44 protein-coding genes and 2 pseudogenes (2 of these 46 cut by a window edge) are annotated in these 57,671 nt (G+C 41.8%); 13 read left to right on the top strand and 33 right to left on the bottom strand.

Annotated elements, in window-relative coordinates:
- From FIV01_RS15095 to FIV01_RS14990, 22 genes and pseudogenes are all read right to left on the bottom strand, one after another.
- On the bottom strand, positions 1–2,847 hold the beginning of the coding sequence (locus tag FIV01_RS15095) for a M91 family zinc metallopeptidase (protein WP_152431833.1). Its footprint begins 4,887 nt before the window's first position; the window shows 2,847 of its 7,734 coding nt (coding positions 1–2,847); its start codon is at positions 2,845–2,847; the stop codon falls past the left edge of the window.
- A gap of 419 nt (positions 2,848–3,266) precedes the next feature.
- Entirely contained in the window at positions 3,267–7,319 is a 4,053-nt protein-coding gene (locus FIV01_RS20775; protein ID WP_246210549.1) for a M91 family zinc metallopeptidase, read from the bottom strand.
- Positions 7,320–10,549: 3,230 nt separating this feature from the next.
- Positions 10,550–10,855 (bottom strand): annotated as a pseudogene (locus tag FIV01_RS15085) (transposase domain-containing protein); the annotation flags it as partial.
- 46 nt (positions 10,856–10,901) lie between these two features.
- Positions 10,902–20,693 (bottom strand): M91 family zinc metallopeptidase, encoded by a 9,792-nt coding sequence (locus tag FIV01_RS15080; RefSeq protein WP_152431831.1) that lies wholly within the window; start codon positions 20,691–20,693, stop codon positions 10,902–10,904.
- Between the two features lie 182 nt (positions 20,694–20,875).
- Positions 20,876–21,021 (bottom strand): annotated as a pseudogene (locus FIV01_RS15075) (IS982 family transposase); the annotation flags it as partial.
- Between the two features lie 419 nt (positions 21,022–21,440).
- Positions 21,441–22,487: a type III secretion system export apparatus subunit SctU gene (gene sctU, locus FIV01_RS15070; RefSeq protein ID WP_152431830.1), complete on the bottom strand. Its 1,047-nt coding sequence runs from the start codon at positions 22,485–22,487 to the stop codon at positions 21,441–21,443.
- Between the two features lie 3 nt (positions 22,488–22,490).
- On the bottom strand, positions 22,491–23,270 hold the full coding sequence (gene sctT / locus FIV01_RS15065) for a type III secretion system export apparatus subunit SctT (RefSeq protein WP_152431829.1): 780 nt from the start codon (positions 23,268–23,270) through the stop codon (positions 22,491–22,493).
- A 6-nt stretch (positions 23,271–23,276) separates the two neighbouring features.
- Positions 23,277–23,543 (bottom strand): type III secretion system export apparatus subunit SctS, encoded by a 267-nt coding sequence (gene sctS / locus FIV01_RS15060; RefSeq protein ID WP_152431828.1) that lies wholly within the window; start codon positions 23,541–23,543, stop codon positions 23,277–23,279.
- Positions 23,544–23,552: 9 nt separating this feature from the next.
- Positions 23,553–24,209: a type III secretion system export apparatus subunit SctR gene (gene sctR, locus FIV01_RS15055; RefSeq protein ID WP_152431827.1), complete on the bottom strand. Its 657-nt coding sequence runs from the start codon at positions 24,207–24,209 to the stop codon at positions 23,553–23,555.
- Positions 24,202–25,191: a hypothetical protein gene (locus tag FIV01_RS15050; RefSeq protein WP_152431826.1), complete on the bottom strand. Its 990-nt coding sequence runs from the start codon at positions 25,189–25,191 to the stop codon at positions 24,202–24,204. Before FIV01_RS15050 ends, sctR begins: the two co-directional genes overlap by 8 nt.
- Positions 25,181–25,699: a hypothetical protein gene (locus tag FIV01_RS15045; RefSeq protein ID WP_152431825.1), complete on the bottom strand. Its 519-nt coding sequence runs from the start codon at positions 25,697–25,699 to the stop codon at positions 25,181–25,183. Before FIV01_RS15045 ends, FIV01_RS15050 begins: the two co-directional genes overlap by 11 nt.
- Entirely contained in the window at positions 25,659–26,126 is a 468-nt protein-coding gene (locus FIV01_RS15040) for a type III secretion system stalk subunit SctO (RefSeq protein ID WP_152431824.1), read from the bottom strand. The genes FIV01_RS15045 and FIV01_RS15040 overlap by 41 nt, the downstream gene beginning before the upstream one ends.
- A 3-nt stretch (positions 26,127–26,129) precedes the next feature.
- The gene (locus FIV01_RS15035; protein WP_152431823.1) at positions 26,130–27,500 is read right to left on the bottom strand and encodes a FliI/YscN family ATPase; all 1,371 of its coding nucleotides are present in this window, start codon (positions 27,498–27,500) and stop codon (positions 26,130–26,132) included.
- Between the two features lie 169 nt (positions 27,501–27,669).
- A complete protein-coding gene (locus FIV01_RS15030) occupies positions 27,670–28,821 on the bottom strand; it encodes an anthrax toxin-like adenylyl cyclase domain-containing protein (RefSeq protein ID WP_172971856.1) in 1,152 nt (383 codons plus the stop codon).
- A 77-nt stretch (positions 28,822–28,898) separates the two neighbouring features.
- Complete coding sequence (locus FIV01_RS15025) at positions 28,899–29,666, bottom strand: hypothetical protein (protein ID WP_152431821.1); 768 nt, start codon at positions 29,664–29,666, stop codon at positions 28,899–28,901.
- A 10-nt stretch (positions 29,667–29,676) separates the two neighbouring features.
- Positions 29,677–30,684 carry a type III secretion system translocon subunit SseC family protein gene (gene sctE, locus FIV01_RS15020; protein ID WP_152431820.1) on the bottom strand — a complete coding sequence of 336 codons (1,008 nt, stop codon included), beginning with the start codon at positions 30,682–30,684 and terminating at the stop codon, positions 29,677–29,679.
- Between the two features lie 3 nt (positions 30,685–30,687).
- Positions 30,688–31,164 (bottom strand): SycD/LcrH family type III secretion system chaperone, encoded by a 477-nt coding sequence (locus FIV01_RS15015; RefSeq protein ID WP_152431819.1) that lies wholly within the window; start codon positions 31,162–31,164, stop codon positions 30,688–30,690.
- A 110-nt stretch (positions 31,165–31,274) separates the two neighbouring features.
- Entirely contained in the window at positions 31,275–31,835 is a 561-nt protein-coding gene (locus tag FIV01_RS15010) for a hypothetical protein (RefSeq protein ID WP_152431818.1), read from the bottom strand.
- 164 nt (positions 31,836–31,999) lie between these two features.
- On the bottom strand, positions 32,000–32,569 hold the full coding sequence (locus FIV01_RS15005; RefSeq protein WP_152431817.1) for a hypothetical protein: 570 nt from the start codon (positions 32,567–32,569) through the stop codon (positions 32,000–32,002).
- A gap of 181 nt (positions 32,570–32,750) precedes the next feature.
- A complete protein-coding gene (locus FIV01_RS15000) occupies positions 32,751–33,257 on the bottom strand; it encodes a hypothetical protein (protein ID WP_152431816.1) in 507 nt (168 codons plus the stop codon).
- Between the two features lie 125 nt (positions 33,258–33,382).
- The gene (locus tag FIV01_RS14995) at positions 33,383–33,889 is read right to left on the bottom strand and encodes a hypothetical protein (protein ID WP_152431816.1); all 507 of its coding nucleotides are present in this window, start codon (positions 33,887–33,889) and stop codon (positions 33,383–33,385) included.
- A gap of 86 nt (positions 33,890–33,975) precedes the next feature.
- Positions 33,976–34,287: a hypothetical protein gene (locus FIV01_RS14990; protein ID WP_152431815.1), complete on the bottom strand. Its 312-nt coding sequence runs from the start codon at positions 34,285–34,287 to the stop codon at positions 33,976–33,978.
- Between the two features lie 407 nt (positions 34,288–34,694).
- Between FIV01_RS14990 and FIV01_RS14985 the strand changes: the two genes are divergently transcribed.
- The 9 genes from FIV01_RS14985 to FIV01_RS14940 all read left to right on the top strand — a co-directional run bounded on the left by FIV01_RS14985 (position 34,695) and on the right by FIV01_RS14940 (position 42,626).
- The gene (locus FIV01_RS14985; RefSeq protein WP_152431814.1) at positions 34,695–35,108 is read left to right on the top strand and encodes a hypothetical protein; all 414 of its coding nucleotides are present in this window, start codon (positions 34,695–34,697) and stop codon (positions 35,106–35,108) included.
- Between the two features lie 2 nt (positions 35,109–35,110).
- Entirely contained in the window at positions 35,111–36,685 is a 1,575-nt protein-coding gene (gene sctC / locus FIV01_RS14980) for a type III secretion system outer membrane ring subunit SctC (RefSeq protein WP_152431813.1), read from the top strand.
- A gap of 2 nt (positions 36,686–36,687) precedes the next feature.
- Positions 36,688–37,902 (top strand): FHA domain-containing protein, encoded by a 1,215-nt coding sequence (locus FIV01_RS14975; RefSeq protein WP_152431812.1) that lies wholly within the window; start codon positions 36,688–36,690, stop codon positions 37,900–37,902.
- A complete protein-coding gene (locus FIV01_RS20770) occupies positions 37,903–38,652 on the top strand; it encodes a hypothetical protein (protein WP_246210508.1) in 750 nt (249 codons plus the stop codon). It abuts the gene before it with no gap.
- Positions 38,646–38,975 (top strand): hypothetical protein, encoded by a 330-nt coding sequence (locus FIV01_RS14960; protein WP_152431809.1) that lies wholly within the window; start codon positions 38,646–38,648, stop codon positions 38,973–38,975. The genes FIV01_RS20770 and FIV01_RS14960 overlap by 7 nt, the downstream gene beginning before the upstream one ends.
- Before the next feature lie 68 nt (positions 38,976–39,043).
- The gene (gene sctJ, locus FIV01_RS14955) at positions 39,044–39,811 is read left to right on the top strand and encodes a type III secretion system inner membrane ring lipoprotein SctJ (RefSeq protein WP_152431808.1); all 768 of its coding nucleotides are present in this window, start codon (positions 39,044–39,046) and stop codon (positions 39,809–39,811) included.
- The gene (locus FIV01_RS14950; protein ID WP_152431807.1) at positions 39,786–40,511 is read left to right on the top strand and encodes a hypothetical protein; all 726 of its coding nucleotides are present in this window, start codon (positions 39,786–39,788) and stop codon (positions 40,509–40,511) included. The genes sctJ and FIV01_RS14950 overlap by 26 nt, the downstream gene beginning before the upstream one ends.
- The gene (locus tag FIV01_RS14945) at positions 40,478–41,140 is read left to right on the top strand and encodes a hypothetical protein (RefSeq protein ID WP_152431806.1); all 663 of its coding nucleotides are present in this window, start codon (positions 40,478–40,480) and stop codon (positions 41,138–41,140) included. Before FIV01_RS14950 ends, FIV01_RS14945 begins: the two co-directional genes overlap by 34 nt.
- Positions 41,141–41,486: 346 nt before the next feature.
- Positions 41,487–42,626, top strand: a complete 1,140-nt coding sequence (locus tag FIV01_RS14940; RefSeq protein ID WP_152431805.1) for an SEL1-like repeat protein — start codon at positions 41,487–41,489, stop codon at positions 42,624–42,626.
- A 162-nt stretch (positions 42,627–42,788) separates the two neighbouring features.
- Here the strand turns inward: FIV01_RS14940 and FIV01_RS14935 are convergent, their stop codons facing one another.
- The 4 genes from FIV01_RS14935 to FIV01_RS14920 all read right to left on the bottom strand — a co-directional run bounded on the left by FIV01_RS14935 (position 42,789) and on the right by FIV01_RS14920 (position 45,910).
- A complete protein-coding gene (locus FIV01_RS14935) occupies positions 42,789–43,220 on the bottom strand; it encodes a hypothetical protein (RefSeq protein WP_152431804.1) in 432 nt (143 codons plus the stop codon).
- Positions 43,207–43,569: a hypothetical protein gene (locus FIV01_RS14930; protein ID WP_246210507.1), complete on the bottom strand. Its 363-nt coding sequence runs from the start codon at positions 43,567–43,569 to the stop codon at positions 43,207–43,209. Before FIV01_RS14930 ends, FIV01_RS14935 begins: the two co-directional genes overlap by 14 nt.
- A gap of 286 nt (positions 43,570–43,855) precedes the next feature.
- Positions 43,856–44,455: a hypothetical protein gene (locus tag FIV01_RS14925; RefSeq protein WP_152431803.1), complete on the bottom strand. Its 600-nt coding sequence runs from the start codon at positions 44,453–44,455 to the stop codon at positions 43,856–43,858.
- Positions 44,456–44,467: 12 nt separating this feature from the next.
- Positions 44,468–45,910, bottom strand: coding sequence for an MvaI/BcnI family restriction endonuclease (locus FIV01_RS14920; protein ID WP_152431802.1), 1,443 nt, complete (start codon positions 45,908–45,910; stop codon positions 44,468–44,470).
- Positions 45,911–46,312: 402 nt separating this feature from the next.
- On the opposite strand from FIV01_RS14920, the gene FIV01_RS14915 reads away from it, so the two are divergent.
- Complete coding sequence (locus FIV01_RS14915) at positions 46,313–47,881, top strand: DNA cytosine methyltransferase (protein ID WP_152431801.1); 1,569 nt, start codon at positions 46,313–46,315, stop codon at positions 47,879–47,881.
- 138 nt (positions 47,882–48,019) lie between these two features.
- On the opposite strand, the gene FIV01_RS14910 is transcribed toward FIV01_RS14915, so the two are convergent.
- From FIV01_RS14910 to FIV01_RS14890, 5 genes are all read right to left on the bottom strand, one after another.
- Complete coding sequence (locus tag FIV01_RS14910) at positions 48,020–49,063, bottom strand: GMP reductase (RefSeq protein ID WP_152431800.1); 1,044 nt, start codon at positions 49,061–49,063, stop codon at positions 48,020–48,022.
- Between the two features lie 252 nt (positions 49,064–49,315).
- The gene (locus FIV01_RS14905) at positions 49,316–50,794 is read right to left on the bottom strand and encodes an NAD(P)H-hydrate dehydratase (protein WP_152431799.1); all 1,479 of its coding nucleotides are present in this window, start codon (positions 50,792–50,794) and stop codon (positions 49,316–49,318) included.
- A 63-nt stretch (positions 50,795–50,857) separates the two neighbouring features.
- Positions 50,858–51,301, bottom strand: a complete 444-nt coding sequence (locus FIV01_RS14900) for a hypothetical protein (protein ID WP_152431798.1) — start codon at positions 51,299–51,301, stop codon at positions 50,858–50,860.
- Positions 51,301–52,305, bottom strand: coding sequence for a response regulator (locus FIV01_RS14895; RefSeq protein WP_152431797.1), 1,005 nt, complete (start codon positions 52,303–52,305; stop codon positions 51,301–51,303). The genes FIV01_RS14900 and FIV01_RS14895 overlap by 1 nt, the downstream gene beginning before the upstream one ends.
- A 169-nt stretch (positions 52,306–52,474) precedes the next feature.
- Positions 52,475–53,602, bottom strand: a complete 1,128-nt coding sequence (locus tag FIV01_RS14890) for a response regulator (protein ID WP_152431796.1) — start codon at positions 53,600–53,602, stop codon at positions 52,475–52,477.
- Between the two features lie 335 nt (positions 53,603–53,937).
- Here FIV01_RS14890 and FIV01_RS14885 point away from each other — a divergent pair, with 335 nt between their 5' ends.
- The gene (locus FIV01_RS14885) at positions 53,938–55,494 is read left to right on the top strand and encodes a methyl-accepting chemotaxis protein (RefSeq protein WP_152432746.1); all 1,557 of its coding nucleotides are present in this window, start codon (positions 53,938–53,940) and stop codon (positions 55,492–55,494) included.
- A gap of 46 nt (positions 55,495–55,540) precedes the next feature.
- Here FIV01_RS14885 and FIV01_RS14880 read toward each other — a convergent pair whose 3' ends face one another.
- Positions 55,541–56,002: a TetR family transcriptional regulator gene (locus tag FIV01_RS14880; protein WP_152431795.1), complete on the bottom strand. Its 462-nt coding sequence runs from the start codon at positions 56,000–56,002 to the stop codon at positions 55,541–55,543.
- A 468-nt stretch (positions 56,003–56,470) separates the two neighbouring features.
- On the opposite strand from FIV01_RS14880, the gene FIV01_RS14875 reads away from it, so the two are divergent.
- Together FIV01_RS14875 and FIV01_RS14870 are read left to right on the top strand one after the other, a co-directional pair.
- The gene (locus FIV01_RS14875; RefSeq protein ID WP_152432745.1) at positions 56,471–56,770 is read left to right on the top strand and encodes a DUF406 family protein; all 300 of its coding nucleotides are present in this window, start codon (positions 56,471–56,473) and stop codon (positions 56,768–56,770) included.
- A 110-nt stretch (positions 56,771–56,880) separates the two neighbouring features.
- On the top strand, positions 56,881–57,480 hold the full coding sequence (locus FIV01_RS14870; protein WP_152431794.1) for a hypothetical protein: 600 nt from the start codon (positions 56,881–56,883) through the stop codon (positions 57,478–57,480).
- Between the two features lie 13 nt (positions 57,481–57,493).
- Here the strand turns inward: FIV01_RS14870 and FIV01_RS14865 are convergent, their stop codons facing one another.
- Positions 57,494–57,671 carry the end of a 1-acyl-sn-glycerol-3-phosphate acyltransferase gene (locus tag FIV01_RS14865; RefSeq protein ID WP_152431793.1) on the bottom strand. Its footprint extends 926 nt past the window's final position, so only the last 178 of its 1,104 coding nucleotides appear in the window; its start codon lies beyond the right edge, outside the window; it ends in the stop codon at positions 57,494–57,496.

The following is a 57,671-nucleotide window of genomic DNA, read 5'->3' as shown; positions in this document are numbered from 1 at the left end:
CATGACATTAATGGCTTTATAGGGCTTGTCCTGCTCTGGTCTATTTAACGAACTCGTTTTATGGACACTATAAGGCACTTTGATGGCAGCAATTGGAACTCGATAAAGCGGGCTGAAGATATTAAAAGTGCAGGCGGTGGGCAAATCCGTTACCGCTTCAATTATCAGCTCTGGCGCACCGCGGCTTAAACGCTTTTGACCCCAACTGACCATAAAATCAATCAGCCCTTTCTCCATCTCCGCAGACTCCTGCGGACTCATAGGGTGAACTAACTCTCCACGTCTCGCATTGTCCAACTCTTGCACAACCCGACTGGCCATCAAAAAACCTTTAGGGTCTCCGCGTGACAAAATGGACTCATCCAGTATGCCTTGTTCTTCAAGCAAGGTGTGAACTTTGTCTTCCTCAGGTAAAGGGTCTTCGGGGGAGAGCTTCAACTCGCTTTGAATCTGCTCTGCCCAGTGTCTCGCGAGAAAAGCGCCCACTGATTTATTATCCAGTGTTGGCCTACCTTTGATAGTGGCTGATTGATTAGCAAGTGACGCTGTCATTTTTTGTGTCCTAGCAGAGGATAAACTTGACAAGTGATCCGCATCTGAAAAAGACCTTTTTTCCGCCGCTTGAACTGACTTCTGCAAGTCAATCATTGACTTAACCAACTCTTCAGCAACCGTTTTAAAGCTCGTCTTGTAAGCGTCATCCAGCTGCTTTTTAATTCTTTCATGGTGTTTTTCTTCAACACCCTCTTGCTTTAGTAACGAATGGATCGCAGTAGAAACTTGGGTCCATAGCTTATCCTGCATAATTTGAGTTAACTCAGCTTGACGGCTTTCAAGGTTATCTCGGTTAAATGCACTCGGCAGGTCATTTGGAAGCTGGCGGGTGATCGCGTCACGAGCGCTTTGGGTACGTTTATCAAGAAGTTGACTGAGCGCTGCTAACTTAAGTGCTTTAGGGGACTCCTGCTTTATCAAATCATCCGCTTGTTTATTTGTCTCACTGCCGTGACGTGATGTGTGCGCTTCATGGTATTTTAGCTCCCCTTCAATCCCTTTCAGTTCTTTCACCAACGTATGTAAAGACTGGCTGGGCTCTTGCAACTTTATTGCAGGCCTTTGCAGGGACTCCAGCACTGTCCTTACCGCAGAATCGAGAACCTTCTCTTGAAGGGTTTGACGGTTTTTTTGGGATGCACCAATCATTGAAGTCAGTTTCGCTTGGGCAGCATTCAGAGTCGCAGGGAATTTTTGTTCTAACTGGCTAATTCCTTTAGACGCATCCTCTTTGGTACTTACCCAAGTATCCTTCACCTTTGAAGCCACAGAGCGCTCACTTTCCTTTGGTAACTGATTTTTTATCTGTACAAGAGAGCCAAGTATTTCGCTGTAAAATTCTTTAGAATTGGGGGCTTTTATGTGCGCTAATACCTCAATCTGTCTGGAGACTGCTTTCTGCGTTTGGTCCAATTTCCACTGATTGGCACTCTTGAGGGTAGACACCTTATTATCAAGCTCTGTTTGCCATGTCTGTCCTCCTGGAGTCTCTTTTTCACCAGAGCTGAACTCTGGTATATTCCGACGTATTTGTGCTTCAGCCTTACGGGTTAAGGCAGCATCATCTGGATATTCAGCAAAGCTATTCAGCTGCTCAGCCACACTGCACAAGGTGCTTAAAGTTCCTGCCAGATAGCCCTTTAGCTGACTATTTATGAATGCCTTGCTTTCATCAACCTTACCATCCCATACAATAGATTGTGATATTCTTGACTTCAGTAGCTTTTCTGCGGCGGTAGCAAGCAGTTTCGTACTTGGCTGCTCGCTCGCATTCTCTTTCAGTTTTTCAACTTCATGTTGCAACCTTAATTCCATAAGATGAAAGCGCTGCTTATGGGACACAGGCTGCCTATTAGACAAGTGGGGCAAGGCGTCTTTAAATACTTGAGACGCTTGCTTAAAAAATGATTCCGCACCCTCGTGAAAAAAATGTTGGCGCTGTGAATGTCGCTGCTTGGTCTTAGTGATTTCATGCTCTGCGCTGTTCAAAGCCTCTGCACACTCCTGAGCGAGCTTGTCTTGGGTTGCCGCAACTCTTTCCTCTCTAAGTCTTTTGTATGCCGCACTTTGAGGATCGTCTTCTACCTCATCCATTCCTTGGTCCACTATCTGCTTGATGACTTCGGTGCTAGGATGCTCGGTGATGCTCATGAGTGCACGACTAACTCCCAATAACCCTTGTAAGGTCGCGTCCAATCGTCTAGTCAAAGACTGGGCTTTTTGTCTACTGCCGACTTCCCCTTCCTTCGTTTGGGTTGAAACCCCCACAGCCCTTTTCAGGACCTTCGATACGGCTCCGTCTTTTTTCTTAGGGATATCAGCCTGAATCCATTCTTTAAAATTACCGTTGTTATTGTGCGTTGCTATCGTTTCTGACAATGTTTCGAGTTTACTCACAAGCGCATAAAATTTCGGGGACTCATGAGTACTAAGAGCATTATTACCCTTTAATTCTTTAAGCTTTTCTACCATGCCAACAAGCGTGTCTACCTGACTCTTATCAATGCTAGGGGTTTGAACATTAAAGCGTTTCGCTCGATATTCTTTCCCGACTTCACTTTGATTAGTGGCGGTGGTCTCCGGCTTCGTTTTACTCATTGCCCTCTTTCCAGCGGCAGCAAGATCTTCAGGAGTGGTAGCTATTGCCTCTGCATTAGTTGATTTCAGCGTTGCGTTACTGTCATTAGATGCCCGAGTCAATGAACCTGCACCAAAAGTTTGCTCGGGAGCATCTTGAGTGACAGCACTGTTCATCACTGATGAAAGTTGAGAATTATTATCTACACTAGGCATGGTTCGCTACCTTTTATCATTTAATGCGAGAGGTTTATCTCGGCTATAGATAACACCCGCAAGCATAAAAATAATGATAAAAAAGACAAAAACAGTAATAAAAAAATCAAACAAACCAACAAAAAAAATTATCTGTTGGCGCCTATACAGCCCATGTTAGCCAACGACTTTAGGTCGTCGAGCGGCTCTACTTGATTGGGTTTGCAGCTGTTGATGATGTCGAGGGCTTGGGAAGCGTGCATAAAAAAATCCGATAAACAGGGCCTATCGGATTTTTACACACTGGTAAGATCAACCAATTGATGTGCTGATTAATGCCTTAACAGCTCGACCACTAGAGCAGTGTCGCTACGTTTCTAGTCCGTTTGAGATACGATGATATCAAACTGCTATTAAATTTGATGCCATTACCAAAACGGTCACGAACCTTGGGTCCCGCCCATATACTTCCAATACTGGTTACTGCTTCTATCTTGTGGGAAGTAATACCTGTTTTGCTCTGTCGCCCTGCCGTTAAACTGAGCTTCAAAGTAGTCAATGGTTCCAGTCTTCGGATTGTGGTAGACATGAATTTGCCCTACTTGGGTTTCTTCTCCCCAGCTTGTTCTTGGATTTTCCATCGTTCCATAATCCGGATTACCTTGGTTCGTGCTCCTTCCCGTTTGCAAAAAAGAAGCAAGTGTTGTGGGACGCGTTTCACTCTGCGGTTCAGGCACAGTTTCGAATGACTGAGGCTCACCATTCATCATGCGGCTCCATATTTCGTCAGTTGTGCCAAAATCGAGTACCTCGTTGGGTTTAGTTGCAGCGGTAGGTTGTGATGCAGGGGTATACCCTTTATCAGGGTCCTTAAACGTGGACCTTATCCTATCATCAGCAGATGGCGCTCCCCCCCATTGGGTACCCGTTGCGACAGGCCCGCGCCCAATGACATTCGCCGTATGTTCACGAGCAGTAAAAACTTTGTCCGCAGGAGTCGGCCCAGGGAATACCTTGAAATTCGTCATTGCTTTTGGATTCGCGGTACCACTTGCAGCTGAGAATGCCGTAACTTTACCCATGCTATACCCCATATTCCTCCCCGCTTCATCTCTCTCGGCAATTGTTTCTGTATTAGCCATATTCAAAGAGCCTTGAACAATGGTGAACCCCATCCTGGCCATAAACTTGATAGGTAGCGGTAGAAAGTCAGTCGCCGCAGTCCAAGCTTTCCCTAGCTCATTGACCCAGAAACTAAAAGCTTCAATAACTTCTTCACCTTCTGAGCGTGAATTTACGTCCATCCAGTTTTTCATAAAATCCATGAAATTTTCTGTATTTTTTCCCAAAAGCGCATCTTCGTTTTGGTGATCGACAAGATTTAGCCGCAAATCATAACCGGACAGGTCATGGCCTAACGAGGATAAACGATCCTCTGGCTCTATATGCGCTGACATAAATCTGTAGAACTCACTATTTGGATCCCTTAGCCAGTAATAAGCTTCTTTCATTCCTTCCTGTTCGTTTCTCCAGCTATTCTCGTCATCAACCTTGGTTGTGGTATACGTCTCGTCGCTTGACTGAGAGAAAAACGTCAGCGTGCCATCATCATTTCTTACAGCAAACACCGAATCCATATTGAGACGACGGCTATGTCCAAAGTGACCATCCTGTTGGTCATTTATTCCAACGGATACCAGATCACCTTGGTTAAGACCTAGCTCTTCACGCCTTTGGCTGAGCTCTTCGCTTTGGTGACCAGCAAGATCTAGCTGCAATTTATAGCTGGACTCCTCTGGCACTATATGCGCTGTCATAAAACTGTGGAACTTACTTTTTGGATCCCTTAACGCGCGATGGGCTTCTGCCATTCCTTGCTGTTCGTTTCTCCAGCTATCCTCGTCATCAACCTTGGTTGTGGTAAACGTCTCATCGCTATACAGAGAGAAAAACGTCAGCGTGCCATCATCATTTTTTACAGCAAACACCGAATCCATACCGAGGGGTCCACGATTTATTGTATGGCTATCCGGTTGGTAATTTATCCCCACGTCTACCAGATCACCTTGATTAAGACCGAGCTCTTCACACCTCTGGTTGAGCACCGCTCCTCTGTCAAAAAAGTCTAGCTTCAATTCATAGTCAGAGGCGGAGAAGCGTTCCTTAGGATCTATATGCGCTGACATAAATTTGTTGAACTCACTACTTGGATCTTTTAACCAGCCCTGTGCTTCTATCTCACCTTTCCTTTCGTTTTCCCAGGCGCTCTCATCAACCTTGGTTGTGGTAAACGTCTTGTCAGTTAACAGGGAAAAAAACGTAAACGTGCCATCGTCATTTCTTATAGCAAACACCGAATTCATATTGAGACGGCCGCTATGCCCAGCAAGGCTATCCGGCTGGTGATCAATTCCCACTGTTACCAACTGACCTTTGTCCGCACCGAGATCCGTAAGCCGCTGGTAGAGCTGTGTTTTCAAGCGGTGTTGCAGCGCATCCATAAACTGCGAATTGCCTTTGAGGTCATCGACATGATCCATATATTCATTCTGCACTCTCACACTGCCAAGCTCACGCTCTAGGCCGGCAATCTCCTGGTCGGAGCTTGTCATTGATGCGACCGAGCAATGGCCATTCCCGGCAGCAGGGGACAGGCTTTTGGCATACTGTTTGTGTTTACCAAGTAGAATCTCTCTAGCTGTAAACTCTTTCTCCGTAGACCATTCGTCTTGTTCAAAATCGTCGCCACTTGTCCACGTTCGTTTAACATGATCAAATCTAACCATGATTTTCTTATCAAGAAATGATGCATCAATCCCTTCTGGAGGCAGACGTCCGTTCTCCTCTAGGGTTCTTTCTGCAATCATCAGAAGGAACTGGTCCGGGGTGAGGGTCTCACTCATTGACAGAGCTTTATTGTGTTCATGCGCCATTCGCATGTGCTCTGCAAATTCCTCCGGTCCTCCATACATATCTATCAGTGCTCGCTGCTCCTCCGGTGTTACGACTGTACCATCGGGCAGTACCAAGCTGTCCATATTTTCATAATATGATCTGGCGGCTGCCTCTATATCCTCAACGTTGCCCGGAAGAAACAAATAGCGAACCTCAGGTATTCCCGGAGATGTGGCCTGGTTAATGAATGTGGCTTCAGCATTTGTTAATATATTTTTTTGTTCTAGAAGAGCCTGAAGCTCTTCTTCATCCTCCCAATCTCGATTTTCTAGCTTTTCATTTACTGATTCTAACTTTGATAAAATCAATGCATATGCTTTGACACGGTCACCAGTGAAATATGCAGCTCTCAGCTCTTCAATAGTTTCCCTCTTGAATTCATCAACAGTTAGGACCCTGCTATCTGAGTCTCGACTATATTCTTGATCTAATTCCGCATTCCAACCTTGTTCGATATTCCAATTCACATGTTCTAAATATTGTTCTGCTATGGTTTCTTCATGAGAATCCGTTCCGGCCTTGGCTTCCGCTAGCCACAATTTTGCAAATGCCAACCTTTCTATATTAGGTACTTCACCTTTAAAGCGCGCTATTTGGTTATTGACCACTTCAAGCTGGGCACGAAGTCTATTTAGCTTATTTTTAAGTGGTATATATTTATGAGGCCAGAACGAATTATTGTAATCCCTTTCTGTCTCTTCAGTCTGTTTTTCAAGGGTCTTCCAACTCCTGTACAAGCTAACTTCTGTTTTCAGGTTTGAGTTGCCTGGGTGCTGGAAGTGAAGCCTTCCTTCAGCCGAATTATCACCTTCGGTGTACTCCAAGCGCTCTTCTATGCCGAGTTCATCCCTTAGCTGATTTACAGTAAAGATCGGCGCCCCTTCTTTCAGGTACTTTTTCTTTACTTCCGGGTCACTGAAATCGACTTCTTGGCCATCCGGGGTTTTATATGTTGCACCCACTGCCATAGCCTCTAAGAGGCTTTTCTCTTCCGCAGTAAACGGCTGTGTATCATCATCTCTACGCAAATTGTCTTTATCTAGGCGATGTATCAATTCATGAGCAAGTGTCAGCTTGGGTTGATCGCCGCCTCCGCTCTCCGAATCGTGCGACAGTGTATTTAAAGGATCAAAGTAGATGATGTTGTTATCTAGGTCTATGCTGGCAGGGTGAACACTGATCCCATCGTGTTCCACTTCTTTTGGGAAATGTATGGAAAATGGTTTTCCTTCCAATGCCTGCTGGAGCTTCTCACCCATTTCTGTGTCAGCCGCCAACTCATCAAGCACACTTGAAACATGGTGGTAGTATTCTTCCGTGCCCTCGATGGTAATGCTAAGACCTTCTGCACCTTCATATTGCCAAGTCTTTACCTCTCCGGGATATCTTTCTAGTTTGGCAACCTCGTCATCGGCATCAATCGCAGTAACACCACGCTCTTGAATCTCATTCAGATTGCCTGCCAGTCGTGCTTTGATGGCATCTGAAATCTCTTCAGACACCAACCCTGGAGCACCAAAAACCAAGCGCCCCGCCATACTGGCATATGAATCGATCTTTAATTGCTTACTTTTATCTCCATTCACATGCCTTCCATGAATGGAATCCAGCGAGCTTTCTTGCTCTTTGACCTTAGCGTTATAGGCCATACCACCTACTGCAAGCGCCCCTCCTAGCCCCACCTTAGCTACCGTTGGTAAAGGGGAGGTAATAATTTGAAAGCCCAGTTGTTTGAGTTTCTTCTCTAACATGACATTAATGGCTTTATAGGGCTTGTCCTGCTCTGGTCTATTTAACGAACTCGTTTTATGGACACTATAAGGCACTTTGATGGCAGCAATTGGAACTCGATAAAGCGGGCTGAAGATATTAAAAGTGCAGGCGGTGGGCAAATCCGTTACCGCTTCAATTATCAGCTCTGGCGCACCGCGGCTTAAACGCTTTTGACCCCAACTGACCATAAAATCAATCAGCCCTTTCTCCATCTCCGCGGACTCCTGCGGACTCATAGGGTGAACTAACTCTCCACGTCTCGCATTGTCCAACTCTTGCACAACCCGACTGGCCATCAAAAACCCTTTAGGGTCTCCGTGAGACAAAATGGACTCATCCAGTATGCCTTGTTCTTCAAGCAAGGTGTGAACTTTGCCTTCCTCAGGTAAAGGATCTTCGGGGGAGAGCTTCAACTCGCTTTGAATCTGCTCTGCCCAGTGTCTCGCGAGAAAAGCGCCCACTGATTTATTATCCAGCGTTGGCCTACCTTTGATAGTGGCTGATTGATTAGCAAGTGACGCTGTCATTTTTTGTGTCCTAGCAGAGGATAAACTTGAAAAGTGATCCGCATCAGAAAAAGACCTTTTTTCCGCCGCTTGAACTGACTTCTGTAAGTCAATCATTGACTTAACCAACTCATCTGCAACCGTTTTAAAGCTCGTCTTGTAAGCGTCATCTAGCTGCTTTTTGATTCTTTCATGGTGTTTTTCTTCAACACTCTCTTGCTTTAGTAACGAATGGATCGCAGTGGAGACTTGGGTCCATAGCTTATCCTGCATAATTTGAGTTAGCTCAGCTTGATGGCTTTCAAGGTTATCTCGGTTAAATGCACTCGGCAGGTCATTTGGAAGCTGGCGGGTGATCGCGTCACGAGCGCTTTGGGTACGTTTATCAAGAAGTTGACTGAGCGCTGCTAACTTGAGTGCTTTAGGGGACTCCTGCTTTATCAAATCATCCGCTTGTTTATTTGTCTCACTGCCGTGACTTGATGTGTGCGCTTCATGGTATTTCAGCTCCCCTTCGATCCCCTTCAGTTCTTTCACCAACGTATGTAAAGACTGGCTGGGCTCTTGCAACTTTATTGCAGGCCTTTGCAGGGACTCCAGTACTGTCCTTACCGCAGAATCGAGAACCTTCTCTTGAAGCGTTTGACGGTCTTTTTGGGATGCGCCAATTATTGAAGTCAGTTTCGCTTGGGCAGCATTCAGAGTCGCAGGGAATTTTTGTTCTAACTGGCTAATTCCTTTAGACGCATCCTCTTGGGTGCTTACCCAAGTATCCTTGACCTTTGAAACTACAGAGCGATCACTTTCCTTTGGTAACTGATTTTCTATCTGTACAAGGGAGCCTAAGATATCACTATAAAACTCTTTAGACTTGGGGGCTTTTATGTGCGCTAATACCTCAATCTGTCTGGAGACCGCTTTCCGCGTTTGATTCAATTTCCACTGATTGGCACTCTTGAGGGTAGACACCTTATTATCAAGCTCTGTTTGCCATGCTTGTCCTTCTGGTGTCTCTTTTTCCTGACGTATTTGTGCTTCAGCCTTGCGGGTTAAGGCAGCATCATCTGGATATTCAGCAAAACTATTCAGCTGCTCAGCCACACTGCACAAGGTGCTTAAAGTTCCTGTCAGATAGCCCTTTAGCTCTCTATTTATTAGTGACTTGCTTTCATCAACCTTACCATCCCATACAATAGATTGTGATATTGTTGACTTCAGTAGCTTCTCTGCGGCGGTAACAAGCAGTTTCGTGCTTGTCTGCTCGTTCGCATTCTCCTTCAGTTTTTCAACTTCATGTTGCAACCTTAATTCCATAAGATGAAAGCGCTGCTTATCGGACACAGGCTGCCGATTCGACAGGTGGGGCAAGGCGTTTTTAAATACTTGAGACGCTTGCTTAAAAAATGATTCCGCACCCTCGTGAGAAAAGTGTTTGCGCTGTGAATGTCGCTGTTTGGTCTTAGTGATTTCATGCTCTGCGCTGTTCAAAGCTTCTGCACACTCCTGAGCGAGCTTATCTTGGGTTGTCGCAATTCTTTCTTCTCTAAGTCTTTTATATGCCGCACTTTGAGGATCGTCTTCTACCTCATCCATTCCTTGGTCCACCACCTGTTTGATGACTTCGGTGCTAGGATGCTCGGTGATGCTCATGAGTGCACGACTAACTCCCAATAACCCTTGTAAGGTCGCCTCCAATCGTCTAGTCAAAGACTGGGCTTTTTGTCTACTGCCAACTTCCCCTTCCTTCGTTTGGGTTGAAACCCCCACAGCCCTTTTCAGGACCTTCGATACGGCTCCGTCTTTTTTCTTAGGGATATCAGCCTGAATCCAGTTTTTAAAATCACCGTTATTATTGTGCGTTGCTATCGTTTCTGACAATGTTTCGAGTTTACTCACAAGCGCATAAAATTTTGGGGACTCATGAGTACTAAGAGCATTATTACCCTTTAATTCTTTAAGCTTTTTAACCATGCTAACAAGCGTGTCTACCTGACTCTTATCAATGCTAGGGGTTTGAACATTAAAGCGTTTCGCTCGATATTCTTTCCCGACTTCACTTTGATTAGTGGCGGTGGTCTCCGGCTTCGTTTTACTCATTGCCCTCTTTCCAGCGGCAGCAAGATCATCAGGAGTGGTAGCTATTGCCTTTTCATTAGCGGGCTTCAGTGGAAGCGCACTGTTCACCCCTTTTTGCACGTTAGAAGTTCTGGTCAGTGAACCTCCCACAGAACTTTTCTCGGGATCGAGTTGAGTTGTGTCACTATTTACCACTGTTGCGTGATTAAGTTTATTAGCTTCAATAGTCATCATTCACTGCCTTTTATCATTTAATGCGAGAGGTTTATCTCGGCTATAGATAACACTCGCAAACATAAAAAAAATGATAAAAAAGACAAAAACAGTAATAAAAAAATCAAACAAACCAACAGAAAAAATTATCTGTAGACGCCTATATGACCCATGTTAGCCAGAGCTTTAGGTCGGCTCCACAAGTTTTTTCTACGTTGAGTGAGTGCACTGGGTAACACAAATGGCTGACCTGTTCGGTTGACGATATCAGCCATGGACTTATCGTTATAGATAGACATATCAACCAGTAACCATGCCATTGATTCTAAAGTCAGCTTTCGTTTTCTGAGGGTGGCGGTATCAGTAAGCTCGTAAGCATTATTCATGAGTTCAATTGGCAGTAGATCTGCGAGCGGCTCCACTTGATTGGGTTTGTAATCGCTGTCGCTATCTAGAATTTTAAAACCACAATGGGAAGCTATCAGGCTTCCCAATGTTTGGTTCATAAGTGCTCTATCTGGAAAATAGTGGCTACTATTCAGCTACTGAAGGTTAAGCAAATAAAGCTCTAACATTCTCAACTGTACCACCAGAATTGAGAACTTCCATCGCCTGTTGCAGTTTAGGTAGTATGTGATTTGCTACAGAATCACTCGCAACATCAGTCGCACCCTCAAGAAACTCCCTTGTATTCAGCTCGCCGAATTGGCTTGTAGGCCTACTTAATACATTGGTAAGAAAACTCCTTAATTGTTGGTGATTTGGGTCATTTTGATTTGAAAAGCGATCTACACTCAATGCTTGATACATTTGTTGATCAAATTTATCATTCAACATTCTTAATTTGTCTTCTGGAGACAAGTCTCTAGGAGCCGGACTACCTTGGAGGAATGAACTTAGGCTCGGTGGCTGTGGCTCTTCTCTCTGTGATTCCGGATTGGTGGTTTCTTGCGTATCGTCTTCCAATACTTTTGTTTCAAGCTCTTCAATGCTTATTTCATATCTATCTTCTGCTTGGTCATCAGACGCCACTCTAACAATTCTAATGAGACTTCCACCAAAATAGCCTGATACTTCATCATATTGACTTAAGTCACCACCATTCATCTGTCTTACTATAGCGCTTATACTCGGGCTCGAACTTTCAGGACCTAGTAAAACATCTGTTGATGGTACACCATTACCTTTCGCGCTATTTTCCCATACCGTGTAAGCGGCTTCTCTAATTGAATTTCTGTCCGTTCCTGAAGCCAAATAGAGTTTTTTACTCGGCTCTCCACCTTGGGCTTGAATAAGAACGAGGTCGTTTTGGCGTGTTACCTTAGGTTTCACTTTTTTATGGTTTGCCTTCAATGCATCACGATCAATCGGCGGCATTTCTGAAGATAAATCCTGTGGGCCATGCCTCCCCAACATTGGGTTTGGCTCATAAAAACGACCACGCATCATGTCACTTCGTCTAAAATCGACCAAACCGCCAGTCGGAGTTTCAAAACCAGAAGATGCATGTGTAGAGACGTCTACTTTAAGTTGACCGTTCTCAATTCTACCCATAGTTGTCCGAATTCGTCTGTTAGTAATAAAACCGAGGAAGCCATAAACTAGTCCTGGCTGTCTTTCTGGTTGGAGATCCATTAATGCATTTTCTAATTTTCCTGTGAGTGATGCATCAAAATCTCCCATGTTTCTCCTATCGGTGATCTCTGAGTAGAGCTCGCCATGATCGGCATTTGACGAAGACACTCTTATCTCTTCAGGGTTCCCTACACCACTGTTACATGCAGCCACTTTGACGGGGACATCCTCGGGTAATAACATACCGTCAATGTCATGAGCAACATCCCCAGCGCTCATTTTAGGAGCAGTATCAGAAGCAGCACTATAAATAAACCCTTCACCCGGCTGCCCATGACCACTCACATATAACATATCTGTTGAGTTGAGATCACTTAAATCGGTTTTTTCGAGACCATAAAGGTAATGAAACTTCGGCTCCAAAGACGATGCATCAGCTGGACCATATGTATCAATAAGAATTCGTCGAAACTCCTCTACTTGCTCTTGATTTTTAAATACAACTTCATATGGATCGGCACCTTTATCGCTTAAATCACGAAGCAGAGGAATAAGCCTTTTGTTCACTCGTTCATCATTCATGAACGGGAAATAGATATACTGTTTACCGCTAGGCTTCACATATGGCTTATAACCGCCCGAAGTTTGGAGATCGGTAGACGACACTACCTGTCCATTAACTCTGTGAGTCGAAGTGCCCACCACATCCAAACCGTCAGCGACTCTGCTATTGGGCGCATTCTTGTAATAAACACTCGTCATGTTATCAGCCTGTAAGCGGCTCCGGAGCTGTTGTTCATTGCCAACTAGGCTTCTTTCTGTCCAGCTGTCATATTCCCACCAATTACCTTGATTATCACGTATGTATGTTAACCAATGCCCCCCATTCCTGTTCGTCGCCGCCATAAACCGACCACTTTCTATGGCTCTTGCAGGGTCTGTTGATTCAATAAAATTATATTCATCAACAGCAATACTTTCCATGCCCGTTCCATTGTCTCTGACAAACTGTGGAATGTCACTGTCTGGTATTCCTATATTTCTGAACTTTTCATATACCTGATCGCGAAAACCGTTTAAGTCAAGTGCCCTACCTTCGTAGTGGCTAAGAGCGTAATAACCACAAAAACTCGATAATTCACCTCGATGCGGTTGGCTCAGAAAGAAATCCTGTGGGGGCCTACTTGGATTAGACTCCACAACACTATCTACGTGCCCACTTCTAAAAGCAGAGTCGCGGGAGTTCATACCTTGTGGGTTATCTTTTTGTGTGTTCTTGTGTTCTTTTTGATACCTACGCCACGCCTCTTCTTTCATCTTTTGAGCGCGTTTCGCTTGCTCAGTGTTTTTATTGGCCAATTCCTCCGCTTTTTTGAGGTTCTGATCGAAGCCAGTAGATGTATACCAATGAGCATCTGAAAGTACCTGCGCCCCTTCTACATGTTGAAAGCCTGAAAACTGCCCACTGGATAAGAACGGAGCACTCTCAAAATTGTCAACCTCCGCTATTTTAGCCAATGTATTTCTTTTACTCGATAAGGCATCCTGATAAGTCGCAAACCAGTTGTTTCTAGTATCAAAAATAGGCCCATTTATCCCGAGTCGTTGCCTAAATTGACCTGCTGTAGGGTCAAATACCACATCAACCCCCTTATATTCGGCAAAGATCACCCAGTGATTCGTATACACATCCGCTTCATTCCCAAGTGCGTTATCCCAAAAAGCCATATTTACAACCTTGATGTTCTCAACATCTGGATTGTCACGCAGAAGAGTCCTTATTCTTTTCGCCGCATTTTCACAGTTTTCTTTCGGGTCATTGATATAACGTTGTATCTCGCTGTCTTCAGATACAATATTCTTGATTTCATCAATCTTTGACTGCTGCTGGGATGGCGTGTCAACATGTCTAAATCTATCAAGAGCCTCATTAGGCTCAAACGTTGGTTTGGATGGCTCTGGTTCTCGCCTTCCTAGACCTAATCTTTTCAGAATTCCATCAGATTCATCCAACCGCTGAGCGGGGGATACCTCTCCGGCATTACGAACACTTTCCCCAGATGGTGCACCACGCCCTCCAGTCATACCATCAATCCGATTTAATCGCCTCAATTCTACCGCACTGCCCGCGGCACCGAACATATCTAAAGGAGCGAGCGCGAGCGGAAGAAGGCCAAAATTTCTTTCCTCAGCCGTATCACCTTGAGTGATAACGTATAAACCCTCAGCAACACCGTGGACCCCACTGACTACATCAACCACAACGGCGGCACCCGCGACGTAAACACCTCCGATCCCAGCTGCAGCGCCCCCCGTCAACGCTATTGAAGCTGCACCCAGTATATAACCAGATATCTCGAAAAACTTATCCGTTGCCCACTCGGCATCCGAAGTGATTAGCGTATCAGCATCACTCTTTAGCCTATCCAGCATTCTACCAGCCATGGTTTCAAAGGCATCAGTTTGATCTAATTTAACATGTGTTTGACCAATGATGTTTTGAGGATGGGAAACATTGGCTCTTTTATTTTCTGAGAGTACGACCACCCCTTCATATTGACGTGCTTCACGTGCGGGGAAGTCAGTACCATAATATTTATTAGTCCATGAAGCCAGAATTTCTAAAGAGCGGGCCGGGGTTTCACTAGAGAGCAACCCTGGTTGCTTATTGTGTTCACTCATATGCGATAAGATGTAATCTTTATTCGCAGGGTTAGCAAAAAATAGATTAAACTCTTTTTCGCTATTGAACTTATGCACGCCCCCATTGGATTGCAAACTCACAAGAATGATCGCGTTTCCTTGCCGCGTCAACAACATACCTTCTAAAGGATAATGATTTTTACCATTGCTCAATGATGGAACGTATGCATTATCTGGAATATTACGTAGTGCGTCGGCCTCCTGAGAGCTCAGTACACCATCCGATTCTGCTTTTTCAATTTGGCTCTTATACTGATTTTCAAGGTATTGCGTAAACACCCCTAGGTGATTATTTTTGAAATCATCAATCTCATCAGTAATCATAGGTTGGAGATCTGCATCATTCAGAGTCTTATAAAGCCTATTGAAGCTATCTGTTTGGTAGTCATTAGGAAGTTCATAGCTTGGCTCGGTATTGACAGTCACCGTATCACCTAAGCCTTTATCATAGTTATTTTTTAACCCGGTCACTAGGTCTACTTCGCTATAAAGTCTACTTTGAGAATAACCTTTCGCACCTTCAGCGAGTGTATCGAAAAGAGTATTCGCGTTCATTTTATGCTTGAATGCGTCTTTTAAAATATATTGATCAGCATTGTCTCCTGATGTAGAAAGCTCTTCCAATATCGTCACCATCCCTTTTTTAACACGCCCATCCATTTGATGGTATAGGCTTGCATGAGAGAGAATATACTCACGATTATTTGCGCTACAGAAGAACTGGTTCAGCTCTTGCTTAGAAGAAAAGTTGTGCACTTCTCCATCAGGCATTAAACTGATCATGGTATAGTGGTCACCATCAACGATTACTATCATGTTCTCTAATGGATAGTCACCGATATAAGGCTTGACTATATAAGGAGTATTGATTGGGTCTTCTGTGTATAGAATAGGATGTAGGACTCTATCTAATAAGCTCTCTGTCGCCGCCCTCTCATTGCTATCAGAAATGGCTCCAATTTTCTCAGTCGCACGCTGTCGTAATAGCTGAGTATACTCCTCGGAACTCCAATTTGCTGTTTCTAACTCATCTGTATTGACTGAATACAAATGTTCTTTACCCAAAGTAGACTCGAGGTCCTTATAACCAATTGTATAATGCTCTTGGTAGCCGCCTGAATTATAAGTTATAGATTTACCAATCAGTTGTTCTAAGCCTTGATAACCGGTTCCTCTATGTTCTCTAATATGGTCTGCGACTTGTCTTGGAGTACGATCCATATGACGGATTGCAAATTTGACCTTTCTAGGCTCATCGATTCCATTTTCTTTCCAATACCTTTGTGCAGCACTGTCTGGAGAGACTCTATCCATAAAGGAAGTCATGCGGTTTTGATTCATGACCTCTTTTTCATATTGAATCAGGCCACCGTGCTCCTTAATATCAAGAATTTGCTGCTCTGCGGTATAGATCTCTCCATTGGGCCGAACAATATCCGTTCTCGATGCGTAAAACTGAGCTTCAACTTGTTCGGTGTTTTCATGCAGTTCACATCGGCCTTGCCGATATTGAAGGATGGTATCAGCTAAAGTTTCTTGTTCACCATATCCGTATTTTTCTAGATATATCCTTTCACTAGGTAGCAGCGGCCAGCGATAACCTTCAAAAGAAGGATCATTAGAAATAGTGCCGCTTATATCCGTCATCAATCGCTGTGTCTCTTCAGGCGTTGGGTTAAAAAACAATTGACGAACTTCAGGTAATCTCGATAGGTTGCGTTGTCCTACTATTATCCGTTCAGCCTCTTCCAATAGTGCCTTCTGTTGCCGCAGTGATGGTGTATTACCCTCTCGCGCCATCAACTCATTTAGAGATTGTTTTTTTGCGAGTATCCAAGCATAAACTTTAACAATATCGCCTGATGCATAAGCACGGCTTAAGTCTTGGATCATTTCCTCTTTGAATTCATCAAGAGAGCGCACTTGATTGTCGAACCTACCAGTATAATTCGAACCTAACCCGTTCTGGTTCAGTTCATTTCTCGAACTTTCAAGATATTGCCTAGCCTTTTGCCGCTCCCTATCAATCTCTGGCTGATTAGTCGTCTGGTAAAGCCTGCCCATAGCTCCATCGACATAAACCGTTTCAGGCCTCAAGGCTTGAGCGTCTCGAGTCCACAGTTTGGCATAGGCCACTTTCTCTACCGCAGGTAAGGTATTTTTTAATTGATTAAGTTGGCTCTGAATATTATTAAGCTCTCTGTCCCACTTTTCTATCTTCTTCCGCTGACGTCTTCGGTAAGGCCGTGAAAAAATACTGTCAGCATCATTTATATTCCACCTCGCTACTCTTATTTTTTCTTCAAGCTCTTCAACTCTTTGCAATAGGCTGATATGCAATTGGGCATTACGGCTTATTGGCCTTCGGAAATAAGCTCGACCATCAATAGCATTTTCTACATCGCTATAATGCAGCCTAGGATCAATGCCCAGTTCTTCCCTAAGCTGATTGACAGTAAAGACTTGTGAACCTTCCTGCAAATACTGTTTCTTGATGTTCGTATCACTGAAATCTAATACATCTTCACCAAAGGCATATGGTATTCCAACTACCATATGCTCAAGCAGTTTAATGTCATCTGAATCACTGTCGTTGGCTAAGTTATTTTTGTCGTATAGGTGTAAGAGTTCATGGAAAAGGATTACTTGAGCTTGTTCATCACCACCAGTTTCTCCATTAAGCGAGAGAGTACTTAAAGGATCAAAATAGATAATGTTGTTATCCAAATCTGCACTGGCCGGATAGTATTCAACGCCATCTAACATTTCCTTAGCTGGCAAGCGTATCGAGAATTGTGGGCTACTCATTGCTTCGAGTAATCTCTTACCTTGTTCGGTATCCTTGAGATCATCGAGTACGACGGAGACATCATCAAAATATTCTTGGGTACCTTTTATCTCAATAGTATGGGTTTCTGATACCTTGTATTGCCAATCTCTTACCGGGCCGGGATACGGATCCAATTGCGTTTCTTGGGCAGAAGATGGCAACACATCTTCTGACACATCAGTCCTTTCTGCTTCAGATTCAACTGACTCCATAGAGTCTGTTTTGCCTTCAAGGTCTACCTCTTCTTCCTCGGTAAACAAAGGGTCCCAACTATCAATCAACCCCTTACTTTTAAGATCTTGCATATCCTTATCAAAACTAGCAGACAACTCTTGTCTACATTGCTCTTGAAGTTCAGCTAGGTCAGTCTTAAATGCAAGATCTTGAGCTTCAATCATCTCACTAATGACAGCTTCGGGCAGTTTGTCCTTCATTTCATCCCTAAACTGCTGCTTCATCTGCTCAAATTGCGTTTTTATACCATTGGTATAGTCTTGGTATGCTTGGAGAAGCTTTTGCCTTTGCTCGGGGATTTGCTTGTTGGTCAAATCCTGCTTTAATTTGGCTTCCATCACTTTGTCTGTTACGGCCCTTGCCGCTATTGAAACCGGCATAACCGCGCCGGTAATTCCACCTTCTACGGCTAGAGTCTTCAACCAAGAATCTGTCTTAATTTTATCGTTAGGATCCACCATTGCGTTATGTGCGTAAGCACTCAGCACCAAGGCACCGCCAGCGACTGTTTTTATCGGACGGGGTACAAAAGACATAGCGACTTTAAACCCAAGTTGCTTCAACCTATTATTAACCACGTCCTGCACAACCTTATATGGGTAGTCTTCCCCTGGCATGACACCCGTTTTTATCTGATGGACCTTATACGGAATTTTAAATGACGCTATCGCTGTTTTAACCCCCGCTTTGACTGTTCCTTTTACTAGGGTGACGGTAGCACCAGCCGCAAGGTCAACACCGCCCTCAATGACCGCGTAGATCACACCTCGAGTCGCTTGTTTCTGCCCCCACTTTACCGCAAATTCAGCAAACGATTTTTCATCTGCAAGGTGTTGCTCTGGTGTTTTGGGCAAAATAGTTTTGTCTTTACGTGCGTAGTGCCACTCTTGACACATTCGGGTCGCAAATAGAATCCCTTCTGGATCATCGTCTGACTTAACGGCATCAAGCAAACCCTCTGCTTGTAATGTTTGACGTAGTGATTCAGCCATCGGAATGTCCGTTTCAGGCATCATTTCATTAGCCTTCATACCCCAGTCTTTGGCGACTTTAGCATGGCGAGAAAATGGGTCGAGACGCTTACTTGTTAAAGAAGTAATTTTTAAATCGAGATTATCCAAATCACTCTTGCCCGATGCGCTTGCAATACGAGTTTGGTGAATGATGTCACCTAGCTCATTTTCCGTGAATGATGTTTTGCCACTCAGTTTGTTAGAAATACCTTCTAACTCGGTGATTACAGGATCATAGAATTTAGAGTCAATGATCTTCTCGAGTTCTGTCTTCAGTGTTGCTTGGCCCCACTCTGATAAGCTATCTGAGTGCGAGCTAACAAGCTCCCTCAATAAACTGGGCAAGTTGGCAATCTGTTCTTCAATATCCTTGGATATTTCTAATGCTTTACCGCAAGCTTGGTTGAATTCTTTGATTTGACCCGCTTTATCTTTCTTGCTATCAGAGCTTGTTTGCTCTTCCCCACTGGCTTTTCCAGTAGAAAAATCATCAATCACGGCCTGTGCGAAATCTTTCATCGCTTCTGCGGCAAAATCCGCTTCTAAAGGCTTATCTTTTTTCAAGTTTGTTGCGGCTGCTTGTAAGGGGTTTAAATCATATTGCATACGCAACGCTGGCTGCTGCATTAGCCAATACATGCTGCGTACGATAGACTTTACTTTCGGCTCCTCAGTTTTCAACTCAGTAGGCGCGCTGATCCTATCAAATCCAACTTTTCTCGCTTTTTTATGACCAACATCTCTCCAGTGATTAAGCGCATACGATGTAAGTTCAGCTTGCTTTGGAAGCTCTTGTAATACGCCGAGAGTGCTCGAAGGTAAGCCTTTAACTTTTTCGGCAACCGTGCCCGTGAGTGAGTTGAATGCTTCGCGTGTTTTGCTGCTTGAATCTACAAAAAAACGACTCACGGTTTCTTTAAAGGGGAGCTTTTGAGTAACGTAAGATGGTTTGTACTCCCATGCGTTTTTGGGCTTGTTAAAGACGCCAGCTTTTCCACGAAACTCATTGGCACTTTTATGAACCAAACTTTGGATATCGCCAATGATGTCTCTTGGCATCGAAAAATAGTTGGTGCTCAATACACCCTTATCGTATCTATCTAACTTCGCGTATAAATTGCATAGCTGATTGTTGTTGGCCGTCAGAGTCTTCATAACCTCAGTACGCTGCTTAACCAAATGTTGGGTCATCAACTTTTGCCCTGAAGAGCTGCCGAGTTGAACCATTGCCCAATTGGGTTCAAACTTACCGCTGTTTTTGAAAAAATCGTTGCTGTGCAGGAATTCATCGGTCGTTCTCACTTCCCACTGAGATAAAGAACCTATACTCGCATTCATCTGGCCCAGTTTTAACGCTTCATCTACGGCTTGAATGCTTGTTTTTACGTGGCGTGCAAACTGATAAGCTAACCCTCTATCATCCGAATTAACGCTCGCTTTGCCTTTAATTTTATCTAAAAACCGCTCAATTCCTTTTAATGTCTCTTCACTTGGTCCCAGATTAGAGGCCTGCGAATCTCGATTCGATCTTATCTCGGCAATCCTTTCACGCAGTGATGGTATTAACCCTTTGTCAATCTCAATGATAAGCTCGTTGTAGCCTTTTTCGATAAACTCTATTGCTTCTGGTTGCTTATCTTTTAAAGCTTCAACAAGCAACTGTTTTGGCAAATCTAACGCCGCATCAAGACGTCTCAGTGGGTATTCTTTCAGGCCAGCTCCGCATTCCTTTTCTATTTCTCCATAAACACTGTCTACACCATTAGAGCGCCTCAATGGAAATTCTGTGCCAAATTCACTCTCTCCACTTTCCTGTTGCGACTGTTTTGGCAAATCCACTACTCTTGAATTAGCTGATTTTAGCGTTGCGTTGTTGTCATTAGACGCCCGAGCACATGAACCCGCAAAAAGAGTTTTCTTGGGAGCATGTTGAGTGGCAGCGTTTTTCATCACTGATGAAAGCTGAGAATTTTTATCCACACGAGGCATGATTCGTTACCTTTTATCATTTAATGCGCTAGGTTTATCTAGGCTATAGATAACACCCGCAAACATAAAAATAATGATAAAAAAGACAAAAACAGTAATAAAAAAATCAAAAACCGCCGGTGGAGATTATCCGCAACCATAGGTGTTGTTGACTAACCTGAGATCGGTTTAAGCCATTGCCATCAGCCCCAATTTTCGGTTTTCGTGATGTTTAATAACGGCTATGTCGGAGTTTTAGGCAATACGCAATGAGTCCTCCTAGTAAGTTCAACATAAAGCCATGTAAACTTCGGTGACGAGAATGTTCTATCTGGGATATGTTTTTGAGTTATTGAATGCTTCTAAGAAGTGGACAATGCCAATCTAAAACTGGAATATGACATTGTCTCAGTTAGCGATTCATTTTGATGGGCGCTTGGATGACGTCTTAGATATCTAGCCACAATTAGCTGACTCAGGTTTTGAACGTCCTCGTTGAAGATCTTCTCTGGTTTACACTGCTGATTCCCGGTCCCGCCATAGCTCAAGATTTCTCTGTCTAGCCTCCTAATTACATCATTTGCTGCCGTCTTACTGCGCTATTAGATGTCATCGTTCTGTTCGACGCTGAAAGCCCTACTAACCCTGCAGATAATTGAGAGTGGTTATGCCCATTAACCGAGTTTGGCCCTCTGACATTTAGGCCCTGTTTGCCTCGGATTCTCATTTCACCCAAATGTTAGTTCTCCTTCATAGCTCTGTTGTAAACTAGTTGTCTTGATGATTCAGAGAATTCACCCATTTTATGACATCAGATACGGCTTCAAAATGTACTCTAGGAATGGATTCATAAAGATCAGCGTCTGCGTATAAGCCTCTCGCTAGAGGGACGTTCTCAACAATAGGAATGTTGTTTTTTTGGGCAAGTTTTTTGAGACGTAATGCTTGCTTACCCGTGTATTTTAAAGAAACGACAGGGATCGGAGCATCAGCTTTATCATAAAAAAGACCAACGGTTATGTGGGTTGGGTTGGCGATAACGACCGACGTTTTCTTTAACTGCTTTTTCATACCGCCAGACTGAATTTCATTATGAAACTCTTTTCGTTTTTGCTTTATTTCTGGGTTTCCTTCACTTTGTTTGTATTCTCGCTTTACCTCGTCCTTGCTCATTTTCAGTTCCTTCTCATGGTTGTGCCTCTGAAATAGCAGATCGAGAATAGCAATCACAAAAAGAGGGGCTGTAACAATAACAAACAGAGAGATGAATAGCTGCGCTGCAACGGGAAGAATGGAATTGGCCGAAGCATATGGCAACTGCAAAATATTGGGGATCTCAGTATATATCACGAATGCTACAGTGATTGAAAAGATAATCACTTTAATGAGCGAAAGTAAAAACTCGATAAAATTTTTCTTGCAAAATATTTTTTTTGCGCCTGATATTGGATCTATTTTTTTAATATCTAACTTCATTGATTCAGGCGCAAATAATGGTCCAAATTGGCCAATATTTGAAAAGATACCAACCACAACAACAAGCAGCAAAAAAGGCAAAAGAACTTCCATCACAATACCTAACGAATGGTTTATTGCGCCTTCAGCCGCTTTGGAAAAGCTCGCGATTTCTAAAAAGCCAGTCACTGAGAAAAGTTCTTCTAGTTTTACGCTAATTCGGCCAGAATCTAGAAGTAGCCAAATCAGAGTCGTGAGCATAAGGGCTAACGAAGGTATTTCCTTACTCTTTGCGACCTGACCTTTTTTTCGTGCATCTTTGATTTTTTTAGGGGTCGGCTTCTCTGTTTTTTCTTCCATGCTTTAGCCTCCTAAAAACGCCGTCATCCATGAGGTGAAGTCAATAAAAACAAGCATTTCTTCGAGAAACGCCTCGAACATTAGGTTCAGGTATAAGATAAGAATTAAGATGGCTAAAGCACTTTTTATTGGCATTGCCAATATAAATACGTTCATTTGAGGGACAAATCGATTCATTAACCCCAAGCCAAATTCAGCCAAAAACATAACAATCACCGCTGGAGCAGCTAAGCGCCATGCAATTTCCATAATATGACTAAAAGCTTGTAATGCAGTTAAAGTCGCGTTTTGGGTAAATGGTGGCAGCATATCGTTTACGGGCCACAGAACATAGGAATGGTACATTGCCCCTAACCATATGAGTACAAAGCCAAATGAAAAAAATATTGCGCAGCCAGCTTGGTTCAAAAGTATCCCAAGCGGACTTGTCTGCTCATTTGAAAGAGGATTCATCGTCATCGCCATTGATGCCCCACGTTGGTTATCAATAATAAATCCTGCACTTTCTATAGCTTGAAATGGAATGGCTGTTATAAAGCCAATCAGTAACCCAATTAATGCTTCTTTTATTGCAATAGCGATAAGAAAACTCGTGGCATCAAGCTGGTTTATATCCGCTGATACCATTGGAAATAATGGTAGAGCAAGTACCGCGGCGATGGTATTACGTACCATTTGACCACCCAGCACACGAGTCGAAAAACCCGGGATCAGTATCATTGCACCAATTAATCTTGGTAGGCAAAGACTGAAAGAGATCAGAAGCTCATTTAACCCATCCATATCGCACTACAACACTTTGGGTAGAGATTCAAAAATTTGCAGACTAAAGTGGTATATTTGGCTGCCAAACCAATGTCCAGTAGCAAACATTACCCCTACGACGGCAACTAATTTAACAACAAATGCTAACGTTTGTTCCTGAACCTGCGTTAGGGCCTGGATTAGCGCGATAATAACACCTACGGCTGCCGCTACAACGATAGTTGGTAGCGAAAGAATTAATGTTAAATACATAGCCTGAGCAGTCAGGGAGATCAATTGTGACTCTTCCATTAATGTTCCTCACCCGATTTGGTAACTTAATACAATTCCGTGGGTTAATCGTGTCCAACCATCCAGCAATACAAAGAGCAGTAACTTAAAAGGTAGAGAGATAGTCATAGGTGAAACCATCATCATCCCCATCGCTAACAAAATATTGGACACAATTAGATCAATAGCGATAAACGGTAGGTAGAGTATAAAACCCACTTCAAATGCTGAAGTAAGCTCGCTTACCGTATAAGCAGGGATCAACACTAGAAAGCTTTCGTTATCAATAATATCCCTATGTTCTGGTGGCCAGAGCTGTTTCGCAGTATCGGCAAAAAAATCCACTTCGTCTTGGCTTACTTTATTTAGTAGAAACTGACGATATGGCTCTAGTATATGCCCAATGCCCTGAAGTGCTTCCTTGCTGTTCTCCCACTCAGTTCCGACTTCAAGAGCAATCTGATGACACTCATATGCTACTGGAGCCATAATGAAAATAGTTAGTACCAATGCAAGACCGTTCATTGCCATATTAGGTGGTGCTTGCTGTACGCCAAGAGCATTCCTGATCAGAACAAAAATAATCGATATTTTCACAAAAGAAGTTGCCATCACAGTGATAAAAGGAAGCAAACCTACTAAGGTCAAGCCACCTATTAGGGTAAAAGCATCTGGTGTATTAAACATGTTCGACCTGCTTTAGTGGGTTAATCCAATGGGAAATATGTACAGCATAACTCTCAAGAAAAAGTACAATTTCTCCTTGCCCACAATAAACAATTTCCTTTTGTCGATTGAAGAAATAGATGTTTACTGTACTCCCACTCAATTGTTGGGTGAGCGCGTCATCATGAATGCCCTGTTCAAGGAAGTTCTCAAACTGCGTTTTTGTCGCTGTCATACTGGCGACTTCATATATAAGCCAAGAGCTTCCCTCATGTACCATAGATATATCAAGGCCGTTATCGGCATAATAATTTTCTTCCGCCGTGCCTGTATACAGGGTTACGTCATTGGGTAGCCCTTTGTGGTTGTTTGAAGAGCAATCAGCAAGCGCTATGCTAGGATAAAAAATATAACCTTGACGAATTAGAGATCCGGTGTGGAGATTTAATAATTCTTCTTCTGTTAGTGGCTGTACACCTGATATAAACCTCAAAAAATTGGGCGGTTGAGGTTGGTCGACAATCTCTACCTTAGGCCATTCGAGGAGTAAAGCGTCTAATAATGGAAGGTTTCCGGGACTATCAGCATTAAAAAACCAGCTAATAAATTGCTGACCACTTTCCTCCACATCGGTTGACAAAGAGCAAGTTAATTGACAATCAAATTCAGTATCAGTAATTATCTCAACAGCAGAAATGTCCGGATAGTCATCGCCAACTAAAAAAAACCATTGCTCACAGACGGTTTGGATCAAAAGTTGCCTTACTGTTTGAGGAAGGCTTTCGAACACTTTAGGTGTCACTGGAGGAGATACGCGCGCAAGAGCCTGCTGAGCCGAGCAAAAAAGTTCGAATTGCTTGCCTTGCCATAAGCCTACTAATTTCATATCTGCTTGCATAGACGCTTGAGAGAGTTGCCATGTACAAGCCTTATTAGGGCATTGATAGCTGCTCTTGTACTGGGCCAGCCATTCAGAGGCAATTAATGTAGTACTATTCATCATGGTGTTCCTCATCGTGATGTTGGCCCAGATGGAGAGAAAATGGACAGTCAGTAATTAACTCAAAACTTACTCTTGCGATTGATTGCTTGCGATCTAATTCAGCACGATGTTGTTTCATTCGTTCCAGAAAGGCTGGGTTAGTACATGAAATAGAAATATTGGCCATGCCATTTGCAAGACATGAAGTGATTGTTACTGGGATTTCACCAGCTCTGGCGGTAATCCTGAGTGTCTCACCATTGTGGCTAGCCCACAGCTTTTCGGCCCACTCGCGAACGATCGCACGAACGCTATTTACATGGCTTGTGTTTGGCTCCTCAATTGGCGAAGGCGCTTCAAAAATGTTCTGTTGCCCAAACACCAACCCATTGAACAAGAACTCTTCTTCTTGCCGCTTTTTACCTTCTCCATACTTGTCGCGAAAGTCGTTTCTTTCCTCCTGGTTCCTGTAATCACCTTCTTTAGAGTTATATGTTGTTTTTGCCTTGCTTGGGTAAGAACTCGTCAAGTTGTTTGTCTGCTTCGAGAAGCTCAAGTTGAAATTGGTGTTTGTCATCTTCTTTTCGGATCTCCACACATTTTTCGTATTTCTTGTGAGCAGATTGATAACACGATTGCGCACTTTCCCATTGTGAAAAATGTTCTTGTGAGGTTTTTTTTAGCTTCACAATAGTGTTGGCAGACTCATTTACTTTATTTTTTGCAGCGGCAACTTGTTGTTGCCAGTTATTCAGCGCCTCTTTACTAAGTGGCACATTCTCACTAAAAGGCGACTGAGATATCTGCTGCAGAGAGGAAAGCAATTGAGTATGAATAGCTTCTTGCTCGGACACGTCTTGCTCACTTTTTTGATAGGCAGATAATCTCTCTTTCATCTCTTTAGCTGCGGTATCTTTACGTTTACGCTTTATATCTTCGAGAATCTTCCAGTCCATTAATTACCCAAGCCCTGTCAATTCCAGTTGTTGCAGGCTCTCAGAAAAATCTGAAAACTCGTGTGTACCTTGCTGCAATAATGTTTGAATTTGTGGACGCTTTGCGATAGCAATATCTAAGTCAGGGTCACTCCCTTTTTGATACTCTCCCAGCCGTACGAGCATCTCATTTTTCTCATACGTAGCCATCCATTTCCTGATTTTATTTGCACTCGCCAAATGATCTTCTGAAGTAATTTGATTCATAACTCGGCTGGCACTACGGAGAACATCAATTGCCGGATAATGTGCCGCCGCAGCCAATTCCCTAGAGAGAATAATATGCCCATCCAAAATAGAACGAGTTTCATCAGCGACTGGCTCCGTCATATCGTCACCTTCAACAAGTACCGTATATAACGCACTTATCGAACCTTGCTCAGTGATACCCGGTCTCTCTAATAGAAGTGGTAATTGTTCAAACACAGATGGAGGGAAGCCTCGTCGAGTTGGTGGTTCACCAGCAGACAAACCCATTTCACGAAGTGCTCGAGCATAACGGGTTAACGAGTCAACCATGAGCAATACCTTTTTCCCTTTTTCTCTGAAATGCTCGGCTACCGTTGTCGCAACTAGCGCCGCTCTTGCCCTTTCCATTGATGGTCTGTCTGAAGTCGCAATAACCAGTACGGCTTTTTTACGTGTTTCTTCATCCATGTGCATTTCAATAAATTCTCGGACTTCTCGGCCACGTTCGCCAACCAATGCCAATACCACGACTTCTGCTTCTGTATTGGCGATGATCATCGATAACAATGTACTCTTACCACCACCTGCGGCGGCGAAAATACCCATTCTCTGTCCTTCGCCCATTGTAAGCATGCTATCTATGGCTCTGACTCCAAGAGAAATATGGGAACTTATTGGTGGTCGAGTCATTGGGTCTGGAGCACCTTGAAACACGGCCCTCATCGTTTTTTGAGTGTCCTTGGTGGAAGATACTGAGGAAAATGCGGTTGAAGGAAAACGCTCACCGAGACCATTTAGTACTGTACCAAGAAGGTGATCACCTACCTCTATCTCATGCTGCTTACGCGTATTTATAATTCGAGTAAGATTTGAAAGTCCACGAGCTTCTCCTAAAGGGGCAAGCAGTGTATAAGGTGACTGAATTGCAATCACTTCAGCATAGAGAACTGGTTGGCCTGGTGTTTTGAGGTAACACATATGTCCTATGGCTGCACTTGGCATCAAGGCTTTTATCATATTGCCGGTAACACCAACTACCTTGCCCGCTTTTTGAAAATTCACAGGAACAGATAAACGTTCGTGAAGGTGATTGAGCTTAGAAGAGATATCGAACTCGCCAAACGGGGGTTGTTTATATTGTGACATTTTCCATCAATCATCGACGTAAGAACTGGTTGAGTTGAGTGTATCTAGGCACGTTCGAAAAGAACTCATAAAAATATAAATTTAGATAAATATCACTTTCATTATCTCAATAAGATACCTAATGATCTTTCCTTGACCCCAGAGCAGTTCGATTCCGAGTTAAGGTCGTTCACCTGTAACGCAACGCTTCAAACTTTTCTCTAGCCTCCTCAAAAACAGGGCGATTTGGCGTATCCCATTTGGGGTTACTAGTAAAATGATACCCATTATCTTTTATACATCGAACAAAATCTTTATATTCTTCACTGCCGCTGATAACCGTCACCTCTTTATATTGGTAGCGATTACCGTCAATCATCGAGTCTATAGGGTGTGGCAGATAAAAAGTGGCAGGGAAATTATCTAGCATATCAGAAACAGGATTACCCGCATCATCACTATGATGAAACATTTCAAGGTTTTCTCCGCGGCCTAGTACCTCATTTAAAGATCCAACAAGATCACGAACACGTGGAGATATATTTCCCATATCTTTATCTTCTCGGGAATAGAAGTCACCATATGATAACGGATCGTTTGGTAACTCAGAGTATGTAACGGCAGTATTTGGTCTTGAGTCTATACCGGATTGTGAATGTTCTTCTATGGGTGGAGCAATAAAGAACAAATCATAATCTGCTGTTAAAGGGGCATTGGTAGCCGGATGAGACAAAACTTGAATTGGCTTATCAGCCGCATCTTCATAAATGGTATATAGGCCATCAGCTCCTTGGATAGCTTGAAAAGAATAATCAGCTTTACTAGGAGATTTAGCTTGAATACTAATTTTATGGCCGTTGCCGGATGTAGTTATTAGACCGAGCTCTGAGACTAACTCGGAAATTCTTGCTCTGCTAATTCTTAAATCTGACACTGTATAAGCGCCGTTTTTCTTGCCCTCTTGAATCGCGGTATTTAGTTTCTCTATATCTTCTGGCCTCCTACTCTCCCTCTTGCTAAGTTGTTGTTTTTCACATATAAATCCTGCTTGAGGCCCCCAGTTTGAACTTTTCCCCTTAACCTTAAATCCCTTAGTTGGATAGTTCTCTATTATCAGCTGGCGAACCATTGACTCAACGGGGCGAATACCAAATACTGTATTTTTTTCTTTGGCTACGGACTGCAACTTTTTAGCATGATCGACTGGCATTCCAACACTGTGCAGAGAGAACAACTCCCTTATCTCTGCTTCAGCCATCTTTTCTGCGCCAGAGCTCTGAGAGAAATTGGCATCATGTCTGCCTATTGAACGAGTATCTATTCCAGAGCTAACATTAATCATGGACATTCCCTTTAACAAACAACCAAGCAATAACACAAAAAAATAGCCACTTGTTTAGAACAAGTGGCTATTTTTATTTACATGCTTTGCACAATACTCGACATCATTTGATTGTTAGTTTCAGAATAATTCTTCAAAGCGTCTTTGACTTCTTCCATCAATTGTTTGGAGTAATCAAACCTTGCTTTGGAATCCTCTTTCAACGCTTCATAACCAGCTTGCTCCGCTTCAAGTTCCTTACCTTCTGCTTTCGCATTACCCGCATGAAGTTCCATAACAGAATTAACCATACCTCCCGCTGCGTTATATATTTGAGATTTTCCATTTGCAAATCCCATAACTTGTTGGGTCTGCTGCTCGTTGAGATTAAGCTTCACGGACTTGAATGAAGCACGCATGGTTGTCAAACCTCCAACAATTGATGTAGCGCCTGATACAATGCCTCCGATAAACGAACTTCTCGCACTATCACGAATTTTATCTGCCTGACTATGTATCGATGTCTGAATGGCCGCGACATTCGCTTTGCGCTCTTGCCTTTCAGCTTCTTTGTGCTCCATAGACATTTGATGGAATAAAATTAGTGTTTCAGCAAGGCTAACTTCAGAGCCCTCAGTACCACCAATTGCGGCTAACGCTCCTTTCACATGGGCTTGAGAAAATAAGTTATCCTGAGGTAGCTCTAAATCACCAACTTCATGTTTAATACCTCGCTCAGCACCTTGTACTGCAACTACGGGAACCTGAGGATGCCTTACATCGTTCGCTTTATTCGATTCTAAAGTTTCTAAGCCTTCGTGGAACAAAGTACTATTTGTAGGGTTAACATTAACTATCGTTGTCATAACAATATCCTTATGCTGTTAGACCATGTCTGATGATCCCATTTTGTGAATTTGTATTCTCTTTCATGGCAGCAATCACCAAATCCATGATCTCACCTCGCTTAGACAAAGCATCTTTTATCGCTTCTTCCATTTCTTCCATCTGCGCCTGATTCTTGGCGATTTCTGCAAGCGTTTCTTTCGCATCTGCTTGGGCTTTGGCTGCTTGGTGAGAAAGAGTACTGGTCGCAATTTGACTGCTACCTTGACCAACCGCACCAGCACCTGCAATGCCTTGCGAAACCTTGTTTACAGTATTAGCAACGCTACTGATAGTATTCGTTGCCGCTTTAGTAGCGCTTGCCGCTGCTGCACCACCAAGTGTTAGCGCAGTTACAGCTATACCAAAGCCTATGTCCGCAATTAATTGCGCTACTTTTTCACTCAAGCCAAAAGCTTTAGTGAGTCCAACGGCTATTTTTTCTGTTAGTGACACACCAAATTCAGCAGCAACTTGCTGTCCCACCATTAATCCAGCTCCTACCATTGCTCCAACAGCTCCAGCTATCGCTGCCGCTCCGGCTGGTGCAGCAGCGCCAAACGTCGCTACCGTTGTTGCGATTGCAGCGATAGCAACCGCAACTGTTGCTATCCAGCCAAATATTTTTTTGAACAAGCCACCTTTCTTAGCCTTTTCCATTTTTTCAATGGCTTTTTCTTGCTGGGCAATTCGGTCTTCATGTGCCGCTTTATTCTGCTCTCGAGCCGCTTTTACATCGGTCTGCGAGAATTTGACTTGACTGTCTTGCATTGCAGCTCGTGCCAACATCAAGGCTGCATAGATATCGGTTTGTTGACCAGCAGGTTCCTCTAAAACTGGTGCATTTGAGCCACTCTCTTGGACATGACTCTCACTCACAGTCACAGGAATATCATGACTAAGGCTTTTATTTGGTACATTGTTTACATTGCTGGCCTCGGTTTGCACGTTATCAAGGCTATTCTTGATTATGCTTGATAGCATTCCAGTTATTTCCATAATTTATCCCTCAATTAAGTTCATTTTTTTATAACGTCTTTTTGCATCCGCACAAATGTCATCAAATTGATTGTAATTTCCACTCATTTGGCTTGCCGCGAAAAATCCACTTGCCGCTGCTTGGTGTTTGCCCAGCATTAAATGGCACTTAGCAGAATAATAGGGAGGTCTAGGGTCATCACCGTCTATAAGGCCTGCATAACTATATGTCTCTATCGCAGAGTCATATTGCTTAAGCATAAATAGACATGAACCAAGGCCAATAAAATACTTCACTTTGAAGTGGTCGAACGCACATAGAAATTGAAATATACTAACTGCTTCTTCATAGCTACCCATATTGTAGTAATTAAAAGCAGCATGATAGACTGTTTCTAATGTTGTTGGGCTAAACTCATGAAGCTCAGCTAATGTTCCTCCACCTTTCAGATATTGCAAAATATCTTCTTGAGTGCAGTTTTTTACTGATTCTTCTTCCATTTCTCATCCTTATAAATATTTAGTAATATCATTTTCAAGATATAGGTCGATGTCTATACAACCCTTTAATTTTTAGCATTAAGCACAAAATATATGTCTATTACCATTCACTACATGTTGCGGATAATACCTTCTTTAGCATCACCGTCATTCTTGACAATAGTGCTATATGCATCCACAGCATTTTTATTTTTGGACATTGCGTCGTTGGTACGAATCATGTCGATTGAACCTTGTGATGCAAGGTTGTCATACACTGCCTTTACATTATCTAATTGCAGCTGCATATCTGCCCTTGTATATTTGGCCTCACCATAAAAAAGCTCCCCTGTAATCAAATTTCCACCTATTAATGATGGGGGGTTGGGTGTAAAACCATTAACGTTGTCGGAGAGAAACTGTACAACCTCTGCAGACATTGTTCCCTTACTATCGTCCTTATTGCCATTGATATTGCTGATATCATTTCGCAGCATTTGCATAACATCATTAATCGCTTTCATTTCATTGGTTTGTTGCTGCATATCCACCAATTTAAAGCGCACGTTTTCCTCAGTTTCTGTTGCTCTATCATGCATAACGGCTGCTTTAAGCTGCGATAGCGACATTTGCTCTGTTTGTTCCATACCAGAAAAAAGTGTTGTACTGTTGGTACCAGTTACTGTAGTCATATTTTCTACCTTTTAGTTTATCTAATGTATTTATTGCTCATTAAAATAAAAACAATAATATCTAGTTTCTCATGATACTATGTGATTATATTAATACTTTTTATTTTGATTATTTTAAATTTAAATATTATCAAGACAATAATAAATTGATATTATTCTGAATATTACATATTACGGATAATACCTTCTTTCGCGTCACCGTCATTCTTGACAATAGTGCTATATGCATCCACAGCATTTTTATTTTTGGACATTGCGTCGTTGGTACGGATCATATCGATTGAACCTTGTGATGCAAGGTTATCATAAACTGCCTTCACGTTATCCAATTGCAGCTGCATATCTGCTCTTGTAAATACTCGAGTCCCAGTAAAGTATTGACGGCCTAGTGGCCCATACTTGCCCGTTCCTAGTAATAAGTCATTATGGGGCTCAAAGCCTTGAACATTGTCGGAGAGAAATTGAACAACTTCTTTAGACATTTGTCCCTTGCTGTCATCCTTATTGCCCTTGATATTACTAATATCATTACGCAGCATTTGCATCACGTCATTAATCGCTTTCATTTCATTGGTTTGTTGCTGCATATCCACCAATTTATAACGCACATTTTCTTCAGTTTCTGTTGCTCTATCATGCATGACTGCGGCTTTAAGCTGCGATAGCGACATTTGCTCTGTTTGTTCCATGCCCGAAAATAGAGTTGTGCTATTAGTACCGGTTATTGTAGTCATATTTTTCACCTTTCACTTGCTTGGATAATTTATTTAAAATCCCTATTATTTAATTTTTTCACTATTTAAAATATAATATAAAATAGTCAAGCTTAATAATATTTCGGTAGTTCATGAAATCCCAATCATATATAGATAATATGACTGGGAAAACATTAAGTATGCACAGTCAGAAATACTATTACATATTACGAATAATACCTTCTTTCGCGTCACCGTCATTCTTAACAATAGTGCTGTAAGCATCCACGGCATTTTTGTTTTTAGACATTGCGTCATTGGTACGAATCATGTCGATTGAACCTTGTGACGCAAGATTGTCATAAACAGCCTTTACGTTATCGAGTTGCAACTGCATCTCTGCTCTCGTGTATTGGTTTTCAGAGCTAAAGCCTTTAACATTATCCGACAGGAACTGCTCTACCTGAGCTGACATGGTCCCCTTACTGTCATCCTTATTGCCATTGATATTACTGATATCATTTCGCAACATTTGCATAACGTCATTAATTGCTTTCATTTCATTGGTTTGTTGCTGCATATCCACCAATTTATAACGCACATTTTCCTCTGTTTCTGTTGCTCTATCATGCATGACTGCTGCTTTAAGCTGCGATAGCGACATTTGCTCTGTTTGTTCCATACCAGAAAAAAGTGTTGTACTGTTGGTACCAGTTACTGTAGTCATATTTTATACCTTTTGTTTATAAATAATAATTTGTTACACGATTAGAACTAGAATATTAATACTATGATTGGATGAATTAATTTATTTAATAAATACACGCCAAAATCATACAAAATATCTTGATATTACATATTACGAATAATACCTTCTTTCGCATCACCGTCATTCTTGACAATAGTGCTGTAAGCATCCACGGCATTTTTGTTTTTAGACATTGCGTCATTGGTACGAATCATGTCGATTGAACCTTGTGACGCAAGATTGTCATAAACAGCCTTTACGTTATCGAGTTGCAACTGCATCTCTGCTCTCGTGTATTGGTTTTCAGAGCTAAAGCCTTTAACATTATCCGACAGAAACTGCTCTACCTGAGCTGACATGGTCCCCTTACTGTCATCCTTATTGCCATTGATATTACTGATATCATTTCGCAACATTTGCATAACGTCATTAATCGCTTTCATTTCATTAGTTTGTTGCTGCATATCCACCAATTTATAACGCACATTTTCCTCTGTTTCTGTTGCCCTATCATGCATGACTGCTGCTTTAAGCTGCGATAGCGACATTTGCTCTGTTTGTTCCATACCAGAAAAAAGTGTTGTGCTGTTAGTACCGGTTACTGTGGTCATATTTTTACCTCTAAAAGTTTAAGTTCATAGTTTTTATTTATAGTGTTTATACAAGTTTCATATTTAATTTAACACTTTTTATTACTCTATATTAAAACCCTCCCAGGCCTTACTCTATAGTTCACTCTGTTTTTATTTTCTACACGATGATTAACATCACGATCAAATGAAACCCCTTGAGTTTCTAGATCTTTTTCAATTAGCTCCTTATTCTCTTTGACTTTATTTCTTGTTTCCTCATCTATCGAAGGATAGAACGAATCAAGATGCTGTCTTTTACGGCTATTTTCTTCTAGATTTCTGAGAACTTCCGATGCAAATGCCTCTCTCTCTTCTATTTCTATAGCTTGCTTTAATAAAATTTCGTCATAATCTACATATTCGTCACTACTACTCATATCCCATTTATCCCCTAGGTAACTTATCTTATTCCTGTCAGTAATTTTTAATCTTTGTTTCTATAAAGTCGTTCGTTCATCCGTTGATATAAACTTACAACAAACATTGGTTAAATATCATCATCAAAACCACTTATTTACAATTTTATCATATCAACCACCACAAACTCTTGAGTAGCGAGCTGAGAAAAAATAAAAAAATCATTCTATAACAATCACTTAATCCAAAGGTATAACATTTGATAGCCATAAATAAGTTAATGTTAAAAAAAATGTAAATTTCATAAAAACAGTAACATGGTGTTTTTGTCATGTTAATTATTGGCTTTTTTTAACATTTTATTGTGATTTAAAAACAAAATAATGGGAAAGTATGTACAACCGTTGGATGATAGAGAACAAATAACGTGTATAAAGATATAAAAACATTTACAAGCAATGCCACGCTTTCTTTATTGAAAGAAGAAGACAATCTATATATTACAAAAGTTTCAAACTCTATTATTCAATTCAACATGGATTTAGAGGAGTCTAAAATATGCTTTTGGATAGGAAAAAGGGATGCCAGTATAGACAAAGATGTTTTGGAACACGCTACTAATAAAATGTTATCTATTTCTTTACATACAAATGTTGAGCTGGTTTTTGACAACCAAGAAATAAGTTACAGCCTTAGGCTAAGAATGAAAGATTACCTCGGTGATACTGATGCATTTTCTAATGCTATAGAAGATTTACTTTGGGCCCATTCGCTTGTTAATTCATCATCAGATAGCAGAGCCGATAATAAATACCACAACTTTATTAAATATATGGTGTAGAAATGAAAATTAGTAACCTTAATCATATAGCCAACTTTTTAGCTCTGCTTACCATAACAATGATCGTTCAGCCAATTTATGCTTCGACATTGCCCAATGAAAAGTATAGTTATAGGGCGAAAAACACGCCCTTGCCTGATGTGTTGAACGCATTCTCTGCTCACTATGGGCTGTTTGGAGTAGTTAGTGAATGCTTTAAAGACTCGTTCAGCGGGAATATCAAAGCAGAGTCCGGAGACGCTTTTCTTAACCAATTATCGTCAGCATATAACATTGTTTGGTTTCGAATAGATTCAACTATCTATTTTAACTGCTCCAATGAAATTCAAACTAAGTTAATTACTCTCAATAATGCTTCATCTGAAAGGTTTTCAAACAAAATGAAGAACATCGGCTTGGATCCTAATCGTTTTGGTATGCGTGCTTTGCCAGGTACAGGGATGTTACTTGTTTCAGGACCACCTAAATTTTTGGAGATTGCAATCGATGCAGCCAAAGCTGTTGATGACAGTGCTGCTAAAGAACCCAATTATCAAATGAAACCTTATGTCATCCCTCTTCTATATACTCATGCCGAAGATAGAGTTCTTGACGATGGCAGTACAACACCTGGAATGGTGACAAAGTTGCGCAGTCTCCTCGGCTATGGTGGAGAAGCAAATACACAAGGGAACATTGTTGCTGATTCAGATATGAATAGCGTACTCATCTATGACACTGAATCTTCAGTACAAAGGATCATTCCTCTTATTCATTCGATGGACAAACCCAAGCGTCAAATTGAAATATCCGTTTCAATTATTGACGTCGCGGAGAATGCTCTAGAAGACCTAGGCGTTGATTGGAGTGCTCAAGGAAACAATGGTTCACTGAGTGTCAATCCTCTAAGCGGAATTATTGAAGGTGCATGGCATGCAGGAACAGGTTTTGCAACAACATTACCGATAGGAACGTTAAGTCAATTCGAGTTCACACTTACAGCCCTAGAGCAGAAGAATAAAGCACGCACTTTATCAAGACCAACTTTACTCGCAAGGGAAAATACTCGTGCCGTGATCAGTAATAAAGAAGAGTTTTATGCCAAAGTTGAGGCTAAAGAAGATGCTCAATTAGTCACACTGTCGGCAGGTACTGAACTGATAGTTATCCCGAGAATTATTCCGTCTCCAGAGGGCCTTGCCATCAGTCTAGATATCACACTTACCGATGGAAAACGAGAGAATGAAACCATTTCAGATCTTCCTGTGATAAGAGACAGTACCATCATTACACAAGCAACTGTCGCACGTAATCAAAGCTTACTCATTGGGGGGTTTTATTCACAACGTAATCTAGAAGGAAGCTCAAAAGTTCCCCTTCTTGGTGATATTCCTCTTCTTGGGAGTTTATTTACTTATGAAAGCTCCGACGATAGTCGTGCAGTACGCATGTTCCTAATTAGACCAAGAATATTAGAGCAGGTAGCAGGCCATACCAAACAGTCTGATGCAACTAAGCTATTCAACAACCAAATTGAGAGTGAAGTTGCTGAGCTAAGACTGATCAGAGAAGCGTTCGAAAGCGCATGGAGTGAATAGTTATGACTTGGACATTAAAGGTGCTTTCTGGCAAGCATTCAGGAGCCGAGATGTTACTCGATAAGAAACACATTGTTCTTGGTTCATGCCATGAACGTGCAGACTGTGTTCTAACAGATATTGGTTTGGCAGACACCGCAATGCAAATCACGGTTAATGATAAAATCATCGCAATTAAGGAGCTAAACGATGCCAAATGGTACATCAACGGAAAAATTCAACGAAGCGCTCTTTCCAGCCTTAGCCCCTATAATGTTGTTCAAATTGGTCCCGTCGCTTTTACTTTAGGTAAGGTTGAAGCAACTTGGCCCACAATAAACCTTCCGCAACAAAAACGTTTTCGTTTTCCTTGGGTAGGAATGCTCTTCTCGGGTCTGCTTTGCATAGGAAGCCTAAATGCATCGTTTTATTCATCAAATAATTCCCTAAAAAACAGCGATACTTCCATGGCGCCGACAAAAGAATTGTTGTCAGGTTCTTCCATAAATAACAAGCACTTTGGTTTAACTGTGTCAGAGCAAGATGGGCGCACATTAGTTACTGGTTATATACAGGATCGCTCAACTTCAAATACCGCTCGACGCAAAATCGAGGCAAACAGTGAACTTCCCCTAATATGGAAAGTACACCGTGTAGATAAACTAACGACGTCAATACAGACATTGCTGAACGAACACAACTTGTATGGCTATGATGTCAGGGTTGATCTCAACGGAAAAGCCATAGTTAAAGGTGTAGTTTTAGACCAACTCCCTATATCAAAATTCTCCACATCCATAGTAAGAGAAATTCCCGGATTGTCTGAAGTTACTTTCAACACAACTAAAGCTTCTGAGGTCATCGCATGGTTGAACCATAATATTGAAAAAATAGGCATGAATGGTATTGGTGCTTCAAGTTATCGTGAATATATACTAGTTAGTGGTAAAGCAACTACCTTGCAAAAAACACAGATCCACCAACTGATTGATTCTGCTAATTCTAAGTTCGGTAGCCAAATCCCCCTACAATATCAGCCTTTTATTGACCCAGAGGGAATGCTCCCTCCTATTCGGGCAATTAGTACGAGTCTCACCCCTTACATTGAGCTGTCCGGTGGGCAGAAGTATTTAAAAAACTCGGTAATTGGTGATGGGTTTACTATCAAAGAAATCACCGAAGATGGCATAGCCCTTTTAAAGGATAAACAAATTATTTGGATAGGAGCGAATGGTTAAATGCTGACAGACACCTCTCTCATGCTTAAAAGCCAGCCTTTGCTCGAAAATTGGCTTTTGAAAATAACAATGCAAATGAAACAGCTCAACACTCCCAATGAGTATGCAAAGTTAAATACGTGGAAGGTGGCATTAGAATGTGCCATCGAACATATCATTAAACAACAGGAGAATCATTATGGATTTAGGCTCGGTACATCAGATTTTAGGATCTTCAGTCCAGTCAACCACTTCGAAGCTGGAGGAACACATGAAAACAATGGATCCACACGACAGTTTGGACCTAGCTGTGTTTCAGAAACTGAACAACGATTGGCAGTTATCAACTCAACTGCAAAGCACGACACAGAAAGCAATATTCGATGTGCTGAAAGGCCTATTAGATCGGATGTAGCGAAGCATCTAGCTAACATTGCTTTAGACGTGGCTCAGATAGGTAATATCGATGGCGTTCACTCTATCCTTACACCTTTTTTAAAAACCAATGAACAATCAAAAGAAGCGATTTTTCATAAAAGTGTCGCGCAGATTATCTACGCGATAAGTTTATGTAGAAATGGACATTTTTCAAAAGCACGAAGTCTGCTTATTGATGACGATTCAGAGCTAGGAAAGTTTTTCCTCGCTTTCATCAGTATCGCCGAACACCACACTGAAGAGGCAGAAAGTAGACTTTGTTCAATCGCTAAATTGATTCAATCAAACATGTTTGACACTAAACCAACACAGCAAAAGGAATCAACATGGTAGATTCAATATCTTCGGTCGCAGGCACCTACACACTACCTCAACAGTCAGTATCAAGGGCGAGCTTAGAGGCACTGTTCGACAAACATATTCAAGAACCAGTTAAACCTGTGGGGGAAGATCTACTAGAAAGTGCCTTTGACTTTGGCTCAAAAGTAGATAAACACTATGACGAAACATTAACACGAGCAACAGAAGATCTTTCTGTGGTCGACTATGGAGACCTTCAGTCAGAAATAAATGGTCTTGTATTAAACACATTAACTTCAGCAACTTTTGTCGGAAAATTTACCCAAGGCTTCGACAAACTGCTGAGCAGCCAATAATCAATATGGCCTATAAACTGACTTTAGTTTTAAGGCCTTAACAATTCTAATTGGACAGAACCGCGCCTATGAATATTAAGAATACGCAAAATACTTTCCTCAAACTAACTCTGTTGTTATTCAGCTTAGCGGTGACAGGCTGTAAAGAAGAAATGTATTCGAACCTGTCGGAATCTGAAGCGAACCAAATGTTGGCTCTGCTACTGAGTGAAGGAATAGATGCAGAAAAACAATCTATCAACGGAAAAAGTATTACCCTCAAAGTAGAGGGTTCTCAGTTCTCTTCAGCCGTTGAATTGCTAAAACAGAATGGATACCCCAAACAAGAGTTCGCTACTGTTGAGCAGTTGTTCCCACAGGATGGACTCGTCTCTACGCCAACTCAAGAAAAAGCACGGTTTGAGTATGCTATCTCTCAATCATTAGCTAAAACCCTGAATCAGATTGACGGTGTCATTTCTGCCAGAGTCCATTTAATGATCCCAGCAGAAACACGCATGAAAACCAAGCAGCCATCCTCTGCGGCAGTGTTTGTGAAACATTCTCAAGAGGCTGAAATTTCACAGCTTACTCCTCAGATCAAAAGCTTGGTGCAAAGCAGTATCGAAGGTCTAGATTACAATAATGTCAAAGTTATTTTGGTCGAATCAAGCACGCCACCACCGATAGTAATCAAGACCGAGGATAGCAGCTTAGCAGCTTATCTTTACATTGCAATCCTCATATTGATCGTTATTTCAATTGCAATCGCCTGCTACGCATTTTTCTCAATTAGAAAGTTGAAGAGCAAAAATTTGGAGATGTTAGAAAATGTTGTACAAGAGTCAACTTCTTGATCAAGTTTTGAACATAAGGGCAAACATACACTCCTCTCATATAGAAGCTTGCGTTGACAGCCTGTATGAAGGCAGTGTGCCACCATTGAGCTCTTCTCGGCAGGAAGCCTTGTTCAACCAATATCTATTGGAATACTTAGAGCTGGATCTATCTACCGTTGACTTTGAACTCACTGAATCAGGTCAACAAACAGAAAACTTAACGACACAACATCTAGCTCTTCTTCCATCAGACATTATATGTAAAACTCTTACACTATGGTCAGGGTACATCTATCACAAAAATATTAACAATTACATAAATAAAAAAGATATTGAAGTGATAAAAGAGCATTTCCTCGAACATTATGGATGGCTGACGCTACAATCGAGTTTGAATGATGATGTTTCTAAAATGCCGTTTGAAGATAAACCAAGCACCTTGCCTGTTCTTAAAACGTTCTTACCATTAAATACATTTCTCTTTGATCACCTACCCCAGATATCACAGGTGGGTATCAATATTATGACAACAGAATGGCCCTATATATATAAGAAGTTAATAACACTAAAACTACCTAAAAGAGACATAAAATCAGAAGTGAACGAAAAGGTAGACATTGTCCCATTAAATAAAAAGGACGTTGAATCCACTTTTTTTGTATGTTTAGAAAGGATATCAAAAGAATGGCACGAGAAATTTTTACGCAAATCAGCATAGAAGAGCTCAACTCACTTCAAAATAAGAAAATAATCTCTGCTGATGAACTCAATGCATTGACTCACATAGAAGAGTCTAAAACAAATGTGCAAAGCGAGATAGAAAAGCTACTTGACGAAGCACGGGAAGAGTCAAGAAGAATTATTGAAAGTGCGTTAGCTGAAAAACAGGCGATAATTGACAAAGCTCAAAATCAAGCTTTGTCAATTCAAAAACTTGAGGAATGCTGCCTTGAAAACAAACAGCGTGCCTATTGGAAGCATTCCATTTCCGCCATAGAACAGCAGATTGAGAGTATAGTCATGGATATATTATCCAATATCATCCATGACTATGATAAACGCGACTTAACCAGAAGTTTGATCAAGAAAGGGCTAGAATTTCTTGACTCAAATCAAAGTATCTGTGTGAGAGTTCCAATGAACCTCAAACATCAAATGTCTGAATCGTTTCCAGATCTCATAATCGAAGGAGAAGAAGATTTAGTAGATGCACTTGAAATAGAATCAGATAATGAGGTTTACCTGCTGTCTATTGACAATGTGCGACCGTTGCTCTCTTCAAAAAAATCACCACAAACATACTTTTATGACGAGTCAAACATGTCGGAAACCGATGCAACTTACTGACATTAAAACAGTTAACATCGATTTAATTAGAATCATGGGGAGCTTGATTACTATGTATGAGGGCGTTCAGAATTCTGTGTCATATAATCACCTACCCTGATTCTTCATAATTCGAAGGGCTACTAAGTAATACAATCGCACAATTTAATGACCCAGCGCTGTACTTTCTCAGCTTAGGTTACAGTTGGAACAGTCATTAACGCGCTCCCCCCACTGAACCACTCTCATCACCAGCTACCAAACCTAGCTGGTGATTTTTCAATAATCTTCATCGACTTATTAGCAAGAGTTAAATAAAAATTAGTGATATATTACGCGGAAAATTATTATTCTAAGGTTTTTAACTGTGCGTCAATTACTCTATTCATTATGTTTCCTCGTTTTGATACTTTCGTTCTCCGCGAAGGCGCTTAAGGGAGTCACAACTCGTTGGGATAACGACAATCCGACACCTCTTCAAACCGAGTTTGACAATGTTCCGCTTCAAGAAATAAAACAAGCTGCAAATAGCGGAAATGATTCGGCGCAGCTTTATCTCGGCCAAGCTTATGAGATCGGCGACCAAGTTGAACTTGATTATTACAAAGCCAAAAGTTGGTATCAAAAATCCGCAGAGCAAGGCAACAAGTATGCTCAAGACAAGCTTGGCTGGATGCATGAAAGCGGAAACATGCCATTTCAAAATATCGCAACGTCTGCTCGTTGGTATAGAAAAGCCGCCGATCAGGGCTACGCGCCTGCACAAAACAGCCTAGCTTTTACTTACAAGCGAAGTGGAACTCAACTTGGCTACCAAAAAGCCATGGATCTTTATAAGAAATCGGCCCAGCAAGGCTTTGCACCTGCACAACGTAATATTGGTCTTTTATACGCAAACGGCCAAGGGGTCAAACTCGATTATACCAAAGCCAAACATTGGTATTTACTTGCCGCAAACAATGGAGATGGCGCCGCCGCTAATTTTTTAGGCTTGATGTATCAAGATGGTCTGGGTGTGAAGCAAAATAAAAAAACCGCGAAAGAGTGGTTTCAAAAAGCAGCAGAAAACAACAATTACCAAGGCATGCAAAACTACCTTGCGCTTAATAAGCTGACATATCAACAAGCTGACACACTGGCAAAATCAGGTGATCCGAATGCCCAACTCCAGTTATGTCATATGTACTTTAACGGCGATGAAATAGACGTAAATTATAAAAAGGCCGTTCACTGGTGTACTCAATCTGCCATCGGTGGCCAAATTAACGCACAACAAGATCTCGCGAGAATGTTTTTTGGTGGATTGATTGTTAAACAAAGCTATGAAAGCGCCTATGTATGGGCAAAAATCGCATCAACTAACAACAGAGATATGGACTCACTTCTCAATACGCTCACACAAGAACTTTCTAAAGAAAAAACGGCCCGAGCGGAAAAAGCCTATCGAGACTGCCTAAATAACAAACTAAGTAAAACTAATTGCCCTATTCCGACACCTATAGAATGAGTTAGTACTGCTCATTGGTGCTAAGGTCGAGTTTACATCCCATGACTTAAACCCTTGCGCCAAACTGAGCTCTGGTAAGGCATCAACAAACTGGTCTGGCATGGCCTATATTCTGGCGCTTGATGTTACTATCGAAAGAAGCACCAATTTCATTTAACGACATCAAAAATTTAACTCTTTACCTACTTTTCTAAGGTTAAACAAGTCTACATTATTTGAGAGTTTCTTCAGTTGCTCAGCATCAACCCCATGTATAAATTTTGAGTCTGGCTTGGCGAACGCTCCCAACCCTGAAAAGAACTTAATTAACGTTTTATTTTCACTTTGAGTCAAAGACTGCATCAAAGCATCCGATTCTCGCTTTGAACAGTCATATAGCTTCTCTTGATAGAGGTAAAATGTGACTCCCTTTTTCTTCTCCATATCCAAAGACTGGAACCAAGAATTATCAGGAAAACTTGCTGTGCTTTCTTCTGTCATGGCCACACACTTATCTGTTTTCTCAACCCAAGCGGTGATTGACTGTTCTGTATCTGCTTGAGCAGCACATCCAGTCAATAAAGCGATAGACGCCACAAGTTTATATAGCTGCATTGCTGACGCACTCCCAGAACTTTTTTTCTTTACCCGCTGTTTTCCATGACATTTGGCTAGCAACAAAATGTATTCGACTTTTTACGATAGAGGGAACAGAGCCCATGAGTTTGCCAAACATTTCCCAATCATGCTCTCTGATAGTCAACATCATAGAATAAGGAGTCTTAGTCATACTAGGAGTGCCAAAAATATAATAAAATGGTGTGGCAGATAAGGCACTTGCTAACATATTGCCAGAAGACATTATCTCTTTCACTTCCGTGACTGCTCGCTTACTTTTCTGATTCAGTTTCAAATCACTGATTTTACAATAACCCAGCCCAGCCATTTTATTCTCTCTTTTCATTTATAAATTTTGATTATACATCAATCACTTAAAAATTAATCATTTTGGTTAAAAATCATATTAATTTTATAACATCACTCCCATTTTCCACACACGTTATAGTATGTAACAAACATAGAGATACACCATGGATAATGTAGAAGTCTAATATTAGAGTGTTTACGAAGGAATATTGAATGCTTCTAAAAAGTAGACAATTCCAATCCAAATATAGAATATGACATTGTCTCAACTGGCGATTCATTATTATGGGCGCTTGGGCTATGTCTTAGATTGCTAGCCAAAATTAGCTGACACAGAATTTTGAACGCACTCTTTTGTAGAGTTCCGGAAACTCTACAGGGCTTGTCATTTGATTAATAAAAACGTTAAAGCAACTTTTCTTAAACGTAAAATTATTTGATGAATCAACATCGCCTTTTTTAAAATGTCTGGCGACACTTCTGAAACGTTGTTTGGATATTACACCTACAATATAAGCTTCGGGGTATTTCTCCAAAGATAAGTGCTTATTTTCAATTTGAGTTAATGATACAAATGCATACATATTGGCAGTTTGCATATCCATAGTATATTCAGGGATAGAGCACTCATACCCTAATGAAGGGGGAACTGTTCTAACTTTGGTTTTAACCTCAAGTGTATCATTGTTAAGTGAGTAATCATGGGTATGATTACTTCTATCATCTTCAAACCAAATGTTGTTGGCTTTTAGCCATGTTTCAACGACGACCTCACCAATTGTGCCTTCGAGTTTTGCTTGAATCTCCCCGCCTTTATCCTGTAAGTACTGTTTGAAGTTCAATCGGTATGATGGAAGGTTTGCAGCTCGCGCAATGGCGATTTCAAATATTTCAGGTGTAATTTCCATTTTTAAAAATGTCATATACTTAGTCCTTTAATCTACTAGGGAATACTTTTGAGGGGCAGGGAACAATAGATCTAGATTTTTCTTGTCAATTTTAAATAATGGTCCTTTCTCACTAACTCGATTGTTTTTACCGCTACGTTTGATGAGGTGGTCCATAGTTATTACTCCACATTCTATTAGTGGTAATAGTTGAGATGCCAATGGTTGTTTTGTATGAATTACACTCTTTAACTGAAAGTATTCTATACCTTCCTTTACAAAGCTTTCAGCTTCAATCCAAAAGGTTTCTGCGTGTTTTTCAAGTAAACGTTCGCGTAATATAGAACCCGGCCAAATTGCTACTAATTCTCCACTGTCATGCCATTCTTGAAGTTGATCATTTGACTTGTCGTATTTGAAATGTAGTCCTTGAGAATTTGGCTTCTGGGTACTAACAGTACAATAAAGCTTGAAATCATCTTCTCTTTGGTAACCATAGTTATCTAAGATTTCAGCACTTTTTTCGCATGGACTGATATCCCACTTCGCAACTTGAGCAAATAAGTTTGAGCGATTTTTCCCACCTCGACCAGATTTTAGCTCAATGCCTTTATAGTCTGGTAACTTGCTTGAGTTTGCCTCTATTCCAAGTAATATTTCTAACGTATAACCAATCGCCGTGTCACCTTTTCTTAATGCTTTAAAAGGTTTAATAGCTAAAGTTTTTAACTTTGTTAGTAACTCTTCAGCAATAGAGCTACCCGTATTTACGTAAGCTTTAATTAGCTGTCTAATTGGACTTTCTGGTTTATCTAATTCATTACTGATGGAATACTTAGATATATTTATTAAATATGGCTCATCCTCATATATGATGATCGCAACTTGATCACCTGCTTCAGCTAGTTCTCCCAACTTTCGAAACCACATACGGGGATCACCCTTTTTAGTATTGGGGCGATATAGACTTACCTTAGATCTAATGGTTTCAGAATCTGTTAGTAGGTAGGCCGTTTTGACAACTTTGTTTTCTATACCTTGTCCTTGAGAGTAATAATGGTGGAAATTTTCTAATTCGAAGTGAGTTCTAACAGGCTGTGTAGCGTCGAGAATTGACTTTTTTAGCCCAGTGATTGTTGGTTCAAATATAGAGTATTCTATAGCTAGCTTGGCTAGTTGAACTTTATTTCGTTGAACTAATTCTTTTACAGATTTATCCAGCTCAGAACTTCTTTCATTTTCAATATCATCAAACTCTTTATCAGAAAGAGTTACATCATCATCGTCAATAAAGTTTAGAGATACTTTTGGAGAGGGAATCTGAGCTTTCCAATGAAGTTCTATGATTGGCTTTAGTTCTTGCCAACTTGAATAACCAAATGTCTGACTTATAAGGTCATACGCTTGATATGTTTTAATGTGCTTTTCCTTTTTTAATTGCTTTACTAATTGTTTTAGTCGCTTCTCGCTTGGGTAGTTTGTTTCAGACATAACTACTGTTCCTTTTTACAGAGTGCACTAACAACACTGTTTGAAGTTAAAGGATCTGCACCAATTGCTTTACCGTAATAGGAGGGCTTTATATCCCAAGCCAACGGCTAGAGAAGAGAGAGGACAAGGCAGTACACCCTCAGGCTCTAACCAAGTGTGTAGATTTGTTTACTTGAGATTTGAAAAAACTCACTGCAAAACACCAACAAAAAAGTCGGAATCCACAGAGAGGACCACGGAGGGGTCTTTAAGAAGTGATTCAACTGCCGCTCTCACACAGCAGTATCTATGCTAAGTCATTGAACAAAATATGTAAAATAAAAAAGCACAAAATGCCTGGACTTTTAATCTTGCTGAACTTAAAATAGGGTTTAAGTATTTATTAATGAAGTAGTGTTTAATTTGAATCATATTGAGTTATTTGCAGGGTGTGGCGGTTTATCACTTGGCTTAGAAAGTGTTGGTTTTGAACTGGTTCTTGCGAACGAGCTATCGCCAATGGCAGCGGAAACTTTTACGTACAATTTTTTCAATGAAGACTTGGAAGAAAAAGCCAACCAAAATCATCAGCCTGAAAATGCTCTATGGCTTAATAGCAAGCACTCAAGCTTGAAGCCACGATTAAGAGAGAACCCATTTCAGTTTCCTATAGTCACTCAAGAAGGGTTTTCAGATATACCTTCAAATTTTAAAGAGTTAGACGGGAAACTAATCGTTGGTAGTATTATTGAACTGAATCGGTTATTGGAATGCTCTAAAGAGCTTGTTGATCAACTAAAAGGGGCATTTGGAAGAGATGGTGGATTAGACCTTGTTTCTGGAGGACCTCCTTGCCAATCCTTCAGTATGGCGGGAAAAAGAGAAAAAAATAGTGACAAAAATACACTTCCTTGGGAATTTGCTAATTTTGTCAAGCTAACTAAGCCTAAGCTAGTTTTACTTGAAAATGTAACTGGTATTCTTCGCGCATTTAAAGATGAAAATGGAAACAGCTTTCACGCTTGGTATGAAGTTGCAAAGGTTTTCGCTTCAATTGAGTATGTTCCAATTTGCCTTCACGTTAATGCTAGAAAAGCAGGAGTGGCCCAAAATAGACCTCGCTTTATATTAATAGGTGTTAGAGAAGATCATTATCAGCACATTAAACCAAGATTGAACGATACTGAATCCGAGATGTTTTCACACTCAATGGAGTTCTATTCCAAAGTAGATAAGTATGGCGAAAACCTTGAGTTTGGGCATTTAAACTATTACGACTCAAATAAAAGCTGTGATTTAAGCTATTTTGAGCAGTCATTTTTAAATGAATTAGTAAATTCGCCTGAAGTATCTGTTCGAGAAGCTATTGATGATTTAAAAGTTCATAATCCGTCAGAACCATCAGGCTTCGTTCTAGAGCTAAATCAAAGGTTTAAAAATTTAGAAAACAGAACGGAAATATTAAATCATGAACTTAGAAATAACAGTGCCATAGTTAAGAGAAGGTTCAGGCTATATCAAGTACTTCAACAAATTGGTGAAAGGCCGATTACTCAGTCTGTATTCAGAATTCTTAAGAATGAAACAGATACTTTGGAAGAGAATATATGGAACATTCTTTCTGGTTTTCAGTATCTGCATGAAAATGGCGAGCTTTCTCAATTTAAGTGTAAACTAGAGTTTGAAAATTACTTACAAGCTCACCCAACAAAAAAACAAACTCAGAAAGCTTTAATAGCTGAGTCACCAGCTCCAGCAGCTCTGTCTATACCCGACGATGCATGCCACTATGACGATCATGAACTCAGGGTTTTAACTGTTAGAGAGATGGCTCGGATACAGTCATTTCCTGATAACTTTGTTTTTCGATCAAAAATTACAACTGGTGGGCAAATGAGGAAGTTTGAAGTCCCACAATATACCCAAGTTGGCAATGCCGTACCTCCAATATTGGGCGCTGCATTGGGTAGTTGTATTTCAAAGCTATTGTAAATTATTTCTGATACAAAAGTGTCCTGAAAAAGTTGCGCAGAGCACTGCAAAATTAGTTGTCGCCACTTTAAAATTTCGAAGAAAAAAGCCGCTATCTAGCGGCTGTTAATACTTCGTATTTTACGAAGAGCAACCAACTTACTCGTTCCCGAACACGTTATTCTCTTGCTCTTGTACTCGGATGAAAGTCGTACGCTTGGTTAGCTCCTTAAGCTTTGCTGCGCCTACGTAGGTGCAGGTTGAGCGTACGCCGCCAAGGATATCTGAGATGGTGCCATGGACACTGCCACGAAATGGCAAGAGTACGGTTTTTCCTTCGGCCGCGCGGTACTGGGCAACACCGCCTGAATGTTTCTTCATGGCCGACTCTGACGACATGCCGTAGAATTTCATCATGGTTTGGCCGTCTTTTTCAATCAGTTCGCCGCCTGACTCTTCATGGCCAGCTAACATGCCGCCAAGCATCACAAAATCGGCGCCGCCGCCGAAGGCTTTTGCTACATCGCCTGCGCATGAACAGCCACCGTCACCAATGATCATGCCGCCAAGGCCATGGGCCGCATCGCCACATTCAATAATAGCTGAAAGCTGAGGATAACCAACACCTGTTTTCACTCGTGTGGTACAGACAGAGCCAGGACCAATGCCGACTTTTACGATATCTGCACCGGCTAAAATCAACTCTTCACACATGTCGCCCGTGACCACATTACCAGCTGAAATCACTTTATCTGGAAAAGCGACTCTGACTTTTTCAATGTATTCAACCAGATGCTCCGAGTAGCCATTGGCAATATCGATACAGATGAAGATAAGCTCATCGCTTAGCGCCATAATATCTTTGGTCTTTTGAAAATCAGCTTCCGAGGTGCCAGTTGATACCATGACGTTTTTCAGTGTTTGGCTATCGGCACTTTTAACAAACTCAGCCCAATCATCAACCGTGTAATGCTTGTGAACCGCGGTCATCACACCATGCTCGGCAAGGGCTTTGGCCATTGCAAAGCTACCGACAGAGTCCATATTGGCTGCAATTACAGGGGTGCCTGACCATTGACGACCGCTGTGCTTGAATGTAAACTCGCGGGTTAATTCAACTTGAGAACGGCTTTTGAGCGTTGATCGCTTTGGGCGAAAGAGTACGTCTTTAAAACCTAACTTAAGTTCTTGTTCGATACGCATTGTGCATTTCCTTGATTCGATTGTGTAAGTGTCACTGACAAACTGCGGTGTAAAAGCGTTGGCAGACGCGATTACTGTTTTTCGGACACAAAAAAACCGGAGCGTTGGCAGACGCTCCGGTTTTCAGCATTATAGGCTGTGATTTATTTCCCGCAAGACTGATATTTGCAATTTTTTTGTGGTACCATTTCGAATGTCTGCAAACCAAATTTCACCTCAATACTGCTTTGCAATCACACCCATCTACCTCTTTTAATCATTAGCCAAAAACCGTATATGTGGCAACAAATCACTAGCGCATAATCCTCGCTCTCCCTTTTTTTCAGCCTCTCTGTCTGCTGCAAGGCTATGAATCATCACCCCTTTTACTGCCGCACTCAGAGTATTTTCGCCTTGAGCCAACAAACCTATGACTACGCCAGTAAGTACATCGCCCATTCCTGCACTAGCCATTCCAGGGTTGCCCGCATTACAAACATACGTAGTTTTACCATCGAATATCACCGTGCCAGCCCCTTTTAGCACAATTACGCCGCCGTATTGAACATGCAGTTTTTCTATCGCTCGGTATCGGTCGCGTTCAACATCATTAATCGAACAATCAAGCAATCTCGCGGCTTCGCCAGGATGAGGCGTAAGAATTCTTTGGTTATCTTTGCTAGGATGAGACGCCAATAAGTTTAATGCATCGGCATCAAACACTTTGTTGATGTTTAATGAGCAGACGCGATCAAACATCTTTTTTGCAGCGCTGTCAGTACCAAGCCCTGGTCCTATCGCGATGCAGTTACACCACTGATTAAGCCTATGTTCTAGCTGATTTTTATCCTGCCATGATGCCGCCATCACTTCAGGGCAAGCAATGATTGAGGCAAGCGTATTATCTGGATGAGTAAGAAGTGCGGTTAACCCTGCCCCAACGCGCATGCAGGCTTGACTGCTTAGCAATGCAGCACCGCCCATACCTTGGTTTCCACCAATAATGAGTGCTTTACCATGATGACCTTTATGAGCCGATTTACGTCGTTTTTCTATCGGCGCAAAATCACAAACAGAATTAAGAAGGTGTGCTAGTGGGTTGTTTTGCTTATCAAACACATCTTCGACGCCCAAACCACAAAAATGCACTTTACCTACGTAATCACGCGCTTGGCCAGTGAATAGACCACATTTGAGGCCAATAAACGACACTGTATGCTGAGCATGAATACTCACCCCCAAGCTTCGACCAGTATCACTAGATAGCCCTGAAGGTACATCAACAGAAATAATGTCTGCGCCACTATTGTTCAGTTTTTCAATCAGTTGAACCGCGTTGGGCCTTACTTCACCTTTGAGACCAGTTCCGAGCAGTGCATCAATAATACAGTCAAAAGCTAATTCTTGGTCAAGATCCGGCGTTTGCGTCTCACCACCTGCGGCGAGAAAATCATGATAAGCGGTTAGCGCATCACCAGAGAGTTGGTCTTTATCAACACTTTGCCAGACACAAACCTGCATTCCGGCTTCAAGGGCTAACTTGGCAATCACATAACCATCACCGCCATTATTGCCTCCACCACACACCACCAACACTCGGCTACAATCTGGGTATTGGTGACGCATTAGATCAAATACCGCCTTTCCCGCCCTAAGCATTAACTCATACATAGCAATGGACTTAGCTTTTGCCGTCTCAACTTCTCCTGATTTAACTTGTTCGGCGCGATAAAGCGGAATACTTGATGGCATGTGTTCTCCTAAAAGTAATAAGGGCCAGACCAATCTGACCCTTATTTAATCATATCTACGATATCATTTACTTTGACTAAGTACACTTAACGCCTCAGAAGTCGCATCTTGAATGGATAAGAACAAAGACTTAATTTCTCCGGTCGGGGTTCTCATTGGATTCAAAGTAATGTTTTGATACATGTATTTCGCTTGCTGGGTAACAGGGCGAACATTTCGGCACTTGAACAAGTATTGGCGCTGATGCCAAGTAATAAAGCTGCGACAACCAAGATCATAGACAGGCTTAGCCTTCATTTTAAACCATTCTTCTGGTATTTCAGGAAAGATCTCAAAAATGGATTTATCAATCGCATCATGACCATGCATGCCACTGTGGTGAGTCATAAAGCCATTCCACACTTGGACTTTGTATTCTCTGTTAATGACTATCAAACCCAAGTCGACGTTTTGTACCATATCGACCATCCAGTGAAACTGCTCAAATTCGGCAGGAAGGTTGACCATCAGAAGTCCTCCATTAAGTAGGATAACTTGTCGTCGAGTAATGGAAGCGATTCATCAACGAACATAAACAATAAATCACAGCGTATTGCCGTACCATCAATGTTGTAGCTCACTTCAAAAGTCATGGTCTTTTGAAACGCGCCTTCTGTATTTTGAATAATCGAGTCTATTGAGATATGTTGACCTAACAGCTCTGGTGAACTTTGAAAAAAACGCACTTCCGCTTGCTTACCCAAACCATTAAGGAATGAGCCCACCAAGATATTCGACACATCCATTAAGAGCTCAAGTTCTTCAAGCTCTTCACTTTCAGCAGGCACCTTCATTAATTTTTTAAGGTCACACACACTCGAGTCACTCAAAAGTACGAGAGCTTCTCCTGCTAACCCTTCACCGCTAAAACCTTGACAGACTCCAGACACTTGGTCGTTATCGGCCAAATCTCTCAGCGCCATTTGCAGTTCACTGACTTCCAAAATATTCACGTTCGGCAGTGGAAGGTGAACAAATACATCAAAATGTCGTGCGAGCGCATCCGCCGCGACACCAATCGCAACGTTTGCTACTTCTCGGTATATATCACGACGTTTAAGGACAGGCAGATCAAGTGGCGCAGGAGCGACCATTTGCGGCTGAGAAGGAGGTTCAACAAGCTCTTTCAGCACACCATTAAGTATGTCTTTATCTATAGGCTTCTGAATAAAAGCTTTGGCGCCAGAAGCCATCACGCGTTCTTTCGCCTTGGGTTGAATATCACCCGATACCACCACAACTTTGATGTCAATACCGCGAGCCTGAATCTCATCTAAGGTACCAAAACCATCAAGCTCAGGCATGGTTAAGTCAAGAAACATGATTTTGAATTCGTTCTGTTCCAACTGCTCCAAAGCGTCAAGGCCATGGACAGCAAAAGTGATTTCTGCATTTAAAGCGGGGGGTAGTGATCGCGCCATTTGCTTGCGGGCGAGCGCAGAGTCATCACAGATGAGAACAGGTAAAGACATGAATGCACCTAATCAGTAACATGTTTATCAATAATTTCAGTGTAACAGATGCTCAAGATCTCGAAGTGGTTAAAGCAAAAAATACACAAGATCCGAGCAGAAAAATTAATGTTGCCAAACCACAACACATTGACTAGCAAATGGTAAAAACCACACCAGCCGCTTACTACTATTCATCATCGGCTCCAGAGTTGAACACATCTTCGTCAAAGTTTTCATCTCGATATTTGGCCGCTATTTCTCTAAATACGTGTTCTATGTTAAGGAAAGCTTGGACCACCAAAGGTTCGAAATGTGTGCCCTCGCCCTCTGCAATAATTTCAAGTGCCTTGTCATGGGGAAAAGCGGGTTTATAAACACGCTCGCAAATCAGAGCATCATACACATCAGCGAGCGCCATTAAACGAGCACTCAAAGGAATATCCGTGCCCCTTAACCCTTCTGGGTATCCGCTACCGTCCCATTTCTCCTGATGGCTATAAGCAATTTCTTTTGCCAAGGTTAAAAACTCACACTTAAAATCGATCGAATCTTCTACCGACATCAACACCGCTCGGCCAAGGATGGTGTGGCGTTTCATTACCTCAAACTCTTCTGAAGTCAGGCGGCCCGGCTTGAGCAAGACCTCGTCTGGAATCCCCACTTTACCGATGTCATGCAGAGGAGCCGACCGATAGAGCAAATTAATCGACTCTGGGGTTAGCTCATCAACATAATGCCCCATACTGACCAGCTCTTCCGCAAGTACCTTTACGTAATGTTGGGTCCGGCGAATATGGTTTCCTGTTTCGTTATCACGAGTTTCTGCCAACGAGGCCATGGCGCCAATCGTTGCATTCTGCAACATTTCTAACTCGTAAGTACGCTCTTTCACTCGCTCTTCTAAGCGCTCGTTTTGCTTTTCGAGAGCACTAACCGCATGTTTTAATTTCAGGTGTGTATTAATACGGGAAAGCAATATCGGTGGGCTCACCGGCTTGTGGATATAATCGACTCCCCCAACTTCAAAGCCCCGTTGCTCGTTCTCAATTTCAGACTTGGCGGTTAAGAATATTACCGGAATATCACAGGTTACGGGGTCTTTTTTTAGCTGTTCGCACACCTCATAACCATCCATCTCTGGCATCATTACGTCTAACAATACGATATCAGGCTGTTTTTTTGTACAAATATTTAGCGCCTGTTTGCCCCCAGTAGAGACAATCACACGATAGTGTGGCTTTAATAACCCGCTGAGCAACACTCTATTTTCAGCATTGTCATCAACAATCAAAACACTAGCCAGATGCTGTTCCACGCCTACTCCTGACATCATAATTCAACAAAAGCCATACAAGTCAGTCACTTAAAATCTGCTTCAAAAAATCATACAAAGCTCGAATGTGACTAGCTTAGCTTTCGGATCTTGTAAGTATTGAAGTACAACTCGCCCTCGTCAAGGAGATGTATAATCAACATCTAATCTCACTTTTAAAGAGTTATATATACAAAATAGATACTTATTAACGATAAACAGCGATTATCACAGTACGACTAAATTGAAATACACCATGGATTTTTCAAATATCCATTTTTGTGCATATACTAATGACGAATATGTCAATATCAGTTAAAGAGAAGCAGGTAAAGTCAATGCGTGTTAACGAACCCGTGACGCAGAAAGAAGTCACTTATCCACCCGAATACAATTTACTTTCGATCACTAAAACCAGTAGTCATATTACCTATGCCAGTAAAGAGTTTTGTGACGTTGCTGGGTATACGTTAGACGAACTCTTGGATCAGCCACACAATATCGTTCGCCACCCTGATATGCCACCTGAAGCATTCAACGATATGTGGAACTTTCTCAAGGCTGGAAAGTCTTGGATGGGCATAGTCAAAAATCGCTGTAAGAATGGGGATCATTATTGGGTCGATGCTTTTGCATCCCCTATAAAAGTCAACGGCCAAATCGCTGAGTACCAATCCGTTCGTTTATGTCCAAGTCGCCAACATGTTGCCAATGCTGAAAAAATCTATGCTCAACTAAAAGCAGGCAAAACGCCCACCAAATTAAAACTACCTAGAACTCGGTTATGGCAACGTCTAGCAGGCGCGTTACTTGGTTCCGGCATCATTGCGACAACAGTCGCGAGCTTTTCAGCTATCGGAGCTGTGTGGTTGTTTTTCATACTAGCGACTTTTTCAGGCTATATGCTAACTCGCCGTTTGGAAGCACTTTCCGCGCAAGCTAGAGAAGTATTTAACAACCCACTAATGGAATTGGTATACAACGGTCATATTGATGATGTCTCAGAAATCGCGTTAGCGCTGAAGATGAGACAATCCGAGCTCAATGCCGTTGTGGGGCGTATTCAGGATTCCAATCACCAAATCGCTGGTGCTGCTCAGTCATCTGCTCAAAACTGTGAAACAACCGCAGACAACCTGTCGGGGCAAACCTCTGAAACAGAGCAAGTGGCCGCTGCAATAAATCAAATGCATTCGACCGCTCATGAGATTGCTCAAAATGCTCAAAACGCTTCAGATGCCACGGAAAAAGCCAGCGAAGCGGTCGTCGAAGGCAAAGACTCTGTCGGACAAACTGTTTCTTCTATGAATGAGCTTTCCCGTCAGCTGGGAGTGGCCTCAGAAGTGGTTCAGCAACTTTCAGAGCATGGACGCACGATCGGCGAGGTACTTATCGTCATTCAAGGTGTCGCTGAACAAACCAATCTACTTGCTCTCAATGCAGCGATAGAGGCTGCGCGGGCAGGCGAGCAAGGGCGAGGTTTTGCAGTCGTTGCAGACGAGGTACGTAAACTCGCACAGCGAAGCCATGAATCGACTGAAGAAATACAAAATATCATTAATTTAATACAAACCAGTACAGATAAAGCCGTACAGGCAATGGATGAGGGCAACAAGCTTTCAGATGTCTGTGTCGATTGCGCAAGCACATCAGGTGAAAAGCTAGACGCTTTATTCGCTCAGGTAACAGACATATCAGACCGAAACAATCAAATAGCAACCGCAATTGAAGAAATGGCTCGTGTTACTGAGGATATGAACTCTAGCGTTCAATCCATAAGCGAGGTATGTTCTGCGACCAATATCTTGGCCAGTGACACTAAGGAAGAGTGTGAGTCGTTAGTTGACAACTTAAACTCTCAAGGTCAGCTTGTTAACCAGTTTAGAAAGCTGTAAAAATAAATGCCTTCCATGTTTGGAAGGCAGCGTATATTTGAATCGGCTATTGCGACATCCGAATTAAAGACTTGCCAATCAACCACTCCACCTCTTTGGCACTCGTTTCACCAAACTGAGATTCCGCGGTCTGGTATATGCGCTCGATACCACTTTTTGCAAAGCTATGAGCATTTTTTGACGTGACAATGTGGTGAAATAGCAAACGTAATATTGCCAAAAACTCCGAACGCTCCAACGCGTTGCCCCAGCTGTCTGAAAAGTCTGTTAGGCTTCCATCTAAGTTTAAGTGCTCAATGAATAACTTAAAGAGTCGTCCATCTAGCGCTTCTGTGAAGTCAGTTTTCTTAGGGAAATGATGACTTATTCCTGTCCTCGACACGCCCGTTTGCTGGCTTAGGGTGGTGTATGACATTTTGTCATACCCCAAACGCAACAGTTGGTCCACGACAGCATCCATTATTTTCTGAATCGTGATTTCAGTATCTTCTTTACTACGTTTTGGCATGGTCAGGCTCTTCTCTTTGTAAATCCATCTAACTTACACAAATCAACTATGGTGCCCGCTAACAAGCCTGGATAACTCTCAGTCAAACTTATGATGTCAACAACAAAAAGGCTAAAGAGCGTCCCAAAGAACAGCAAGGTGATCTCACATCCACTGCGATGAGTAATAGTACACACCCCTTTGAAATCACATATAAATATGCAAATAACGGGAAACATTGCTGATTCGTATAATTAACTTGCGATAATCGTATAAATTACGATTTCTGACAACTCGATGAATGCTATCATTAGCTTGTAAGCACATGATATTTATCTACAATATGATTAAGCTCACATTATTTGACATGTCTATCAATTCTCAATCCTTAATTTCGAAACAAAAATATTTATAAGTACAAATGTTTTTATGGATAACTGCCACATAGAAAGATAAAATAACCATACTTTTTGTAAGAGGATTGAAATGATGAACAAAACACAAGAAAAGGCTGAAGTCTGCGAAGCGTGCGGCTGTGCTGGAGAAATGGGTTTCATTATTAAAGAAGGCGATGATATCGCAGAAGTCGTTATTCACGCTGAGCACAAAAAGGCACTAGAAACTGAATTAGAAAAATATGTTGCGCTTGCTTTTGAAGTATCTAAGGAGGTCCAATACCATGTATCACCTGTCACCGAAGATTCCACTCAGCTCACGGCCAAATTCCAATTTGGTGTGAGTGCTGAAAAACTAATTTTTGAGCTCAAAACACGCTCTCTCGCCCAATAATACATGACAGAGGACTAAATTCCTGCTTTTCGTCGTTGAAGCCGCATGAATGTTGACCCAGTAACCGCCTTTCGTTAATACTTGTTACAAAGCACTCTTGGAGTCAAAACATGTTGCCATGGCTCACCTTTGTTATAACAGGCTTGTTCGCTAGTACAGCATTGAGCGAGCCAATTAACCATTATCATATCTTGAACCATATTGATAACTACGGAAATTTAGATCTTCGTAATAAGCCTTACTTGGAATTACCAGCAGGTTTGGTGGTTAAGGGCAACCTTAATATTGCTAAAACAAGCATCAAAGAAATCCCAGCAGATGTCGATATTCAAGGCAGTTTAGATGCTTCAAATAGTGCACTCAAAAAGATAGCTAAAGGGGTAAATATCAAAGGCTATGCAAACCTACTTGCGTCACAAATCGCGTCTTGGCCGGGAGGTGTCAAAGTCGGCGGCTACATAAACCTAACAGATACTCCACTGACAAGACTCCCACCCCGCTTAAAAGTGAAGGGAGACCTGAGTGTCATCAGGACCCCCTTAAATGCATTACCAGAAGGCATAGTTGTTGAAGGAAACTTATACATTGGTGGTTCGAAAATCACAGAATTTCCCGATAAAATGACAGTGAAAGGCAATATTTTCCTTGGTGGAAACCGTATATCCAAATGGCCAAAAAACTTAGATTTGGGTGGAGCTGTTGCACCTTAAACAAAAGCGCTCATTAAGCGCTTTTGTTTTTGAGTGGGTTAGCGTAGCTCGCTAGCAGATGCGCTTTTGCCCCCTCTGGTAACTGACTCAGTTTCGTTGAGAGTTTATCCTTAACATTTTGAGCAACATCATCGTTACCCGCTGCTAATTCATTGATTGGGTATAACTTGTAGTTACCATGAATTTGTCGA

It is taken from the genome of Vibrio aquimaris (genome assembly GCF_009363415.1).
Classification (GTDB): Bacteria; Pseudomonadota; Gammaproteobacteria; order Enterobacterales; family Vibrionaceae; genus Vibrio; species Vibrio aquimaris.
The sequence above is the reverse complement of the archived record's forward strand: the minus strand, read 5'-3'. Positions and strand labels throughout refer to the sequence as shown.

Coding starts and splice junctions, on each gene's coding strand:
- FIV01_RS14920 (WP_152431802.1), bottom strand. CDS start 45,910: ATGTCTGAAACAAACTACCCAAGCGAGAAGCGACTAAAACAATTAGTA.
- sctR (WP_152431827.1), bottom strand. CDS start 24,209: ATGTTTAATACACCAGATGCTTTTACCCTAATAGGTGGCTTGACCTTA.
- FIV01_RS15015 (WP_152431819.1), bottom strand. CDS start 31,164: ATGGAAGAAGAATCAGTAAAAAACTGCACTCAAGAAGATATTTTGCAA.
- FIV01_RS14935 (WP_152431804.1), bottom strand. CDS start 43,220: ATGCAGCTATATAAACTTGTGGCGTCTATCGCTTTATTGACTGGATGT.
- FIV01_RS14945 (WP_152431806.1), top strand. CDS start 40,478: ATGGCACGAGAAATTTTTACGCAAATCAGCATAGAAGAGCTCAACTCA.
- FIV01_RS20775 (WP_246210549.1), bottom strand. CDS start 7,319: ATGGCGGGGCGCTTGGTTTTTGGTGCTCCAGGGTTGGTGTCTGAAGAG.
- FIV01_RS14925 (WP_152431803.1), bottom strand. CDS start 44,455: ATGACATTTTTAAAAATGGAAATTACACCTGAAATATTTGAAATCGCC.
- FIV01_RS14960 (WP_152431809.1), top strand. CDS start 38,646: ATGGTAGATTCAATATCTTCGGTCGCAGGCACCTACACACTACCTCAA.
- FIV01_RS15035 (WP_152431823.1), bottom strand. CDS start 27,500: ATGTCACAATATAAACAACCCCCGTTTGGCGAGTTCGATATCTCTTCT.
- FIV01_RS14870 (WP_152431794.1), top strand. CDS start 56,881: ATGTTGCCATGGCTCACCTTTGTTATAACAGGCTTGTTCGCTAGTACA.
- FIV01_RS15010 (WP_152431818.1), bottom strand. CDS start 31,835: ATGACTACAGTAACTGGTACCAACAGTACAACACTTTTTTCTGGTATG.
- FIV01_RS14990 (WP_152431815.1), bottom strand. CDS start 34,287: ATGAGTAGTAGTGACGAATATGTAGATTATGACGAAATTTTATTAAAG.
- FIV01_RS15080 (WP_152431831.1), bottom strand. CDS start 20,693: ATGCCTCGTGTGGATAAAAATTCTCAGCTTTCATCAGTGATGAAAAAC.
- FIV01_RS14885 (WP_152432746.1), top strand. CDS start 53,938: ATGCGTGTTAACGAACCCGTGACGCAGAAAGAAGTCACTTATCCACCC.
- FIV01_RS14900 (WP_152431798.1), bottom strand. CDS start 51,301: ATGGTCAACCTTCCTGCCGAATTTGAGCAGTTTCACTGGATGGTCGAT.
- FIV01_RS15005 (WP_152431817.1), bottom strand. CDS start 32,569: ATGACTACAATAACCGGTACTAATAGCACAACTCTATTTTCGGGCATG.
- FIV01_RS20770 (WP_246210508.1), top strand. CDS start 37,903: ATGCTGACAGACACCTCTCTCATGCTTAAAAGCCAGCCTTTGCTCGAA.
- sctU (WP_152431830.1), bottom strand. CDS start 22,487: ATGGAAGAAAAAACAGAGAAGCCGACCCCTAAAAAAATCAAAGATGCA.
- FIV01_RS15030 (WP_172971856.1), bottom strand. CDS start 28,821: ATGATTAATGTTAGCTCTGGAATAGATACTCGTTCAATAGGCAGACAT.
- sctE (WP_152431820.1), bottom strand. CDS start 30,684: ATGGAAATAACTGGAATGCTATCAAGCATAATCAAGAATAGCCTTGAT.
- FIV01_RS15025 (WP_152431821.1), bottom strand. CDS start 29,666: ATGACAACGATAGTTAATGTTAACCCTACAAATAGTACTTTGTTCCAC.
- FIV01_RS14995 (WP_152431816.1), bottom strand. CDS start 33,889: ATGACCACAGTAACCGGTACTAACAGCACAACACTTTTTTCTGGTATG.
- FIV01_RS14975 (WP_152431812.1), top strand. CDS start 36,688: ATGACTTGGACATTAAAGGTGCTTTCTGGCAAGCATTCAGGAGCCGAG.
- FIV01_RS15050 (WP_152431826.1), bottom strand. CDS start 25,191: ATGATGAATAGTACTACATTAATTGCCTCTGAATGGCTGGCCCAGTAC.
- FIV01_RS14875 (WP_152432745.1), top strand. CDS start 56,471: ATGAACAAAACACAAGAAAAGGCTGAAGTCTGCGAAGCGTGCGGCTGT.
- FIV01_RS14910 (WP_152431800.1), bottom strand. CDS start 49,063: ATGCGTATCGAACAAGAACTTAAGTTAGGTTTTAAAGACGTACTCTTT.
- FIV01_RS14895 (WP_152431797.1), bottom strand. CDS start 52,305: ATGTCTTTACCTGTTCTCATCTGTGATGACTCTGCGCTCGCCCGCAAG.
- FIV01_RS15040 (WP_152431824.1), bottom strand. CDS start 26,126: ATGGACTGGAAGATTCTCGAAGATATAAAGCGTAAACGTAAAGATACC.
- sctS (WP_152431828.1), bottom strand. CDS start 23,543: ATGGAAGAGTCACAATTGATCTCCCTGACTGCTCAGGCTATGTATTTA.
- FIV01_RS14950 (WP_152431807.1), top strand. CDS start 39,786: ATGTTGTACAAGAGTCAACTTCTTGATCAAGTTTTGAACATAAGGGCA.
- sctC (WP_152431813.1), top strand. CDS start 35,111: ATGAAAATTAGTAACCTTAATCATATAGCCAACTTTTTAGCTCTGCTT.
- FIV01_RS14905 (WP_152431799.1), bottom strand. CDS start 50,794: ATGCCATCAAGTATTCCGCTTTATCGCGCCGAACAAGTTAAATCAGGA.
- FIV01_RS14930 (WP_246210507.1), bottom strand. CDS start 43,569: ATGAAAAGAGAGAATAAAATGGCTGGGCTGGGTTATTGTAAAATCAGT.
- FIV01_RS14880 (WP_152431795.1), bottom strand. CDS start 56,002: ATGCCAAAACGTAGTAAAGAAGATACTGAAATCACGATTCAGAAAATA.
- sctT (WP_152431829.1), bottom strand. CDS start 23,270: ATGGATGGGTTAAATGAGCTTCTGATCTCTTTCAGTCTTTGCCTACCA.
- FIV01_RS15000 (WP_152431816.1), bottom strand. CDS start 33,257: ATGACTACAGTAACTGGTACCAACAGTACAACACTTTTTTCTGGTATG.
- sctJ (WP_152431808.1), top strand. CDS start 39,044: ATGAATATTAAGAATACGCAAAATACTTTCCTCAAACTAACTCTGTTG.